The 55799-nt window shown below is 68.1% G+C and carries 53 protein-coding genes, 1 tRNA gene and 2 pseudogenes (2 of these 56 cut by a window edge); 28 read left to right on the forward strand and 28 right to left on the reverse strand.

Annotation, left to right across the window (positions count from 1 at the left end):
* A protein-coding gene (locus OJF58_RS14525) for a glutathione S-transferase family protein (protein WP_300778403.1) crosses the window boundary here: on the forward strand, nucleotides 1-283 show its 3' portion. Its footprint begins 341 nt before the window's first position; 283 of the gene's 624 nt are visible here — the last part of the coding sequence; its start codon lies off the left edge, out of view; it ends in the stop codon at nucleotides 281-283.
* 10 nt (nucleotides 284-293) lie between these two features.
* Here the strand turns inward: OJF58_RS14525 and OJF58_RS14530 are convergent, their stop codons facing one another.
* Nucleotides 294-827, reverse strand: a complete 534-nt coding sequence (locus OJF58_RS14530; protein WP_300778405.1) for a nucleotidyltransferase family protein — start codon at nucleotides 825-827, stop codon at nucleotides 294-296.
* Between the two features lie 40 nt (nucleotides 828-867).
* Between OJF58_RS14530 and OJF58_RS14535 the strand changes: the two genes are divergently transcribed.
* From OJF58_RS14535 to OJF58_RS14545, 3 genes are all read left to right on the forward strand, one after another.
* Nucleotides 868-1488, forward strand: a complete 621-nt coding sequence (locus OJF58_RS14535) for a ribonuclease HII (RefSeq protein ID WP_300778406.1) — start codon at nucleotides 868-870, stop codon at nucleotides 1486-1488.
* Between the two features lie 16 nt (nucleotides 1489-1504).
* Entirely contained in the window at nucleotides 1505-1756 is a 252-nt protein-coding gene (locus OJF58_RS14540) for a hypothetical protein (protein ID WP_300778408.1), read from the forward strand.
* Between the two features lie 107 nt (nucleotides 1757-1863).
* Nucleotides 1864-2970: a site-specific DNA-methyltransferase gene (locus OJF58_RS14545; protein ID WP_300778410.1), complete on the forward strand. Its 1107-nt coding sequence runs from the start codon at nucleotides 1864-1866 to the stop codon at nucleotides 2968-2970.
* Here OJF58_RS14545 and mutY read toward each other — a convergent pair.
* The gene (mutY, locus tag OJF58_RS14550) at nucleotides 2967-4022 is read right to left on the reverse strand and encodes an A/G-specific adenine glycosylase (RefSeq protein ID WP_300778412.1); all 1056 of its coding nucleotides are present in this window, start codon (nucleotides 4020-4022) and stop codon (nucleotides 2967-2969) included. The two genes, OJF58_RS14545 and mutY, sit on opposite strands and share 4 nt — an antisense overlap.
* 34 nt (nucleotides 4023-4056) lie before the next feature.
* On the opposite strand from mutY, the gene OJF58_RS14555 reads away from it, so the two are divergent.
* The 5 genes from OJF58_RS14555 to OJF58_RS14575 all read left to right on the forward strand — a co-directional run bounded on the left by OJF58_RS14555 (nucleotide 4057) and on the right by OJF58_RS14575 (nucleotide 11473).
* A complete protein-coding gene (locus tag OJF58_RS14555) occupies nucleotides 4057-5172 on the forward strand; it encodes a DciA family protein (protein ID WP_300778413.1) in 1116 nt (371 codons plus the stop codon).
* Nucleotides 5173-5226: 54 nt separating this feature from the next.
* Nucleotides 5227-5898, forward strand: a complete 672-nt coding sequence (locus OJF58_RS14560; RefSeq protein ID WP_300778414.1) for a DsbA family protein — start codon at nucleotides 5227-5229, stop codon at nucleotides 5896-5898.
* Nucleotides 5899-5927: 29 nt separating this feature from the next.
* A complete protein-coding gene (locus OJF58_RS14565) occupies nucleotides 5928-9584 on the forward strand; it encodes an AAA family ATPase (RefSeq protein WP_300778416.1) in 3657 nt (1218 codons plus the stop codon).
* Between the two features lie 110 nt (nucleotides 9585-9694).
* Complete coding sequence (gene dapE / locus OJF58_RS14570) at nucleotides 9695-10882, forward strand: succinyl-diaminopimelate desuccinylase (RefSeq protein WP_300778418.1); 1188 nt, start codon at nucleotides 9695-9697, stop codon at nucleotides 10880-10882.
* Nucleotides 10883-10888: 6 nt separating this feature from the next.
* Nucleotides 10889-11473: a hypothetical protein gene (locus tag OJF58_RS14575; protein ID WP_300778419.1), complete on the forward strand. Its 585-nt coding sequence runs from the start codon at nucleotides 10889-10891 to the stop codon at nucleotides 11471-11473.
* On the opposite strand, the gene truA is transcribed toward OJF58_RS14575, so the two are convergent.
* Together truA and fmt are read right to left on the reverse strand one after the other, a co-directional pair.
* Nucleotides 11423-12214, reverse strand: coding sequence for a tRNA pseudouridine(38-40) synthase TruA (gene truA / locus OJF58_RS14580; protein WP_300778420.1), 792 nt, complete (start codon nucleotides 12212-12214; stop codon nucleotides 11423-11425). The two genes, OJF58_RS14575 and truA, sit on opposite strands and share 51 nt — an antisense overlap.
* Nucleotides 12215-12217: 3 nt before the next feature.
* Nucleotides 12218-13192, reverse strand: a complete 975-nt coding sequence (fmt, locus tag OJF58_RS14585) for a methionyl-tRNA formyltransferase (RefSeq protein WP_300778421.1) — start codon at nucleotides 13190-13192, stop codon at nucleotides 12218-12220.
* 49 nt (nucleotides 13193-13241) lie between these two features.
* Here fmt and zapE point away from each other — a divergent pair, with 49 nt between their 5' ends.
* From zapE to OJF58_RS14600, 3 genes are all read left to right on the forward strand, one after another.
* Nucleotides 13242-14405, forward strand: coding sequence for a cell division protein ZapE (gene zapE, locus OJF58_RS14590; protein ID WP_300778422.1), 1164 nt, complete (start codon nucleotides 13242-13244; stop codon nucleotides 14403-14405).
* An 81-nt stretch (nucleotides 14406-14486) separates the two neighbouring features.
* On the forward strand, nucleotides 14487-15359 hold the full coding sequence (locus OJF58_RS14595; protein WP_300778423.1) for a dienelactone hydrolase family protein: 873 nt from the start codon (nucleotides 14487-14489) through the stop codon (nucleotides 15357-15359).
* Between the two features lie 4 nt (nucleotides 15360-15363).
* A complete protein-coding gene (locus OJF58_RS14600) occupies nucleotides 15364-16224 on the forward strand; it encodes an alpha/beta hydrolase (RefSeq protein WP_300778424.1) in 861 nt (286 codons plus the stop codon).
* On the opposite strand, the gene OJF58_RS14605 is transcribed toward OJF58_RS14600, so the two are convergent.
* A complete protein-coding gene (locus OJF58_RS14605) occupies nucleotides 16225-16674 on the reverse strand; it encodes an ester cyclase (protein ID WP_300778425.1) in 450 nt (149 codons plus the stop codon).
* A 176-nt stretch (nucleotides 16675-16850) separates the two neighbouring features.
* On the opposite strand from OJF58_RS14605, the gene mdh reads away from it, so the two are divergent.
* From mdh to OJF58_RS14640, 7 genes are all read left to right on the forward strand, one after another.
* Entirely contained in the window at nucleotides 16851-17816 is a 966-nt protein-coding gene (mdh, locus tag OJF58_RS14610) for a malate dehydrogenase (protein WP_300778426.1), read from the forward strand.
* A 153-nt stretch (nucleotides 17817-17969) separates the two neighbouring features.
* A complete protein-coding gene (gene sucC, locus OJF58_RS14615; RefSeq protein ID WP_300778427.1) occupies nucleotides 17970-19166 on the forward strand; it encodes an ADP-forming succinate--CoA ligase subunit beta in 1197 nt (398 codons plus the stop codon).
* The gene (gene sucD / locus OJF58_RS14620) at nucleotides 19166-20041 is read left to right on the forward strand and encodes a succinate--CoA ligase subunit alpha (protein WP_300778428.1); all 876 of its coding nucleotides are present in this window, start codon (nucleotides 19166-19168) and stop codon (nucleotides 20039-20041) included. The genes sucC and sucD overlap by 1 nt, the downstream gene beginning before the upstream one ends.
* A 116-nt stretch (nucleotides 20042-20157) precedes the next feature.
* Entirely contained in the window at nucleotides 20158-23055 is a 2898-nt protein-coding gene (locus OJF58_RS14625; RefSeq protein WP_300778429.1) for a 2-oxoglutarate dehydrogenase E1 component, read from the forward strand.
* A gap of 34 nt (nucleotides 23056-23089) precedes the next feature.
* Nucleotides 23090-24352, forward strand: coding sequence for a 2-oxoglutarate dehydrogenase complex dihydrolipoyllysine-residue succinyltransferase (gene odhB / locus OJF58_RS14630; protein WP_300778430.1), 1263 nt, complete (start codon nucleotides 23090-23092; stop codon nucleotides 24350-24352).
* A 112-nt stretch (nucleotides 24353-24464) separates the two neighbouring features.
* Nucleotides 24465-25877, forward strand: coding sequence for a dihydrolipoyl dehydrogenase (gene lpdA, locus OJF58_RS14635; RefSeq protein WP_300778431.1), 1413 nt, complete (start codon nucleotides 24465-24467; stop codon nucleotides 25875-25877).
* Nucleotides 25878-25902: 25 nt separating this feature from the next.
* Nucleotides 25903-26178, forward strand: a complete 276-nt coding sequence (locus tag OJF58_RS14640) for a hypothetical protein (protein WP_300778432.1) — start codon at nucleotides 25903-25905, stop codon at nucleotides 26176-26178.
* A gap of 13 nt (nucleotides 26179-26191) precedes the next feature.
* On the opposite strand, the gene OJF58_RS14645 is transcribed toward OJF58_RS14640, so the two are convergent.
* The 6 genes from OJF58_RS14645 to fsa all read right to left on the reverse strand — a co-directional run bounded on the left by OJF58_RS14645 (nucleotide 26192) and on the right by fsa (nucleotide 30412).
* The gene (locus tag OJF58_RS14645) at nucleotides 26192-27001 is read right to left on the reverse strand and encodes an anti-sigma factor (protein ID WP_300778433.1); all 810 of its coding nucleotides are present in this window, start codon (nucleotides 26999-27001) and stop codon (nucleotides 26192-26194) included.
* On the reverse strand, nucleotides 26998-27504 hold the full coding sequence (locus OJF58_RS14650; RefSeq protein ID WP_300778434.1) for a sigma-70 family RNA polymerase sigma factor: 507 nt from the start codon (nucleotides 27502-27504) through the stop codon (nucleotides 26998-27000). The genes OJF58_RS14645 and OJF58_RS14650 overlap by 4 nt, the downstream gene beginning before the upstream one ends.
* A gap of 77 nt (nucleotides 27505-27581) precedes the next feature.
* Nucleotides 27582-27965, reverse strand: a complete 384-nt coding sequence (locus tag OJF58_RS14655; RefSeq protein ID WP_300778435.1) for a hypothetical protein — start codon at nucleotides 27963-27965, stop codon at nucleotides 27582-27584.
* An 83-nt stretch (nucleotides 27966-28048) separates the two neighbouring features.
* Nucleotides 28049-28990 (reverse strand): tyrosine recombinase XerC, encoded by a 942-nt coding sequence (locus tag OJF58_RS14660; RefSeq protein ID WP_300778436.1) that lies wholly within the window; start codon nucleotides 28988-28990, stop codon nucleotides 28049-28051.
* Between the two features lie 4 nt (nucleotides 28991-28994).
* Entirely contained in the window at nucleotides 28995-29738 is a 744-nt protein-coding gene (locus tag OJF58_RS14665; RefSeq protein WP_300778437.1) for a DUF484 family protein, read from the reverse strand.
* A gap of 17 nt (nucleotides 29739-29755) precedes the next feature.
* A complete protein-coding gene (fsa, locus tag OJF58_RS14670; protein ID WP_300778438.1) occupies nucleotides 29756-30412 on the reverse strand; it encodes a fructose-6-phosphate aldolase in 657 nt (218 codons plus the stop codon).
* 109 nt (nucleotides 30413-30521) lie between these two features.
* Between fsa and OJF58_RS14675 the strand changes: the two genes are divergently transcribed.
* From OJF58_RS14675 to OJF58_RS14705, 7 genes are all read left to right on the forward strand, one after another.
* Complete coding sequence (locus OJF58_RS14675; protein WP_300778439.1) at nucleotides 30522-32705, forward strand: primosomal protein N'; 2184 nt, start codon at nucleotides 30522-30524, stop codon at nucleotides 32703-32705.
* 184 nt (nucleotides 32706-32889) lie between these two features.
* The gene (locus OJF58_RS14680) at nucleotides 32890-33453 is read left to right on the forward strand and encodes a F0F1 ATP synthase subunit delta (protein ID WP_300778440.1); all 564 of its coding nucleotides are present in this window, start codon (nucleotides 32890-32892) and stop codon (nucleotides 33451-33453) included.
* Nucleotides 33453-34979 carry a F0F1 ATP synthase subunit alpha gene (gene atpA / locus OJF58_RS14685; RefSeq protein WP_300778441.1) on the forward strand — a complete coding sequence of 509 codons (1527 nt, stop codon included), beginning with the start codon at nucleotides 33453-33455 and terminating at the stop codon, nucleotides 34977-34979. Before OJF58_RS14680 ends, atpA begins: the two co-directional genes overlap by 1 nt.
* 21 nt (nucleotides 34980-35000) lie before the next feature.
* Nucleotides 35001-35879, forward strand: a complete 879-nt coding sequence (locus tag OJF58_RS14690; protein ID WP_300778442.1) for a F0F1 ATP synthase subunit gamma — start codon at nucleotides 35001-35003, stop codon at nucleotides 35877-35879.
* 36 nt (nucleotides 35880-35915) lie between these two features.
* Entirely contained in the window at nucleotides 35916-37340 is a 1425-nt protein-coding gene (atpD, locus tag OJF58_RS14695; RefSeq protein ID WP_300778443.1) for a F0F1 ATP synthase subunit beta, read from the forward strand.
* Nucleotides 37341-37344: 4 nt separating this feature from the next.
* The gene (gene atpC, locus OJF58_RS14700) at nucleotides 37345-37758 is read left to right on the forward strand and encodes an ATP synthase F1 subunit epsilon (RefSeq protein WP_300778444.1); all 414 of its coding nucleotides are present in this window, start codon (nucleotides 37345-37347) and stop codon (nucleotides 37756-37758) included.
* A gap of 113 nt (nucleotides 37759-37871) precedes the next feature.
* Nucleotides 37872-38690, forward strand: a complete 819-nt coding sequence (locus tag OJF58_RS14705) for a ferritin-like domain-containing protein (protein ID WP_300778445.1) — start codon at nucleotides 37872-37874, stop codon at nucleotides 38688-38690.
* Nucleotides 38691-38705: 15 nt separating this feature from the next.
* Here the strand turns inward: OJF58_RS14705 and OJF58_RS14710 are convergent, their stop codons facing one another.
* The 13 genes and pseudogenes from OJF58_RS14710 to rplU all read right to left on the reverse strand — a co-directional run.
* Entirely contained in the window at nucleotides 38706-39560 is an 855-nt protein-coding gene (locus tag OJF58_RS14710) for an LLM class F420-dependent oxidoreductase (RefSeq protein WP_300778446.1), read from the reverse strand.
* A gap of 25 nt (nucleotides 39561-39585) precedes the next feature.
* Nucleotides 39586-40056 carry an RNA pyrophosphohydrolase gene (locus OJF58_RS14715; RefSeq protein ID WP_300778447.1) on the reverse strand — a complete coding sequence of 157 codons (471 nt, stop codon included), beginning with the start codon at nucleotides 40054-40056 and terminating at the stop codon, nucleotides 39586-39588.
* Nucleotides 40056-41180 carry a divergent polysaccharide deacetylase family protein gene (locus OJF58_RS14720; protein ID WP_300778448.1) on the reverse strand — a complete coding sequence of 375 codons (1125 nt, stop codon included), beginning with the start codon at nucleotides 41178-41180 and terminating at the stop codon, nucleotides 40056-40058. Before OJF58_RS14720 ends, OJF58_RS14715 begins: the two co-directional genes overlap by 1 nt.
* 18 nt (nucleotides 41181-41198) lie before the next feature.
* The gene (locus OJF58_RS14725; RefSeq protein WP_300785276.1) at nucleotides 41199-42611 is read right to left on the reverse strand and encodes a S41 family peptidase; all 1413 of its coding nucleotides are present in this window, start codon (nucleotides 42609-42611) and stop codon (nucleotides 41199-41201) included.
* Nucleotides 42612-42750: 139 nt separating this feature from the next.
* Nucleotides 42751-44346: a 2,3-bisphosphoglycerate-independent phosphoglycerate mutase gene (gene gpmI / locus OJF58_RS14730; protein ID WP_300778449.1), complete on the reverse strand. Its 1596-nt coding sequence runs from the start codon at nucleotides 44344-44346 to the stop codon at nucleotides 42751-42753.
* Nucleotides 44346-44945, reverse strand: a complete 600-nt coding sequence (locus OJF58_RS14735) for a hypothetical protein (RefSeq protein ID WP_300778450.1) — start codon at nucleotides 44943-44945, stop codon at nucleotides 44346-44348. Before OJF58_RS14735 ends, gpmI begins: the two co-directional genes overlap by 1 nt.
* A gap of 69 nt (nucleotides 44946-45014) precedes the next feature.
* Nucleotides 45015-45473 carry a 23S rRNA (pseudouridine(1915)-N(3))-methyltransferase RlmH gene (rlmH, locus tag OJF58_RS14740; protein ID WP_300778451.1) on the reverse strand — a complete coding sequence of 153 codons (459 nt, stop codon included), beginning with the start codon at nucleotides 45471-45473 and terminating at the stop codon, nucleotides 45015-45017.
* 4 nt (nucleotides 45474-45477) lie between these two features.
* Nucleotides 45478-46530 (reverse strand): nicotinate-nucleotide adenylyltransferase, encoded by a 1053-nt coding sequence (locus OJF58_RS14745; RefSeq protein ID WP_300778452.1) that lies wholly within the window; start codon nucleotides 46528-46530, stop codon nucleotides 45478-45480.
* Between the two features lie 10 nt (nucleotides 46531-46540).
* Nucleotides 46541-47842 carry a glutamate-5-semialdehyde dehydrogenase gene (locus OJF58_RS14750; protein ID WP_300778453.1) on the reverse strand — a complete coding sequence of 434 codons (1302 nt, stop codon included), beginning with the start codon at nucleotides 47840-47842 and terminating at the stop codon, nucleotides 46541-46543.
* Nucleotides 47839-48954 (reverse strand): glutamate 5-kinase, encoded by a 1116-nt coding sequence (gene proB / locus OJF58_RS14755; protein WP_300778454.1) that lies wholly within the window; start codon nucleotides 48952-48954, stop codon nucleotides 47839-47841. Before proB ends, OJF58_RS14750 begins: the two co-directional genes overlap by 4 nt.
* On the reverse strand, nucleotides 48951-49964 hold the full coding sequence (gene obgE / locus OJF58_RS14760; RefSeq protein WP_300778455.1) for a GTPase ObgE: 1014 nt from the start codon (nucleotides 49962-49964) through the stop codon (nucleotides 48951-48953). The genes proB and obgE overlap by 4 nt, the downstream gene beginning before the upstream one ends.
* Nucleotides 49965-50039: 75 nt before the next feature.
* Nucleotides 50040-50321: a 50S ribosomal protein L27 gene (gene rpmA / locus OJF58_RS14765; RefSeq protein ID WP_300778456.1), complete on the reverse strand. Its 282-nt coding sequence runs from the start codon at nucleotides 50319-50321 to the stop codon at nucleotides 50040-50042.
* Nucleotides 50322-50352: 31 nt separating this feature from the next.
* Nucleotides 50353-50646: pseudogene (rplU, locus tag OJF58_RS14770) on the reverse strand (50S ribosomal protein L21); the annotation flags it as partial.
* Between the two features lie 236 nt (nucleotides 50647-50882).
* Between rplU and OJF58_RS14775 the strand changes: the two are divergent.
* Nucleotides 50883-50972, forward strand: a tRNA-Ser gene (locus OJF58_RS14775).
* A gap of 498 nt (nucleotides 50973-51470) precedes the next feature.
* On the opposite strand, the pseudogene OJF58_RS14780 reads toward OJF58_RS14775, so the two are convergent.
* Nucleotides 51471-51743: pseudogene (locus OJF58_RS14780) on the reverse strand (cupin domain-containing protein); the annotation flags it as partial.
* Between the two features lie 443 nt (nucleotides 51744-52186).
* Here OJF58_RS14780 and OJF58_RS14785 point away from each other — a divergent pair.
* Nucleotides 52187-52495 carry a hypothetical protein gene (locus tag OJF58_RS14785; RefSeq protein ID WP_300778457.1) on the forward strand — a complete coding sequence of 103 codons (309 nt, stop codon included), beginning with the start codon at nucleotides 52187-52189 and terminating at the stop codon, nucleotides 52493-52495.
* Between the two features lie 50 nt (nucleotides 52496-52545).
* Here the strand turns inward: OJF58_RS14785 and OJF58_RS14790 are convergent, their stop codons facing one another.
* From OJF58_RS14790 to OJF58_RS14800, 3 genes are all read right to left on the reverse strand, one after another.
* Complete coding sequence (locus tag OJF58_RS14790) at nucleotides 52546-52728, reverse strand: hypothetical protein (RefSeq protein WP_300778458.1); 183 nt, start codon at nucleotides 52726-52728, stop codon at nucleotides 52546-52548.
* Nucleotides 52729-52827: 99 nt separating this feature from the next.
* Nucleotides 52828-54741: a peptidoglycan-binding protein gene (locus tag OJF58_RS14795; RefSeq protein ID WP_300778459.1), complete on the reverse strand. Its 1914-nt coding sequence runs from the start codon at nucleotides 54739-54741 to the stop codon at nucleotides 52828-52830.
* 176 nt (nucleotides 54742-54917) lie between these two features.
* Nucleotides 54918-55799, reverse strand: partial view of a tetratricopeptide repeat protein gene (locus OJF58_RS14800; protein ID WP_300778460.1) — the 3' portion only. Its footprint extends 852 nt past the window's final position; 882 of the gene's 1734 nt are visible here — the last part of the coding sequence; its start codon lies beyond the right edge, outside the window; it ends in the stop codon at nucleotides 54918-54920.

The raw sequence follows: 55799 nt of genomic DNA on the forward strand, positions 1-55799 counted from the left end.
CTGGAATCCCGAGACGCCGGAACTGCAGGTACGGTTCGGCTACGGCTCCTACGAACGGACGATCGAGACGGTGGCGAAGGCGGTCGAAGGCCGAGACCATATCGCCGCCGACTATTTCACGGCGGCCGATCTCTATATGGCGTCGTTCCTGTATTGGGGAATGATGTTCGGCGTCATCGATAAACGACCGGTCTTCGAGGCCTACGTCCAACGCCATGTCGAGCGTCCGGCGGCGAAGAGGGCGCAAGAACAGGCGGCGCGGCTCGTCGCCGGCGCACGCTAGAACCGGCGGATCAATCTAGGAACCGGACCTTTGGCCAAAGCTCGCGCCAGCGCTTTTGCGCGATGCGGCGCTCGTAATCGCCGCGCTGCGTGCGCCCGAAAACGGTCGGACGGCAGCACAGGTTGACGAGGTCGTCGACGCCGAGCGGAGCGATCACGGTCAACGAATCGTCCGCTTCGAGGCGCACGCCGACCGCCGTCACGGTTTCGAGCCAATGGGTCATCGCGTCCGGCGTGCTTTTGTGTGGCGGCAGCCCTTTCCACACATGCATGCGGGCCTGGTTGCGGACCTGCCAGGGCAGGCCCGGCAGCAGCGCGCCGAGTTGCGCCTCGTAGCGTGCCTCGGTCTCTTTCGAAAGATCGTCCGCGTCGTAGTAGAGCACGTCGATGTCGGCCGGCGGTCGCGGCGGAAAGATGCCGTGCAGATGATCCCATACCCGATTGCGCACGAAGCCTGCGGCAATGCACCAGTCGCTCAGGCCGAGCGTGCGGGCGGCACGAAGCTGTTCCATACCCACAGGATCCTGCGCGATGATGTTGGCCACGAGGGACACGGGCCACACTCTACGCGGTGACTTTGGGGATATGCCGAGCTTCCGATACGAAATGCGCTGCGAAGGACCGGGCGTGGTGCGGATCGCCGGCATCGACGAGGTCGGTCGCGGCCCCCTGGCGGGCCCGGTGGTGGCGGCCGTGGCGATCATCGACCGGAGCCTGGCGAAGCGGAAGCTCTTACGGCTGATCGATGATTCCAAGAAGCTCGTGCTCGAGGAGCGCGAGGCGGCCTACGAGGCCATGATCGCCTCGGGCGCTGTGCGGTACGCGGTCGGCGAGGCGAGCGTCGAGGAGATCGACAGGATCAATATCCTGCAGGCGACCTTCCTCGCCATGCGACGGGCCCTGAACGCCCTCGCCGATCAGCCCGATATCGTCCTGATCGACGGCGACCGCGTGCCGCCGGATCTCGGCTGCCGCGCTGAGACCATCGTCGGCGGCGACGCGCGCTCCTATTCGATCGCGGCGGCATCGATCCTGGCCAAGGTGACGCGCGACCGCTACATGCATGCGCTCGCGGCCTCGTTCCCGGGCTATGGCTGGGAGACCAACCGCGGCTACAAGACGCCGGAGCACCTCGCGGCCTTGAACCGGCTCGGCCCGACGCCACATCATCGCAGGAGCTTCGCACCGGTCATGCGGCTCCTCTAGCGCAGGAGCATGCGCCATGGACGACGACGACAAGACCCTCGAGCAGGAGAGCGAGCACGGCCGGCTCATTGCCGACCTTCGCGCCGAGGTGCTCAAGCAGACCGACGGCGAGAGCCGGGCGCGACTGCTGGCGCGGATCGACCGTCTGGAGAGCTCGATGCACACCGCGTCGTTCGGCGAGCACGTGAAGGCTCTCGTCGAGGAAGCGGAGGAGGAGGCGGCGGCGCTCGGTCCCTTCATGTCGCGGCTGTCGAGCCTGCTGCCCTAGAGTCGTTCGCTAGGTCTGGTGTTCGCCTGCAGCGGATCGACTCGATCTTGTGGACCGATGTCATAAACAATTGAATCAATTGTAATTTCTTGACCGAGAGTCGGTGGATGACTCATCTTCCACCGATGCCTGTGGATTATCTCGACCGCGTTCTCGTCGGCGATTGCATCGAACTGATGAAGAGCCTGCCCGAAGGCTCGATCGACATGGTGTTCGCCGATCCGCCCTACAACCTGCAACTGGGCGGCGACCTTCTGAGGCCCGACAACAGCAAGGTCGACGCGGTCGACGACGATTGGGACAAGTTCGCCGATTTTTCCCGTTACGATTCGTTCACCCGAGCCTGGCTGGCCGCGGCGCGCCGGGTACTTAAGCCCGAGGGCACGCTGTGGGTGATCGGCAGCTATCACAACATCTTCCGCATCGGCACGGCGCTGCAGGACCAGGGCTACTGGATCCTGAACGATATCGTCTGGCGCAAGTCGAATCCGATGCCGAACTTCAAGGGCAAGCGCTTCACCAACGCGCACGAGACGCTGATCTGGGCGGCGCGTGACCGGCGCACAAAGCGCTACACCTTCAACTACGACTCGATGAAGGCGCTGAACGAGGGCGTCCAGATGCGCTCCGACTGGCTGTTGCCGCTCTGCACCGGCGGCGAGCGGCTGAAGGGCGAAAACGGCAGGAAGGCGCATCCGACGCAGAAGCCGGAATCGCTGCTGTTCCGCTGCCTGATGGCGGCTTCCAATCCCGGCGACACGATCCTCGATCCGTTCTTCGGCACCGGCACGACCGGCGCCGTGGCGAGGCGCCTCGGCCGTCACTTCGTCGGGCTGGAGCGCGACCGGATCTATGCCGCCCTTGCGCGCAAGCGCATCGCCGAGGTGACGCCGCTTGGTGCCGAGGACGTGACGCCGACGCCCGGCAAGCGTCAGGAGCCGCGCATCCCGTTCGGGGTGCTGATCGAGGCGGGACTGCTGCGGCCCGGCACGATGCTGAGCGATCTCAGCGGTCGCCTGCAGGCGCGCGTGCGCGCCGACGGCACGCTTTCGGCCGCCAATGCCCGCGGAGAGCATCGCGGCTCGATCCACCAGGTGGGCGCGGCGGTGCAGGGCGCGCCCGCCTGCAACGGCTGGACCTTCTGGCATTTCGAGGGCGAGGGCGGCCGCCTGCCGATCGACCATCTGCGCCAGCAGGTGCGGGCCGGGCTTTAGCCCTTTGCCGCGTGGGCGATGACCTTGCGCATGACGGTCGGCAGGGCGCGCTCGGTCATCTGGTCGATGGTGCACCAGGCACTGCCGGGCGCCAGTCGGGCGAGGCCCGAAGTCGCGGCGGCGGCATGGGCGACCGCGAGCTCGAGGTGGAAGTGGGTGAAGGTGTGGCGCACGCCGCCGTCCAGCACCTTCCAGCGCGCCGGCACCGGCGCCTGCTTCAGGGCTTCGGTTACCGACAGGACGCCCTCGCGCCAGTCGCTCGACGGCACCTCGTCCATGCCGCCCAGCAGGCCGCGGGGCGGCCGCTTGCGCAGCAGCACGGCGCCGTCCTTGCGCGTGAGCACGAAGGCGAGGCCGCGCCGTGTCGGCTTGAGCGCCTTGGCGGCGCGCCGTGGCAGCTCCTCCGCGATGCCGCGCTTGCGCGCCTCGCATCCCGTCATCAGCGGGCAGATGACGCAGCGCGGGCCGCGCGGCGTGCAGACGGTGGCCCCGAGATCCATCATCGCCTGCGCGTAGTCGCCCGCCCGCTGCGCGGGAACCAGGCCGGCCGCCCGCAGATCGATTTCCGCCTTGGCGTCGGGCAGTGGCGTCTCGATGGCGAACAGGCGGGCGATGACACGTTCGACATTGCCATCGACGGCCGACGCCGGCTCATCGAAGGCGATGGCGCGGATGGCGGCGGCCGTGTATCGGCCGATGCCGGGCAGTGCCAGCAATTCCTCCTCGCTGCGGGGAAAGACGCCGCCGTGCCGTTGCTGCACGGCACGTGCGCAGGCGTGCAGATTGCGCGCGCGCGCGTAGTAGCCGAGCCCCGCCCAGGCCGACAGCACCTCGTCGATGGGTGCGGCGGCCAGCGCCTCGACCGTGGGCCAGCGCTTCACAAAGCGGTGAAAGTAATCGCCGACCGTGGCGACGGTGGTCTGCTGCAGCATGATCTCCGACAGCCAGACGAGGTAGGGCACGGCGCGTTCACCTGGCGGCGCCCGCCAGGGCAGGGTGCGGCGGTGACGGTCGTACCAGTCGAGCAGACGCGCGGCGTGGGTCATGGTCATGCGAGGGGTCGTGCCCTAGCATAAGGAGCAGGCTTTGAAAGGGTCCATGCGGGAAAACGGCTTTCGCGCCATCGGCGGTCTGACCCGGCAGCTCACGTCCGGCCTCGTTCCCAAAGGACGCAAGGGTGCCGGCAAGGGAGGCGGGGCGCCGCTTCACCGGCTGAAGGCCGACTGGTCGGCCATCGTCGGTGCCGAAATCGCGCGCGCGTCGCAGCCGGAGGCGCTGCTTGCCAGCCGCGGTGCGCGGGCCGCTCATGGTGCGGGCAAGACCTTGCGGCTGCGCGTGGCGGGCGCCGCCTCGCTCGAGATCCAGCACATGTCGGGCCGCCTGGTCGAGCGGGTGAACGGCTATTTCGGCCATCGCCTCATCGACGATATCCGACTCGTGCAGGGCGGCATCGCGCCGGCGCCGGCGGCTTCCACGACGCCAAGGCTCCCCGATCCCGATCCGGCAAGCGCGCGCCGCATCGCCGAACGTGTCGAAACGGTACAGGATCCCGACCTCAAGGCGGCGCTCGCGCGCCTCGGCACGCGCATCGCGGCCAGCCGACGCAGCGTCGTGCTAGGTGGGCTGGGAACTCTTCTTCTTGCGCGTGCACCGCGCGCCCAGCAGCCGACCGAGGAGCAGGCGAGGGCACTGGCTGTCCGGCCTGACGACCATGTGCTGGGCAAGCCCGACGCACCCAACCTGATCATCGACTATTTCTCGCTGACCTGCCCGCACTGCGCCAACTTCGCGGCGGCGGTGCTGCCGGGCGTGCGCAAGCAATTCGTCGATACCGGGCAGGCCCGCTTCGTCTATCGCCACTTCCCGTCGGACTCGATCGCCACCCATGCCAGCCAGCTCGCCGAATGCGCCGGCCCGAACGGTTTTTTCGACACGATCGACGTCCTGTTCCGCTCCCAGGTCGATTGGCTGACGGCCTCCGAGCCCGAGGCCGAGATGGCGAAAATCCTGGAGAAGAGGGGCGTGGCGGCCGGCCAGTGCCTCACCAACGACCGGCTTCTGGACAAGATCATCGCGGATGTGGAAACCGGCCAGACACTCGGAGTGCACCAGACGCCGACCCTGTTCATCAACGGCCGGAATTGCGGCAATCCGGGCGGGCCCGACGCCATCGGCAAGATTCTGCGGGATATGGACCGGTAAAGGTTTGACTCCCCACAAGCTGAATTCCCAAGATGTAGTAGAGAGGAAGTTGGGATGCGGAATATCTTGATCGTCGCCGGCGGGCTTGTCGCCGTGGCTGCGATTGCGGCTGGCGTCTATTTCGGGACGCGCCCGGCTTCGCCCGGTCCGACGCCCACCCCGGCTTCGGCGACCACGGGCGCACCGGACAAGGCCGCCATCCTCAGCGTCCAGCCCACCGACCATGTCGAGGGCGATCCCAATGCGCCGATCACCCTGATCGAATACGCCTCCTTCACGTGCCCGCACTGCGCGCACTTCAACACGGTGGAGTTGCCCAAGATCAAGGAGAAGTGGATCGACACCGGCAAGGTGAAGCTCGTCTACCGCGATTTCCCGCTCGACCAGACGGCCGCCAAGGCGGCCGAGCTCGCGCAGTGCGCGGGCAAGGACAAGTATTTCGCCGTCGTCGACATGATCTTCCGCGGCCAGCTCAACTGGGCCACCGCGTCCGACCCGATCGCCGAGCTGTCCAAGTCGCTGCGCATCGCCGGCATGGGCGAGAAGGAAGTGAAGGCCTGCCTTGCCGATCCCAAGGTGGCGGACGCCGTGGTCGCCTCCTATCGCAGCGGCGAGCAGGTCGGCGTCGATTCGACCCCGACCCTTTTCATCAACGGCGAGAAGTTCGAGGGCGCCCGACCGGTCGAGGAGCTCGAGGCGACGTTCAACAAGCTGCTCAAGAAGTAAACCCCGGAAAACCAACAGGCGTGGTGTAGATGGTCCAGTTCGACAAGCTCCGGCTCTCCGGCTTCAAGTCCTTCGTCGACCCGACGGAGCTCGCGATCGAGCCCGGCATGACCGGGATCGTCGGACCCAATGGCTGCGGCAAGTCGAATCTCGTCGAGGCGCTCAAGTGGGTGATGGGCGAGACCTCGGCCAAGCAGATGCGCGGCAGCGAGATGGAGGACGTGATCTTCTCCGGCGCCGGCACGCGGCCGGCGCGCAACATCGCCGAGGTCATGCTGACGCTCGACAACCGCACCCGCACCGCGCCGGCGATGGTGAACGACGCCGATCAGCTCGACGTCGTGCGGCGCATCGAGCGCGGCCAGGGCTCGGCCTACTCGGTGAACGGCCGCGAGATTCGCGCCCGCGACGTGCAGACGCTGTTCGCCGATGCCGCCACCGGGGCGCGCTCGACGGCGCTGGTGAGCCAGGGCCGCATCGGCGCCCTGATCAACGCCAAGCCAGCCGACCGCCGCACCATCATCGACGAGGCGGCCGGCATCACCGGCCTCTATGCCCGCCGGCACGAGGCCGAGCTGCGCCTGCGCGCGGCCGAGCAGAATCTCGCGCGCGTGCAGGACGTGCTGGTCGCGCTGGAAGAGCAGCACAAGGGCCTCAAGCGCCAGGCTCGCCAGGCCAGCCGCTACCGCAACCTCTCGGACCATATCCGTCGCGCCGAGGCTGCCGTTCTGGCGCTGAGACTCGCGGCCGCCGAGAGCGAGCTCGCCGATGCGGGCGAACGGCTGAAGGAGGCCGAGGTCCAGGTTGCCGATCTCACGCGACTTGTCGGCCTTGCGACGACCGCGCAGGCCGAAGCGGCGACCGCGCTGCCGCCGTTGCGCAACGACGAGGCCGCCGCCGCCGCGGCCCTTCAGCGCCTGCGGGTGGCGCGCGATGCGCTGACCGCCGAGGCCGAGCGCATCGCATCGGCCCAGCAGGATTGCGAGACGCGTCTGCAGCAGACCGACTCCGATCTCGCACGCGAGCGTGGCCGCAAGGGCGACGCCGAGGCCGCCATCGCCGACCTCGACAGCCAGCGCGCCAGGCTCGAGCAGGAGCGGGTGGGCGAGGAAGATCGCGCCGCCGCCGCGCAGCAGGCGCGCGACGAGGCTCATGCCGCCACCGGTGAGGCGGAGGCCGAGCACGACCGGCTCATGCGCCAGATCGCCGACGACGAGGCATCACGTGCCAGCGTGAGCCGCGAGATCACCGAGCTGCAGGAGCGCCTGCGCCGCCTCGAGGCACGCCGCGCGGAAGTCGCGGACCAGCAACGGCAGGTCGAGGACGAGCTCAGGAGCTTGCCCGCCTTGTCCGAGGTCGAGGCGGCGCTGGAAGCGGCCCGCCTCGCGCTGGAGGAGACGCGGCGCGAGAGTGCGCGGGCGATCGAAGGCGCCCGCGCCGCCGAGCGCTACGAGTCCGACGCCGCCCGCATGGCCGTCGCCAGCGCCGAGGCCGAGCGCGTCGAGATGGAGCAGGCGCGCGCCGCCGAGCGGCAGGCGGCCGAGCAGAGCTACGCCGCGGCGGCGGAGTTGCTGCAGAAGGCGAATGCGCGGCTCACCAAGCTGCGGGCCGAGGAAGCGGGCGTGGCGGCGGCGCTGAAATCGGCTGCGACGTCGCTGTGGCCGCCATTGCTCGACGCGCTGACGGTCGAGCCCGGTTTCGAGAAGGCGCTGGGGGCGGCGTTCGGCGAGGAGCTCGAAGCCTCGTCCGACCGCGGCGCCCCGGTGCACTGGCTGCCGCTCGGGCCGATCGCGGACGCGCCGGCGCTGCCCGAGGGCGCGACGCCGCTTTCCGCGCATGTCCGGGCCGTGCCCGAGCTGGAGCGACGACTCGCCTTCATCGGCCTCGTTGCCGACGACGCCACCGGAGCGGCGTTGCAGGCGACCCTGAAGCCGGGCCAGCAGCTCGTCACGACCGAAGGGGCGGTCTGGCGCTGGGACGGCTACACGATGCGCGCCGGCGCGCCTTCGACCGCCGCGGTCCGGTTGAGCCAGCGCAATCGCCTGGCCGAGATCCGACAGCAGATCGATACGCTGGCGGCGGAACAAGCCGCCATCCAGGCGCGGGTCGATGCGGAAGCCGGCTGGCTTGCCGCCGCGCGCGACGCCGAGAAGACATGCGTCGAGCAGGCCCGCCTGCACGAGCGGCGCATCGCCGAAGCATCGCGACGCAAGACGCAGGACGCAGGCGAGGCGACGCGCGCCGCCGAACGTTCGGCGCAGGACGCCGTCGCCGGCGCCGAACGGCGGGCAGCGGAAGCGCGCGATCGTCACGCCGACGTGGCGCGTCGCACCGATCAGCTCAACACGCGGCTCACGGCGATCGGGCAGATGGCGGCCGAGATCGTGGGCGACATTGCCAATGCCGAGATGCGGCGGACCTTCCGCCAGGCGCGGCTGTCGTCGATCTCGGACACGCAGGCCGATCGCGCGACGGCGGCCGCGCTGCGGGCGCGCATCGCCGAGTTGCGCGCGCAGCTCGTCGAGGCCGAAGGAACCTGCGAGCGACTGGCGCGCGAATCGGCGATGCGTGCCGAGCGACTGGGCCAGATCGCGCAGGATCACGAGGGCTGGAGCAAGCGGCTGGGCGATGCGGACGGCCAGATCGTCGAGCTCGAGGCCCGCCGGGAGCAGATCACGGCGGCGCTCGCCGAGCTTGCCGCCAAGCCGGCCGAGATCGAGGCCAGGCAGGCCGCCCTCGGCGAGGAGATCGCCAAGGCCGAGCAGAAGCGCCAGGACGCGGCCGACCGGCTCGCGGTCGGCGAGACCCAGCTCGGCGAGGCCGACAAGGCCTTGCGCCAGGCCGAGGCCGAGCTCGCGAGCGCGCGCGAAAGCCGCGTACGCCGCGAAGGCCAGGTCGAGCAGGCCACCAAGGATCGCGAGGTGGTGGTCGAGCGCATCGTCGAGCGGCTGCGCTGCGAGCCCGACGGCGTGCTGGCGCTCGCCGAGGTGCAGTCGCTGGAGGAGCTGCCCGAGATCGAGAAGGCGGAGCAGAAGCTCGAGCGACTGGTGCACGAGCGCGAGACGATGGGCGCGGTGAACCTGCGCGCCGAGGAGGAGGCCAACGAGCTCGAGCAGCAGATCACCGGCATGACGAGCGAGCGCGACGACCTGATCGCCGCCATCGGCCGGTTGCGCCAGGGCATCCAGAGTCTCAACCGCGAGGGTCGCGAGCGCTTCCTCGCCGCCTTCGAGCAGGTGAGCGGCCATTTCCAGCAGCTCTTCACCAAGCTGTTCGGCGGCGGCAAGGCCGAGCTGCGGCTGACCGAGTCGGAGGATCCGCTCGAGGCCGGCCTCGAGATCCACGCCAGCCCGCCGGGCAAGAAGCTGCAGGTGATGTCGCTGCTGTCGGGCGGCGAGCAGGCGCTGACGGCGCTGGCGCTCCTGTTCGCGGTGTTCATGACCAACCCGGCGCCGATCTGTGTGCTGGACGAGGTGGACGCGCCGCTGGACGACCTGAACGTCGAGCGCTTCTGCGCGCTCGTGCAGGAGATCGCCGACCGGACCGACACGCGCTTCCTGATCATCACCCACCATCGCGTCACCATGGCGCGCATGGACCGCCTCTACGGCGTCACCATGGCCGAGCGCGGCGTGTCGCAGCTCGTCTCGGTCAACCTGATGGAAGCGGACAGGATGGTTGCCTGACACAGAGCTTCAACAAGCAAGAAGACAGTCTTCCTCTCACATCGACTTGGGCGCCGGCACGGCCAGCCGGCGCCCTTCTCTTTGGCGTGCGCCGGATGTAGTGTCCGGCCATGCCCGATACTCTGGCTCCGTCCGTCGCCGACGTGGTCGAACTCACGCGTGCCCTGGTACGCTGCGAAAGCGTGACGCCGCGCGAGGCGGGGGCGCTGCAGCTTCTCGAACGCATGCTCGCGCCGCTCGGCTTTCGCTGCGAACGCATGGATTTCAGCCAGGCCGGCACCGACGACGTGGCCAACCTCTATGCCCGCATCGGCAGCGGCGGAAAGCATTTCTGTTTCGCGGGCCATTCCGACGTGGTGCCGGTCGGCGACCTCTCGTCGTGGACGATCGGGCCTTTCGCGGCCGAGCTGTCCGGCGGCTATCTGTTCGGTCGCGGCGCGTCCGATATGAAGGGCGCGATCGCGGCCTTCACCGACGCGGCTGCCCGCTTCATCGCGCGGCGCGGCCGCGAGTTCGGCGGCTCGATCAGCCTGCTGATCACCGGCGACGAGGAGGGCCCGGCGGTCAACGGCACGGTCAAGATGCTGAAGCGCCTCGCCGAGCGCGGCGAGACGATCGATGCCTGCGTCGTCGGCGAGCCGACCTGTGCCCGCCGCTTCGGCGACATGATGAAGATCGGCCGCCGCGGCAGCATGACGGTCGACCTGAACGTGCGCGGCGTGCAGGGCCATGTCGCCTATCCCGAGCGGCTCGACAATCCGATCCATCGCCTGGCGACGCTGATCGAGGCACTGGTGCGCGAGCCGATCGACCGCGGCAGCACGCATTTCCAGCCGACCTCGCTGCAGTTCACGACCGTCGATGTCGGCAACCGGGCCACCAACATCGCGCCGGGCGTCGTCGCCGCGCGCTTCAACACGCGCTTCAACGATCTCTGGACCTCCAAGACCCTGCTTGCCCATCTGCAGGAACGGATCGAGCGCGCCAACGCAGCGCTCGGCGGGAACGGCATCGTCGAGTACGAGGTCGAGGTCTCCGGCGAATCCTTCTATACGCCGCCCGGCCCGCTGTCCGACCTCGTGGCCGGCGCCGTGCGCGACGTGGCCGGTATCGATCCGGAGCTCTCGACCACCGGCGGCACGTCCGATGCCCGCTTCATCCGCGCCTATTGCCCGGTGCTGGAGTTTGGCCTGGTGGGCGAGAGCATGCACAAGGTCGACGAGAAGAGCGCCGTTGCCGATCTCAGGACGCTGGCCCGCGTCTACGAGACGGTGCTCGACCGCTACTTCTCGACCTGATCCATCGTGTTCGCCAAAGGAGAAATTGCCCGCGGCACGCAGGGCGCGCTCCGCTTCCTGCAGCGTGACCCTTCGGCGCCGTTCTATTTCGAGAACACCGCCGAGGCCTGCCTGCGCTCGTTCCAGGTCATGCTGCTGGTGGCGCCGCTCTACATGATCTATGTGGTGATCTCCTATTCGAGTGTGGAGGTCGCCGCCGATCCCGGCGAGATCGCGCTGGTCGAAGGCCTGCGCTACGTCGTCGACTGGCTGCTCTATCCGGTCCTGTTCTACGAGATCGCGCGGCGCCGCCGCTGGCTCGATCGCTACCCGCGCTACATCGGCGCGCTCAACTGGATCAACCTGCCGGCGACAGCGGTGCTGCTGATCGACGCCGTCGTCGCCAATGTCGCGCCGTTGCCCTTTCCGACGATCTTCGACCTCGCGGTACTTGCGTTGCTGTTCTACTGGATGATCATCACGACGCGCATGATCCTCAGCGTGAACTGGCTCATCGCCGGCCTGCTTCTGGTCGTGAACTGGGTGCCGTCGTTCTTCCTGTCACTGATCGTCAGCCGCATGCTCGGCGTCGCTCCGGCGGTCAGCGGCTAGGTCGTCGTAGCGCACCTCCATCAGGCAGAGCCCGAGCGGCGGCGCCGTAGGACCGGCGCGCGTGCGATCGCGCGCCGCCAGTGCTCGCTCGACGTCGAGGCGGCTCCATTGACCGCGACCCACGAGCTGCAGCGTGCCGACCAGGATGCGCACCTGGTTGTGCAGGAACGAACGTGCACCGACCTCGATCGCGATCTCCTCGCCGTCGCGCCGCACGGCCAGCCGATCGAGCGTCTTGACCGACGAGGCGGCCTGACAGTTGACCGACCGGAAGCTGTTGAAGTCGTGCCGGCCGACAAGCACGGCTGCCGCCTCTTCCATGGCCTCGGTGTCGAGCGGCACGGGAACGTGCCAGACCTGGCCGCGATCGAGCGCGGGGGGCGAGCGGCGATTGAGGATGCGATAGCGGTAGCGCCGCCAGGTGGCGGAGAAGCGGGCGTGGAAGTCGGCCGCCGCGCGCTCGACCGCCGGCACCACGATCGGATGCGGCCTGAGGTGAAAGCAAAGCGCGCCGCGCACCGCCTCGACGGCCTGCTCGCGGGCGAGATCGAAATGCGCCACCTGCCCGCGTGCATGGACGCCGGCGTCGGTGCGGCCCGCGCCCTGCACATGGACGCGCTCGCCGGTGAAGGCGTACACGGCGTCTTCGAGAGCCGCCTGGATCGATGGACCGTTGTCCTGCCGCTGCCAACCGACGAAAGGAGCGCCATCGTACTCGACCGTGATCTTGTAGCGCGGCACGGCTCAGCCGGGCTTGGTCTGCGGCAGCGGCACGACGTTTGGCGACGGCAGCACCGTGCCGGCCGAAAGGGGAAAGCCGCGCAGGAACGCATCGGCCGCCTGTGCCGCCTTGCCCGGGCGCTGCAGCTTCAAAAGACGCAAGCCGCCATTGTTGCAGGCGACGACCGGAAAGCCGTCACGGCCGATACTCAGCGTGCCGGGAGCGCCGCTCGCGAGCGCGAGGCCGGCTTGCAGCACCTTGATCCGCTCGACGCCGCCCTCATGAGGGGCATCGAAGGAGGTGCCCGGCCAGGGAGCGAAGGCGCGCACCTTGCGCTCGAGCTCGGCCGCCGGGCGCCGCCAGTCGAGCAACCCTTCCTCCCTGGCGAGCTTGTGGGCGTAGGTGACGCCTTCCTCCGGCTGCGGAACGGGCTCGATCGTCTTGCGCATCAGGCCGTCGAGCGTGGAGACGATCAGCGTCGCTCCGAGCCGGGCGAGGCGGTCGTGCACCGTCTGCGCGGTATCGGCAGCCGAAATCGGCGTGCGCTCGGCGAGCAGCATGGGGCCGGTGTCGAGCCCCTCGTCCATGCGCATGGTGGTGACGCCGGTCTCGGCATCGCCGGCGAGCAGCGCGCGGTGGATCGGCGCTGCCCCGCGCCAGCGCGGCAGCAGCGAGCCGTGGATGTTGATGCAGCCGAGCACCGGCGCCTCGAGAAAGCTCCTGGGCAGGATATGGCCGTACGAGACGACTACCGCCGCATCGAGGTCGAGCGCCCGGAAGGCGGCCGCTTCCTCCTCGTTGCGCAATGTTTTCGGCGTGCGCACGGACAGCCGCAAGGCATCCGCCGTTTCATGCACCGGCGACCGGCGCTCCCGTTGTCCGCGGCCGGAGGGCTTGGGCGCGCGCGTATAGACGCAGACGACCTCGTGGCCTGCCTCGACCAACGCCTCGAGGGCCGGCACGGCGAAGGCCGATGTGCCGAGAAATGCGATCCTCATGCCGCATCTTATAGGCAGCCGCGCCCGGGTGAGCTAGGTATCGGCGGCAATGGATTCCGATACCCCCACGACTGGCAAGGGACCCGCCGCCAACCTTGCCGCCCGCCGCGTTGCGGGCCAGGTCCATTCCGATCCCGTGCAGGAGAAGGTCGTCGGGCGGCTGCAGTCGGTGCACGACGAGCTCGCTGCACGGGCATCGCCCGCGCCGCGCCGAGGGCTGCTCGCGCGGCTCGGTCTCGCGCGCGCGCAAACGTCGTCGGTGGGGCTGCGCGGGCTCTATGTCTGGGGACCGGTCGGCCGCGGCAAGTCGATGCTGATGGATCTCTTCTTCGCCGATGCGCCTGTCGCGAGGAAGCGTCGCGTGCATTTCCACGAGTTTATGCTGGAGGTGCATGAGCGTCTGCACCGCCGTCGCGAGGAGCTGGCGGCCAGGGGCGCGCCCCCGGAGGCCGACACCATCGTGCCGATCGCCAGGGAGATCGCGCGGCAGACGCGGCTCCTGTGCTTCGACGAGTTCCAGGTCACCAACATCGCCGACGCGATGATCCTGGGCCGCCTGTTCGAGACGCTGCTGGACGAGGGCGTGATAGTGATCGCGACATCCAACCGCGCGCCCGACGATCTCTACAGGAACGGCCTGCAGCGCGACCGCTTCCTGCCCTTCATCGAGCTGATCAAGAAGCGGCTGGAGATCCTCGAACTGGGCGGCGGGCAGGACTACCGCCTCGGCCGCATGCGCAAGCTCGAGCTCTATCTGACGCCGCTGGGCGCCTGGGCGACGGCGAAGCTCGACGAGACGTTCCGCGCCCTGACCGACGGCGCCGACGGCGAGCCGCGCGTGCTGCGCACCCAGGGCCGCGATGTGGAAGTGCCGCGCGCCGCGCCGGGCGTGGCCATGGCCCACTATATGGACTGGTGCGCCAGGCCGCTGGGCGCAGCCGACTTCCTCTGCATCGCCGACCACTTCCACACGGTGATCCTCGCCGAGATTCCCAGGATGGGACCGGAGAACCGCGACAAGGCGGCGCGGTTCGTGACCATGATCGACGCCTTCTACGAACGGAAGGTGAAGTTCATCTGCTCGGCCGCCGCCTGGCCGGACAAGCTCTATGTCGAGGGCGACGGCGCGTTCGAGTTCCAGCGTACCGTCTCACGGCTCATGGAGATGCAGAGTCCGGAGTACCTCGCACTCGACCATATCGAGGCGCAGTGATCCTCGCCGATTTGTGACTGTAGCGCGAGGAACGCGCGGTTCTAGGGTTCATGCTCCCGATCACGCTTCGAGAGGTTCGACATGGACGGCGACTGCATTTCATTCGATGACACGATTTCGCGCCGTGGTGCGCTCATGGGGACCGCCGCGTTCGGCGCCGCGTTCGCGTTGGCTGTCCAACCGGTCCGGGCGCAGACCATGATCGTGACTCCGTCCGACGGCCTGGCCGCGGGCGCGGTTTCGGTGAAGACGAAGGACGGCAAGGAGATGATGGCCTACCGCGCCATGCCGGCCTCGGGTTCGGGCTTCGCCACCATCCTCGTGACCCAGGAGATCTTCGGCGTGCACGCCCATATCGCCGATATCTGCCGGCGTTTCGCCAGGATCGGCTACTACGCCGTCGCGCCCGATCTCTACTTCCGCCAGGGCGATGCCACCAAGGTCAGCGACGTACAGACCCTGATCAGGGACTTCGTGTCCAGGACGCCGGATGAGCAGGTAATGGGCGACTTCGACTCGACCGTGGCCTTCGCCAAGGCGGAAGGCAAAGCCGACACGACAAAGCTCGGCATAACGGGCTTCTGCTGGGGCGGCCGCATCACCTGGCTGTACGACGCGCACAATCCCGCGATCAAGGCAGCGGTCGCCTGGTACGGACCGCTCGGCTCCCGGAGCCCCGCCAGGAATCCGATCGACGTCGTGGGGGAACTGCACGGCCCGGTTCTCGGCCTCTACGGTGGTGCCGACAGCAACATTCCGCAGGAAGCCGTCGAGAAAATGCGCGCCGCTCTCAGGGCGTCCGGCAATGCCGCCGCGACCAAGTCCGACATCCACGTCTATCCAGACACGCCGCACGCCTTCAATGCGGACTATCGTCCCTCCTATCGCAAGGAAGCGGCCGAGGACGGCTGGAAGCGTTGCCTCGCCTGGTTCAAGGCCAACGGTGTAGCATGACCGGATGGTCGAGACGATTGCACTGAAGACCCGTTCGGGATTCACCTTCACCGCCGATGTCGCCGGTCCGACCGGCGGCGCCCTCGTGCTGCTGCTGCACGGCTTTCCGGAATCGCGGCACAGTTGGCGCGCGGCGCTGCCGGCGCTGGCGGAAGCGAGCTATCGCGCCGCCGCGCCCGATCAGCGCGGCTATTCGCCCGCAGCGCGCCCCGATCCGAAGGATCTTTCCAGCTACGCCTTCGACAAGCTGATAGCCGACGCGATCGATATCGCCGATGCGGCCGGAGCGGAGGGCAAGCGGTTCCATCTGGTGGGCCACGACTGGGGCGGCCAGGTGTCATGGGGCGTGGCAGGCAGGCATCCCGATCGGCTCGCCTCGCTCACCATCCTGTCGCGGCCGCACCCGTCGTCGTTTCGCCGTGCGCTTCTCGAGGATGACGGCGACCAGAAGCACCGCTCGCGCCATCACCGCAAGTTCCTGGAGCCCGAGACCGGACCGATGCTCCTGGAAGAGAATGCGCGCCGCCTGCGGCGCAATCTCGCCACGCAAGGCGTGCCGGAGGCCGCGATCGAGGATCATCTCGGCGTGCTGGGAACTCCCGAGGCGCTCGAAGCGGCGCTGGCCTGGTATCGCGCCAACAAGGGCCTGGCGGCGGAGGTCGGCACCATCGAGGTGCCGACGCTCTATATCTGGGGCGACGCCGACGCCACGGTGGGACCCGAGGCGGCGCACGGCACCGGGGAGTTCGTTGCCGCCGCCTATGGCATGCAGGTCCTGCCGGGCGTCGGCCACTTCGTCATGGATCAGGCGCCGGCCAAGGCGGTCGATCTGCTGCTCGCTCATCTCGGCCGGCACCCCGTCTGATCATGCGGCCTTCAGAAGGCCGAGCTGCTGCAGCGCCGTGACGCCGTCGTCGAGGCCGATCTCCTCGGCGATCCTGCCGTCCCTGACGCGCAGCACGGTGGTCCCGGTGAAGTACATCTTCCGGCCCGACGCGGCGGGCAGCGATCCGATCAGGAAGTCGCTGAACGCCGGGCCCGTGTGCGTGCCGCCGCCCTTCCAGCGACCGACGACGTAGTCGTCCTCCGCGATCAGATCCGCGGCGCCCTCGAAATGCAGATCGGGGAAGGCCTCGCGGAAGCCGATCATGAATTGCTTCACGTCGTCGCGACCGCGCCGCGGCTCGTGCAGGGAATACTGCAGAAGGATATCCGGCGTTGCGAGCTCGTCGACGACGGCCGGGTTCCAGGGATTGCCCCAGAAATCTCTGAACCAGCGCCCGACGATGGCCTTGTTGTCCTGTTCCTTGGTCATGGCGACCTCCTTCGTGTTGCTGTCGAGACCATGGGTACCGCGACGACGTTTCGCGAAATATCCGGCGGCCGCGTCCTATTCGGAGCGAGTCCGGCGGCCGGCCGCAGGGGCCTCTGCCTTGCCGCTTCGGCAGAATCGCGCTACCACGCGCCGCCTTTGAAAAACGGAGATTTCGCATGGCTCGCAAGAAGATCGCGCTGATCGGCGCCGGACAAATCGGCGGCACCCTCGCTCTGCTGGCCGGCCAGAAGGACCTGGGCGACATCGTCCTGTTCGACATTCCCGACGCCGAGGGCATCGCCAAGGGCAAGGCGCTGGACATCGCGCAGCTTTCGCCCGTCGAGGGTTTTGATGCGAACTACTCCGGCTCGGCCAACTACAAGGACATCGCCGGCGCCGATGTGGTGATCGTGACGGCCGGCGTGCCGCGCAAGCCCGGCATGACGCGCGACGACCTGGTCGGCATCAACGCCAAGGTGATCAACGCCGTCGGCAAGGGCATCAAGGAGAATGCGCCCAACGCCTTCGTGATCGTGATCACCAACCCGCTCGATGCGATGGTCGGATTGATGCAGGAGGTCACGGGCTTCCCCGCCAAGCGCGTGGTCGGCATGGCCGGTGTCCTCGACTCGGCCCGCTTCCGCCTGTTCCTCGCCGAGGAGTTCAAGGTCTCGGTGCAGGACGTGACCGCCTTCGTGCTGGGCGGCCACGGCGACACCATGGTGCCGCTCGCCCGCTATTCCACGGTCGCCGGCATTCCGCTGCCCGATCTGGTGAAGATGGGTTGGACCACCCAGGAGCGGCTGGACAAGATCGTCCAGCGCACGCGCGACGGCGGGGCCGAGATCGTGGGCCTGCTCAAGACCGGCTCGGCCTTCTACGCGCCGGCAGCGTCGGCGATCTCGATGGCCGAGGCCTACCTCAAGGACAAGAAGCGTGTCATCCCGTGCGCGGCGATGCTGAACGGCGAGTACGGGGTCAAGGGTCTCTACATCGGCGTGCCGGTCGTGATCGGCAAGGATGGCGTGGAGAAGGTGGTCGAGGTGTCGTTCAACGCCGACGAGAAGGCGATGTTCGACAAGTCGGTTGCGGCGGTGAAGTCGCTCGTCGAGGCGACCAGGAAGATCGTCGCCGCGGCCTGATTTGCGCGCTCCGTGCATGTAGGCGCGCCGGCCGCAAAAGGATCATCAGTCGGTCGTTGCAAAGGCCCTGCGGCGCTCATAGAGTGCCGCAGGTATTGCTAAGTTGCGTTTTAAAACTTAGCTGTCGCAGCCGGTCCCGAACGACAGGACTCCATGAATATCCACGAATATCAGGCCAAGGCATTGTTGGCTAAATTCGCCGTCCCCCTGCTGAAAGGGGGCGTCGCGTACACCAAGGACGAGGCGATGGACGTCGCCCGGAAGCTGGGCAGCCCGGTAACGGTCGTGAAGGCGCAGATCCATGCCGGCGGCCGCGGGGCGGGACGGTTCAAGGACGATCCCAAGGGCAAGGGCGGCGTGCGGGTCGTGAAGTCGGTCGAGGAGGTAGGGGCCAACGCCGCGGCCATGCTGGGCCATGAGCTGGTCACCAAGCAGACCGGGCCGGCCGGCAAGACGGTGCGGCGGCTCTATATCGAGGAAGGCTGCGACATCAAGCGCGAGCTTTACCTTTCGCTGCTGGTGGATCGCGCCGTAGGCCGCATCGAGGTCGTCGCCTCTACCGAAGGTGGCATGGATATCGAGACGGTGGCCCACGATACGCCCGACAAGATCGTCAAGCAGGCGATCGATCCCGCCGCCGGCTACCAGGGCTATCACGGCCGCAAGATCGCCTTCGCGCTCGGCCTCACCGGCAAGCAGGTCAACAATTTCGTCAATCTGCTGGGCGGGCTCTACCGCGCCTTCGTGGAGCTCGACTGCTCGCTGATCGAGATCAATCCGATGGTGGTGACCGCTGCCGGCGGCGTGATCGCGCTCGACGCCAAGATCAACTTCGACGACAACGCGCTCTTTCGCCACAAGGAGCTGGAGGACCTGCGCGACACGGACGAGGAGGATCCGGCCGAGACCGAGGCGGCGAAATACGCGCTGAACTACGTCAAGCTCGACGGTGAGATCGGCTGCATGGTGAACGGGGCGGGCCTCGCCATGGCCACCATGGACATCATCAAGCTCTACGGATCGGCGCCTGCCAACTTCCTCGATGTCGGCGGCGGCGCCACCAAGGAGCGCGTGACGGCCGCCTTCAAGATCATCCTCAAGGACCCCAACGTCGAGGGCATCCTGGTGAATATCTTCGGCGGCATCATGCGCTGCGACGTGATCGCCGAGGGCGTGGTCGCCGCGGCGCGCGAGGTCAACCTGCACGTGCCGTTGGTGGTGCGGCTCGAGGGCACCAATGTCGATCTCGGCAAGAAGATCCTGAAGCAGTCGGGACTCAAGATCACGTCGGCGGAGAACCTCGCCGACGCGGCGCAAAAGATCGTCCAGGCGGTCAAGGAGTCGAACTGATGGCCGTCCTCGTCGACAAGAACACCAAGGTCATCTGCCAGGGCATCACGGGCAGCCAGGGGACGTTCCATTCCGAGCAGGCGATCGCCTACGGCACCAAGATGGTGGGCGGCGTGACGCCGGGCAAAGGCGGCACAACGCATCTCGACCTGCCGGTGTTCGACACCGTCGCCGAGGCGGTCGCCAAGACCGGCTGCACGGCCTCGGTCATCTACGTACCGCCGCCCTTCGCCGCCGATTCGATCCTCGAGGCGGTCGATGCGGAGGTCCCGCTCATCGTCTGCATCACCGAGGGCATCCCGGTGATCGACATGGTGAAGGTGAAGCGCGCGCTCGCCGGCTCGAAGTCGCGCCTGATCGGGCCCAACTGTCCCGGCGTCATCACCCCCGGCGAGTGCAAGATCGGCATCATGCCCGGGCACATCCACAAGCGCGGCAAGATCGGCATCATCTCGCGCTCGGGCACTCTTACTTACGAAGCGGTGGCGCAGACGACGGCGGCCGGTCTCGGCCAGACGACCTGCATCGGCATCGGCGGCGATCCGGTGAACGGCACCAATTTCGTCGAATGCCTGGAGATGCTGCTGCCCGATCCGGAGACCGAGGGCATCGTCATGATCGGCGAGATCGGTGGCGACGCCGAGGTCAAGGCGTCGGAGTTCATCAAGGCTTCCAGGACCAAAAAGCCGGTCGTGGGCTTCATCGCCGGGCGCACCGCGCCGCCGGGCCGCCGCATGGGCCATGCCGGCGCGGTGATTTCGGGCGGCCACGACACGGCGGAATTCAAGGTCGCGGCCATGCGTTCCGCGGGCATCAGGGTCGCCGATTCGCCGGCCGCGCTGGGCGAGGAAATGCTCAAGGCCATGAAGGGCTGATTATCTTCGTCAGCCTGAGCGAAGCGAAGGATCCTGGACATGGTGGGCTGCAGGACCGGCGTGAGGTCCTCCGCTGCGCTCAGGACGAGGATGAGGCGCTGAAGGAGCAAAGAGCCATGCAGGCAGAGCAGACATCGTTCCTGTTCGGTGCGAACGCGCCCTTCATCGAGGAGCTCTACGCGCGCTTCCTCGAGGATCCGGCCCGAGTCGATGCCGACTGGCGCACCTTCTTCGAGGCGCTGGCCGAGGAGCGGGGCGATGTGCTGGCCGAAGTGCGCGGCGCTTCCTGGGCGCCCAACGGGGCCCGCGTGATCGATGTTCCCGACTCCGAGATGCCGCGCGCGGCCGCCAACCTCAACATCAAGGGCGGCGACGGCGCGGCGGCGATGCCGTTCGCGGGCCAGGGCGAAGAGGCGATCCGCGCCGCCGCCTACGATACCTCGCGCGCGTTCCTGCTGATCCGCGCCTATCGCATCCGCGGCCATCTCGAGGCGGACCTCGATCCACTCGGCCTGGTGAAGCAGGCGCCTCATCGCGAGCTCGATCCGGCGACCTACGGCTTCGGCGACGGCGACTGGGATCGCCCGATCCTGATCTTCGGCGTGCTGGGCCTGGGCGACGCCGCAACGCTGCGCCAGATCATGGACCGGCTGCGCAAGACCTATTGCGGCAAGATCGGCGTCGAATACATGCACATCTCCGACCCCGACCAGAAGGCCTGGATCCAGGAACGCATCGAGCATGTCGAGAACCGCACCGACTTCACGCTCGAAGGCCGGCGCGCGATCCTGCAGCGGGTCGTCGACGCGGAAGGGCTCGAGAAGTATCTCGGCCTGAAGTTCGTCGGCACCAAGCGCTTCGGCCTCGATGGCGGCGAATCGCTCATTCCCGGCGTCGAGCAGATCCTGAAGCGCGGCGGCCAGCTCGGCGTGCGCGAGGTGGTGATCGGCATGCCCCATCGCGGCCGCCTCAACACGCTCGTGCACGTGATGCACAAGAGCTACACCGCGCTCTTCTCCGAATTCCAGGGGCGCCCCTCGTTGCCCGAGGAGATGCGCGGCTCGGGCGACGTCAAGTACCACCTCGGCGCCTCGGCCGACCGCGAGTTCGACGGCAACGTGATCCATCTGTCGCTGGCGCCCAACCCTTCGCACCTCGAGGCGGTCGACCCGGTGGTGCTGGGCAAGGCACGGGCCAAGCAGGACCAGCGCGGCGACGAGGAACGCAGCCAGGTGATGGCGATCCTGATGCATGGCGATGCAGCCTTCGCCGGCCAGGGACTGGTGGCGGAGAGCCTCGACCTCAGCGACCTCGCCGGCTACCGCATCGGCGGCGCCATTCATCTGGTGGTCAACAACCAGATCGGCTTCACCACGCTGCCGACCTCCTCGCGTTCGGGCCCCTATTGCACCGAGGTGGCCAAGATCGTGCAGGCGCCGATTCTGCACGTGAACGGCGACCATCCGGAAGCGGTGGTCCATGCCTGCCGCATCGCCACCGAGTTCCGCCAGCGCTTCAAGCGCGACATCGTGATCGACATGTTCTGCTATCGCCGCTACGGGCACAACGAGTCGGACGAGCCGATGTTCACCCAGCCGCTGATGTACAAGAAGATCGGCGGCCACAAGACGGTGAAGCAGGTCTACGCCGCGCAGCTCGAGGCCGAAGGGGTCGTGAGTGCGGCCGATGTCGCGGCGATGGACGCGGAGCTCAGGCAGAAGCTCGACAAGGCGCTGGAAGCGGCCGCCAACTACAAGCCCAACAAGGTCGACTGGCTGGAAGGCAAGTGGACCGGCTTCACCGTCGCGCCGGGCGAAGAGGACCGCAAGGGCATGACGGCGGTCGAGCTCGACCGGCTCGTCGCCGTCGGCAAGGCGATCTCCGAGCCGCCCCCGAACTTCGACCTCAACCGCAAGATCGTTCGTCTCCTGCACGAGAAGCGCAAGGCGATCGAGACCGGCAAGGACATCGACTGGGCGACCGGCGAGGCGCTGGCCTTCGGGACGCTGCTCGCCGAGGGCACGCCGGTGCGCCTCAGCGGCCAGGACTCGGCGCGCGGCACCTTCTCGCAGCGCCATTCGGAGCTGATCGATCAGACCACCGAGCGCAAGTACGTGCCGCTCAACAATCTCGGCGGCGAGCAGGCGCATTTCGAGGTCGTCGACAGCCCCTTGAGCGAGGCGGGTGTGCTGGGCTTCGAGTACGGCTATTCATCGGCCGAGCCCAACGCCCTGGTGCTGTGGGAGGCGCAGTTCGGCGACTTCGCCAACGGCGCGCAGGTCATCATCGACCAGTTCCTGTGCTCGGGCGAGAGCAAGTGGCTGCGCATGAACGGCCTCGTGATGCTGCTGCCGCACGGCTACGAAGGGCAGGGGCCCGAGCACAGCTCGGCGCGGCTGGAGCGCTATCTGCAGCTCTCGGCCGAGGACAACTGGCAGGTCGTCGTGCCGACCACGCCCGCCAACTATTTCCATGCGCTGAGGCGTCAGGTCCGGCGCCCTTTCCGCAAGCCGCTGATCGTCATGACGCCGAAGTCGCTGCTGCGCCATAAGGAGTGCGTCTCGACGCTGGCGGATTTCGGCCCCGGCTCGTCGTTCCGGCGCATCCTGATCGAGACCGAGACGCTGGCCGATCGCGAGAAGGTACGTCGCGTCATCCTGTGCAGCGGCAAGGTCTACTTCGACCTCTTGGCCGAGCGGCGCAAACGCAAGATCGACGACATCGCCATCCTGCGCGTCGAGCAGCTCTATCCGTTCCCGATCACGCGGCTGGGCGTGCGGCTCGCGCACTACCCCAACGCCGAGGTCGTGTGGTGCCAGGAGGAGCCCGAGAACATGGGCGCCTGGCACTTCGTCGACCGCCGCATCGAGCGCTCGCTCTCGGGTATCGATGTCAGAAGCAAGCGGCCGGTCTATATCGGCCGCCCCGAAGCGGCGTCGCCGGCGACCGGCGCGCTGCGCACGCATCTCAAGGAACAGGCCGATCTGGTCGATCGCGCGCTCACGGTCGGCTGACGCGCACGGTCGGCGACGAAGGAGGTTTTGAGTCATGGCCGTCGAGATCAAGGTCCCGGCGTTGGGTGAATCGGTCACCGAGGCGACCGTCGCCAAGTGGCTGGTCAAGGCGGGCGACGTGGTGGCGATCGATCAGCCGTTGTGCGAGCTCGAGACCGACAAGGTGACGGTCGAGGTCAATGCCACGGTGGCGGGCACCATGGCCGATCTCGCCGTGGCCGAGGGCGCCACGGTGCAGGTGGGCGGCGTGCTGTGCCATATCGAGGCCGGTGCCGGCGCCGCTGCTTCGTCCGCGTCCGCCGGTCCCGCGCCGGTGGCTGCGCCGCCGAAACCGGCGGCGGCCGTTCCGCCTGCGGTCCACACGGCTCCGGCGCCGGTCATGGCCGGCGTGGGGCCGGGCGCCAATCTCGCGGCCTCCGGGCCCGCCGCGCGCAAGCTCGCGGAAGAGAAGGAGGTGGCCGCGTCGGCGATCCAGCCCACCGGCAAGGACGGTCGCGCCACCAAGGCCGACGTGCTGGCCGCCCTGCAGTCCGTCCCGGCGCCGAGCGCCGCGCCTGCCGTCAAGCCGGCCGTGCCGGCCGGGCCGCGGCCGCGCGCCGACCGCGAGGAGCGCGTGCGCATGACGCGCCTGCGCCGCACCATCGCCAACCGGCTCAAGGAGGCGCAGAACACCGCCGCCATGCTCACCACCTTCAACGAGGTGGACATGACCAACGTCATGGCGTTGCGCGAGCGGCTGAAGGCGGATTTCGAGAAGAAGCACGGCGCGCGGCTCGGCTTCATGTCCTTCTTCGTCAAGGCCTGCATCGCCGGTCTCAAGGAGCTGCCGGCGGTCAACGCCGAGATCGAGGGCGACGAGCTCGTCTACAAGAACTACTACGACATCGGCGTCGCGGTCGGCACGCCCAACGGCCTCGTGGTGCCGGTGCTGCGCGATGCCGACGTGCTGGGCTTCGGCGAGATCGAGAAGGGCATCGCCGATCTCGGCCGCAAGGCGCGCGACGGCAAGCTGTCGATCGCCGACCTGACGGGCGGCACCTTCACCATCTCGAACGGCGGCGTCTACGGCTCGCTGATGTCGACGCCGATCCTGAACCCGCCGCAGTCCGGCATCCTCGGCATGCACAAGATCCAGCAGCGGCCGATGGTCGTGGGCGGCGAGATCAAGGTGCGGCCGATGATGTACCTGGCGCTGTCCTACGACCACCGCATCATCGACGGCCGCGAGGCCGTGCTGTTCTTGGTGCGCGTGAAGGAATGCATCGAGGATCCCGAGCGGCTGCTGCTGGGGGTTTGAGCGTTAGCGAAAACAGTGTCGTCCCGAGCGCAGCGAGGGATCTTTCGCCATCGGCAAGGATCCCTCGCTCGCTGCGCTCGGGATGACACCGAGTCTGGAGCGGCGATAGGCGATGGCAAACGAAACCTTTGATCTGGTGGTGATCGGCGCCGGGCCCGGCGGCTATGTGGCGGCGATCCGGGCGGCGCAGCTCGGCATGAAGGTCGCGGTGGTCGAGAAGCGCGCGACTTTCGGCGGAACCTGCCTGAACGTCGGATGCATCCCGTCCAAAGCGCTGCTGCAGTCGTCCCACCTCTTCGAGCAGGCGGGCCATGATCTCGCGGTTCACGGCATAGAGCTCGGCTTGCCCAGGCTCGACTTCGCGCAGCTCATGAAGCGCAAGAACGAGGTGGTCGACGCCACCACCAAGGGGGTCGCCTTCCTGTTCCGGAAGAACAGGATCACGGCCTTCCAGGGCACCGGCCGCATCGAGAAGGCGGGTTCGGTCGCCGTCCTGGGCGACGACGGCGCGGTCAAGGAGACGCTGTCGGCCAGGAACATCCTGATCGCCTCCGGCTCGGAATCGACGCCGCTGCCGGGCGTCACGATCGACGAGAAGAAGATCGTGTCCTCGACCGGCGCGCTCGAGCTTGCCGAGGTGCCCAGGCGCCTCGTGGTCGTGGGCGCCGGCATCATCGGCCTGGAGCTGGGCTCGGTCTGGCGCCGTCTCGGCTCGGATGTGACGGTGATCGAGTTCCTCGACCGCATCACACCCGGCGTCGACGACGAGGTGACCAAGCACTTCCATCGCATGCTCGCGAAGCAGGGCCTGAAGTTCAGGCTGGGCTCGAAGGTGACCAGGGCCGAGCCTTCGGCCGGCGGCATTGCGATCACCGTCGAGCCGGCCAAGGGCGGTGCACCCGAGACGCTCGAAGCCGACATCCTGCTGGTGTCGATCGGCCGGCGGCCGTACGTCGAGGGCCTGGGTCTCGACAAGGCGGGCGTCAAGCTCTCGTCGCGCGGCCGCATCGAGGTCGATGCGCATTTCCAGACCTCGGTGCCCGGCATCTATGCGATCGGCGATGCGATCGACGGACCGATGCTCGCCCACAAGGCAAGCGAGGACGGTATCGCCTGCGTCGAAACGCTGGCCGGCCAGAAGGGCCATGTGAACTGGGATCTCGTGCCCTCGGTCGTCTATACCCAGCCGGAGGTGGCCTGGGTCGGCAAGACCGAGGAGCAGCTCAAGGCGGAGGGCATCGCCTACAAGATCGGAAAGTATCCCTTCACGGCCGATCCGCGCAGCCGCGCCAACGGCGCCACCGAGGGCTTCGTGAAGGTGCTGGCCGACAAGGCGACCGACCAGGTGCTGGGCGTGCACGTCATCGGCGCCGAGGCCGGCACCATGATCGCCGAGGCAGTGATGGCGATGGAGTTCTCGGCCTCGGCCGAGGATATCGGCCGCGTCTGCCACGCCCATCCGACTGTGAACGAAGCGATGAAGGAGGCCGCCCTCGCGGCCTGGGACAGGCCGATCCACCTGTAGAGACGTTTGCCATGAAGACAGTGTCGTGACCGACATGCGCAAGCCGTTGATGGTGCTCGCGATCGTTGCCTGCCTGATCATGTCGGTGATCGGCGGTCTCGTGCCCATCCTGCAGGGCTGGATCTTCTTCGTGCTGGCCCTCTACCTCTTCGCCACCGAATTCGACAGCGGCCGCCGCTATGTGAAGGCGGCGCGTCGCCGTTGGCCGACCCTCTCGCAGTGGATCTCTAAGGCGCGGACCCACCGCTGGGCGCCGCGCCACCTGCGGGAGTTCGACGATCTCACCGATCCGTCGAAGTGAGCTCTCCGCCGGCTCAGTCCTTTGCCGTCCCCGCACCGCCGCCGTTCAGACGGTGGTAGACCGCCTCGGCGATCGGCAGCAGCTCGTCGCGCGACACGGCGCCCGTGACCGCGAAGCCGAAACCGCGGTCGATCCAGGCGAAAGTCGAGATCTCGCCCTCGTGCCGGAAACGGAAGGCCGTCTCGTTGCCCTGTGCGGCCCGGACATAGACCGTGAGACGCTTGCCCGCCGGATCGTCGTACATGAGCTGGGCGGCTGCGCCATCGTCCGATGGCAACAGCCGTCCGCCCATCAGGCGGTAGCCGAAGCGGCTGAGATCGGGCGCGACCAGCGGCTTGCCGAGGCGCCGCGACAGCCATTGCAGCAGGTGGGCCTCGTGCCGGGCGTCGACCTCGACCGGATGGGCGACTTCGACGACGAAGGTGCGGTAGGCGGCCGACGCGCTGTCGGCAACCGCGGTCGTGGCCGGCGTCGCTCGTGCCGCGGCCGTTTCGGTTCGGCTTGCGCCGATCCAGCCGGCGCCGATGCCGCCGGCAAACAGCAGCACACCCGCCGCGGCCAGGCCGGCCCGTCGTGCCCATCGGCGCCGGCGCGCGGCCTGGATATTGACGATCCACAGTCGGGACGGGACCGGTTCGGCGAACTTGCCCCCGAGCTGGCCGCGCAGCGTCGCGCGCTGCCGCTGTTCCAGCATCACGCGCTCGCGCACATCCGGATGCTGCGCCAGATAGGCTTCGATCTCGGTCCGCCGCTCGCCGCCGGCGCAACCGTCGACATAGGCCTGCAGATCCTCCTCCCGGACCACGGCGTCCCGGCCGGTCATTTCACTCTCCGGAGCAATGTTGTGCGGCCGGTCTCGACGATCGCGCGCAGCCGCTGGCGGGCCCGCGACAGGCGCGACATCACCGTGCCGACCGGCATGCCCAGGATGCGCGCCGCCTCGTCGTAGGAGAAATCCTCGACCCCCACCAGCAGCAGCAGCGACTTCTGCTCCTCGGGGAGCTGGTCGAGCGCCGCCAGCACGTCGTGGACCTCGAGCGTGCTCTCCTGCCGGGCCGGCACGCCGGGGAGGGCCGCATCCTCCATCGCGACCGGGCTTTCCCGGCGGCGGTCCTGCCGCCAGCGGCTGAGGTAAAGGTTGCGCTGGATGGCGAACAGCCAGGCCCGCAGATCGCCGTCGGCGCGTCGCAGCGCCCAGCGCGACAGCGCCCGCTCCAGCGTGTCCTGCACGAGATCGTCGGCGCGCTCGTGGTCGCGCAGCAGGGCGTAGGCATAGCGGCGCAGCGCCGGGATCTGCTGCTCCAGAAGGGCGGCAATGTCGGCCATCGAGGCGTCAGTCTACGCGAAAGCCGGGACGCCGGCGGGTGGGCATTCGGGAAACGCGGCCGGCGCCCCGGCTTCCGTCAGGGTCGGGCGACGTGCCAGGCGCCCTGCAGGAAGCCATCGCCGGTCGTGTCGCCGGGCTTGGTGTCCTTGACCCATCCATAGAGCGGCTTGCCCTTGTAGGCCCACTGCTTCAGCCCGTCGTCGCGGGTGACGATCGACCAGTTGCCGGAGGCCTTGGCGCCGTCGGCGACGAGGAGCGGCGGCCAGTTCTGGGCGCACTTCCCGTTGCAGACCGACTTGCCGGGCGTGTCCTTGTCGAAGGTGTAGAGCGTCATGCCCTTGGCATCGACGAACATGCCGTTCTTGGTCGACGGCGCCATCGACGAGGGCTCGGCGGCCAACGCCGCCCCCGATGTGGCGAGCGCCATGGCAAAGACCGTGAAAGCGAGCTTCTTGAGCATATCTCCTCCGTGCAGATGTTGACGCACGAAAGAGAGACGCTGGCAGGGAAGGTCTATTCCCGCCGCCGGTAAAGAAATGTGATCTACCGCGCCTTCGCCCTGGGATGGGCGGCGCGATAGACGGAGGTCAGGCGGGCGGCGTCGACGTCGGTGTAGCGCTGGGTGGTCGAGAGCGAGGCGTGGCCCAGCAGCTCCTGGATGGTGCGCAGGTCGCCGCCCGCGCCCAGAAGATGGGTGGCGAAGGAGTGGCGCAGGACGTGCGGCGTCACCGAGTCGGGCAGGCCGAGCTGCCGGCGGATCTCGCGCACCCGCTTCTGCACGATCGCGGGGTCGAGCGGGCCGCCGCGCGCGCCGAGGAAGAAGGCATGGCTGCCGGCGAGGGCGGCGAGATGCGGACAGGCGTCGCGATAGGCGGCCAGCGCCTCGAGCGCCTGTGGCAGGAGCGGCACGATCCGGGTCTTGCGGCCCTTGCCGGTAACGGCCAGCGTGTCACGGCCCGCGCCCAGGAGGTCCTCGACCATCGCCTTGGTGAGGCCGAGCGCCTCGCCGATGCGCAGGCCGGCGCCGTAGAGCAGCAGCAGGACGGCCGCGTCGCGCTTGTCGATCCAGGGCTCGCGCTCCCGTTCGGACTCGGCCTCGAGAACCTCGTCCATGTCGGCCTCCGAGAGCGCCTTGGGCACCGCGTGCGGCAGCCTGGGCGTCTGCAGCGTGCCGATGCTGGCATTGTGCGCGAGCTTTTCCCTGTCGAGGAAGTGGAAGAAGGAGCGCACCGAGGACACCGCGCGCGCCGTCGAGGGGCGCGCCAGCCCGTTGCGGGCGCGGTCGGCGAGCCAGGCGCGGAACTCGGCGGGCTTCAGCCTGGCGAGCGCGTCGAGCGTCGGCGGTGCGCCGAGATAGCTGGTCATGAAGCCGAGGAAGGTCGCGACGTCGTGCTCGTAGGCGACGAGGGTATGATCGGCGAGCCGTCGCTCGCTTTTCAGCCAGTCCCGCCATGCCTCGCGCGCGGCCGCGAGACTCCCCGGCATGCCGCTACTCGGGCAGGTCGAGCCAGGCGCGGATGGTGTTTTCCAGCACCTTGGCCAGGAAGAACAGGAGCTCGGTCGCCATGTCCGGCCCGAACGCCTCCGGGTTGCGCGAGCCGAAGCACATCACGCCATCCGGCGAGCCGGACGACACACGCAGGCGCAAGAGCACGTCGGACTGCACGAACCGGGCGACATCGCCGAAGAAGGCTTCCTCGCCCGTGACGTGGCTGCGCAGGCGGGCATGCTTGTCGGCGCCGACGGCGGCATCGATCGCGCCCGGCTCGAGCACATAGACGCCGCGCACCGACGCCGCCCTCTTCGGCGCGTCGGGCGTGCCCTCGATCGCGAGGGCGATGAAATCGACGTCCAGGAGATCGGGCAGCTCGTGGGTGACGACATGGATCATCTTCTCGAAGCTCGACGCCTGGATGATGCTGATCACCGCCGCCTGGATTCGGTTCTGGACGATCTGGTTCTGCCTGGAGTTGGCGATGATCTCCGTGCGCTCGCTCTTGAGGCGATCGATCTCCGAACGCAGGCGCTTCAGGATCGCCTGCTGCATGTCGATGACGCCCGGACCCTGGATCGGGGAAGAGAGGCCAAGCTCGCCCGCCAGCTCGGCATGCTTGGTGAAGAAATCGGGGTGGGCCTTGAGATAGGCCACGACATCGTCGGCCGTGATCAGCTTCACCTGCCGCCCCGACCCGTCGGGCGCCTCCACGGTGCCCTCGGTCTCCCTTCCGCCCATGCCCCCGCGCCTCGCGGTCAGAGGATCGACTGGCCGGTCTTGGCCCAGTCGTCGAGGAAGGCCTTGAGCCCGTTGTCGGTCAGCACATGCTTGAAGAGGCCACGCAATACGTTGGGTGGCACCGTGGCGACATCGGCACCGAGCTTCGCCGCCTGGATCACATGCTGGCTGTGGCGCACCGAAGCTACCAGCACCTGCGTCTTGTAGTCCGGATACTGGCGGAAGATCGTCATGATCTCGGCGATGAGATGCATGCCGTCCTGGCCGATATCGTCGAGGCGGCCGACGAAGGGCGAGACGAAGGTGGCTCCCGCCTTGGCCGCCAGCAGCGCCTGCGCCGCCGAGAAGCAGAGCGTGACGTTCACCATCGTGCCCTCCGAGACCAACGCCTTGCAGGTCTTGAGGCCGTCGGGCGTGAGCGGCACCTTCACCGCCACATTCTTGGCGATCTTGGCGAGCTTCCTGCCTTCCTCGAGCATCCGCTTGTGGTCGGTCGACACCGTCTCGGCGCTGACCGGGCCGGGAACGACGGCGCAGACTTCCTTGATCACCTCGAGCATGGGTCGGCCGGACTTCATGATCAGCGAGGGATTGGTGGTGACCCCATCCAGGAGCCCCGATGCGGCGAGGTCCTTGATCTCGGCGACATCGGCGGTATCGACGAAGAACTTCATATAAAATACCCCAATGGCCAGTGGTTCGGATTGGCGTGCCGCCGCAATTTCTAGCGATTCGCCCGCGCAGCCACAAGCCGCGCAGGTGGAGGAGGCGCGCCCGGGATCGGTGGAAAACGGCAACCTCCGGACAGTGCGTGTCCTTCTGCCGCTCCCCCTTGCCGATGCCTATGACTACAGCGTGCCGGAGGGCCTCGAGGTTGCGGCGGGCGCCTTCGTCATCGTGCCGCTGGGCAAGCGCGAGACGATCGGCGTCGTGTGGGGCGAGGGCACGGGCGACGTGCCGCGCGAGAAGCTGCGCCACGTGGCCGACATCCTTCCGGCGCTGCCGATGACCGACGCGTTGCGGCGCTTCGTCGAATGGGTCGCGGCCTACACACTCGCGCCGCCCGGGGCCGTGCTGCGCATGACCATGAGCTCGCTGTCGGCGCTCGAGGCGGCGCGCAAGGAGACGATCTATCGCCTGGCGCCGACGGCCCTCGAAGGCGAGCCGAAGCTGACGGCTGCCCGGCGGCGCGTGCTGGAGGCGTTGAAGGACGGCCCGGCCATGCCGGCGGCCGAGCTCGCGCATCTCGCCGGAGTCGGAACCTCGGTGGTGAAGACCATGGCCGCGGCCGGCCTGCTCGAGGGCGTGGCGCGCGAGATGCGGCGCGCCTTCCCGCAGCCCGACGGCCGCCGCGACGGGCCGGCGCTCTCCGACGCGCAAAGGCGTGCCGCCGAGGCCCTGATCGCCAGGGTGAAGGCGCATCGTTTCTCGGCGACGCTGCTCGACGGCGTGCCCGGCGCCGGCAAGACCGAGGTCTATTTCGAGGCGATCGCCGCGGCGCTGGGCGCAGGCCGCCAGGTGCTGGTGCTGCTGCCCGAGATCGCGCTCACCGCACAATGGCTCAGGCGCTTCGAGGATCGCTTCGGTGCCGCGCCTGCCTCGTGGCACTCCGATCTCACCAGCCTGGAACGGCGCGAGACCTGGCGCGGCATCGCCGACGGGCGCGTGAAGGTGGTGGTGGGGGCCCGCTCGGCCCTGTTCCTGCCGTTCGCGAAGCTGGGGCTGATCGTCGTCGACGAGGAGCACGACGGCTCGTTCAAGCAGGAGGAAGGCGTCACCTACAATGCGCGCGACATGGCGGTGGTGCGCGCCCGGCTGGTCTCGGCGCCGGTCGTGCTCGCCTCGGCGACGCCGTCGCTGGAAAGCATCGCCAACGTGACGGCTGGCCGTTACGAGGCGCTGCACCTGCCGGCGCGGCACGGCGGACAGCAGCTCGCGAGCCTGTCGGCAGTCGATTTGCGCAAGACCCCGCCCGCACGCGGTCGCTGGCTGTCGCCGCCGGTCGTCGAGGCGATGAGGCAGACGCGCGAGGCCGGCGAGCAGGTTCTGCTGTTCCTGAACCGACGTGGCTATGCGCCAATCACCCTGTGCCGCGCGTGCGGGCACGGCCTCGAATGTCCGCATTGCTCGGCATGGCTGGTCGAGCACCGCTTTCGCCGCACGCTGGTCTGCCATCACTGCGGCTACAACGAGCCGCCGAGCGCGGCATGCAAGCATTGCGGCGCGGTCGACCAGTTCGTCGCCTGCGGGCCGGGCGTCGAGCGCATCGCCGAGGAGGCGCATGCGCTCTTTGCCGACGCGCGGCTCGAGCTCTTCACGTCGGATACCCTGATCAATCGTCACGAGGCGACAGCCGCCGTCGAACGCATGATCGCGGGCGAGATCGACATCCTGATCGGCACACAGATGGCGGCGAAGGGGCACCATTTTCCCAATCTCACGCTCGTCGTCGTGGTCGACGCCGATCTGGGATTGAACGGCGGCGATCTGCGGGCCGCCGAACGGACCTTCCAGCTCCTCTATCAGGTGGCCGGCCGGGCGGGCCGCCAGGACCGGCCGGGCCGCGCGCTGGTGCAGACCCATATGCCGGAGCATCCGGTGATGCAGGCCCTGGTCGCGAACGATCGCGACCGCTTCGTCGCCGCCGAGCTGGCCGACCGGGCGGCGGCCGGCATGCCGCCTTATGGCCGGCTGGCCTCGCTGATTGTATCGGGACCCGATGCATCGGTCGTCGACAATGTCTGCGCCGCCATCGCGCGCCGCGCGCCGCACCGGGCCGGGGTCTCGGTGCTCGGCCCCTCGGTCGCGCCGCTCGCCCTGTTGCGCGGCCGTCACCGCCGCCGCTTCCTGCTCAAGACCGGCCGCGATGTTGCGGTGCAACCGTTGCTGCGCGCCTGGCTTTCCGAGATCGGCCTGCCGGGTTCCGTCCGACTGCAAATCGACGTCGATCCCTACTCTTTCCTGTGACAAGGGGATGCGGAAAAGGCAGGTAATACGGGCTCTTAGCAATCTTGCGCCGGGGAAGGGCGCATGGTAGCAACGCGCGCTTTTCCGGCCCGGGGCGGCACGCGATGAGGGGCGTTCTTCCGGAAAAGAACTTGGGTTTTCAAGGGCTTACCGGCCGGCAACGGCACAGGGAGAGGCTTTCGACGTGTCAGACGCTAACTCCGCCACATCGGGTGTTGCCGGACGCTATGCCAGCGCGCTGTTCGAGCTCGCAGACAATGCCCGTGCGCTCGACCAGGTCGCGCAGGATCTCGCCAGCTTCCGCCGGCTCCTCGATGAAAGTGCCGACCTCGCGCGCCTGATCGCGAGCCCCGTCATCGGCCGCGAGGTGCAGGGCAAGGCGCTGCTGGCCGTGCTCGATGCCGCGGGCATCGCGGGCCTTACGCGCAATTTCGTCGGCACCGTGGCCGCCAACGGCCGTGCCCGCGAGCTGCCGGCGATGGCGGCCGCCTTCCTCGCCGAGCTGGCGCGCCGCCGCGGCGAGACCACGGCCACGGTCACGACGGCCGTGCCGCTCTCCGACGCCCAGCTCCGGCAGCTCACCGACACGCTGCGTGGCGTCCTGGGCGGCGCCAGGGTCTCCATCGATGCGCATGTCAACCCCGACATTCTCGGCGGCCTCGTCGTGAAGGTCGGCTCGCGCCTGTTCGATTCGTCTATCCGCAGCAAGCTGCAGCGCCTGCAGCTTGTCATGAAGGGAGTTGCCTAATGGATATCCGCGCGGCCGAGATCTCGGCCATTCTGAAGCAGCAGATCGCCAACTTCGGGACCGAGGCCGAAGTCGCCGAGGTCGGTCAGGTCCTGTCGGTCGGCGACGGCATCGCGCGCGTCTACGGCCTCGACAGCGTCAAGGCCGGCGAGATGGTCGAGTTTCCCGGCGGCATCAAGGGCATGGCGCTGAATCTCGAAAGGGACAATGTCGGCGTCGTCATCTTCGGCGACGACCGCACCATCAGGGAAGGCGACACCGTCAAGCGCACGGGCGCGATCGTCGACGTGCCGGTCGGCAAGGGCCTGCTCGGCCGCGTGGTCGACGGTCTCGGCAACCCGATCGACGGCAAGGGGCCGATCCAGGCCGCGGAGCGCCGCCTCGTCGAGCTGAAGGCGCCGGGCATCATTCCGCGCAAGTCGGTCAACGAGCCGATGCAGACCGGCCTCAAGGCCATCGACTCGCTGGTGCCGATCGGGCGCGGCCAGCGCGAGCTGATCATCGGCGACCGCCAGACCGGCAAGACCGCCGTCGCCATCGACACCTTCATCAACCAGAAGCCGATCAACAAGGGCACCGACGAAAGCCGCAAGCTCTATTGCGTCTATGTCGCCGTCGGCCAGAAGCGCTCGACCGTGGCGCAGATCGTGAAGACGCTCGAGGACAACGGCGCGATGGAGTATTCCATCGTCGTCGCGGCGACCGCGTCCGACCCGGCGCCGATGCAGTTCCTGGCGCCCTACGCCGGCTGCGCCATGGGCGAGTATTTCCGCGACAACGGCATGCACGCCGTGATCGTGTACGACGACCTTTCCAAGCAGGCGGTCGCCTACCGCCAGATGTCGCTGCTGCTGCGCCGCCCGCCGGGTCGCGAAGCCTATCCGGGCGACGTCTTCTACCTTCACTCGCGGCTGCTCGAGCGCGCGGCCAAGCTCAACGAGAAGAACGGCTCGGGCTCGCTGACGGCGCTGCCGGTCATCGAGACGCAGGCCGGCGATGTCTCGGCCTACATTCCGACCAACGTGATCTCGATCACCGACGGGCAGATCTTCCTCGAGACCGAGCTCTTCTATCAGGGCATCCGCCCGGCGATTAACGTCGGCCTGTCGGTGAGCCGCGTCGGCTCGGCGGCGCAGATCAAGGCGATGAAGCAGGTCGCCGGCACCATCAAGCTCGAGCTCGCGCAGTACCGCGAGATGGCGGCCTTCGCCCAGTTCGCCTCCGACCTCGACGCCTCGACCCAGCGCCTGCTGGCGCGCGGCCAGCGGCTCACCGAGCTCCTGAAGCAGGGCCAGTACAGTCCGATGCCGGTCGAGGAGCAGGTGGCCTCGATCTATTCCGGCACGCGCGGCTTCCTCGACGGCCTGCCGGTCGGCCGCGTCGGCGACTACGAGCGGCAGATGCTCGATGCGTTGCGCGCCGAGGGCTCGATCCTGGCCTCGATCCGCGACAGGCGCGAGATCGTGAAGGAGACCGACGACAAGCTGAAGGCGTTCCTGACCGACTTCACCAAGAAGTTCGCCTGAGGAAAGGATCGCCGAGCTCCGATGCCCAGTCTGAAGACGTTCCGCCTTCGCATCCGAAGCGTCCAGTCGACGCAGAAGATCACGAAGGCCATGAAGATGGTCGCGGCGGCCAAGCTGCGGCGCGCCCAGGAGCAGGCGATGGCCGCCCGCCCCTACGCCGAGGCGATGGACAAGGTGCTGGCCGCGCTGGGGCAAAGCTTCAAGGGCACCGGTCCCAGGCTGCTCGCCGGCACCGGCTCGGACCAGGTGCAGCTCGTGATCGTGGCGACCGCCGACCGCGGTCTGTGCGGCGCCTTCAACAGCTCGATCGTGCGCGAGGCGCGCCGGTTCGTCCGCGCGCTGGTGAACGAGGGCAAGACCGTCAAGATCCTGTGCGTCGGCCGCAAGGGCCGCGACCAGCTTCGTCGCGACTTCGGTTCGATGATCATCGACACGATCACCGATCTCGGACGCCCCCGGCTTTCCTTCGCCGATGCGCAGAAGGTGGCGACGCGGCTCACCGAGCTGTTCGACGCCAACGAGTTCGATGTCGCGACGGTGATCTTCAACCGCTTCAAGTCGGCGATGACCCAGACGGTCACCGTGCAGCAGCTCATCCCGCCGCCGCCACCCGAGGCCGGCGGCGCTCCCGCCACGGCCGGGGGAGCGGTCTACGAGTTCGAGCCCGACGAGGCCGACATCCTGGCCGATCTGCTGCCGCGCAACCTCACCGTCCAGATCTTCCGCGTGCTGCTGGAGAACGCCGCGAGCTTCTACGGCTCGCAGATGACGGCGATGGACAATGCCTCGCGCAACGCCGGCGACGTCATCAGGAAGCTCACGCTGCAGATGAACCGCACGCGCCAGGCGTCGATCACCAAGGAACTCATCGAAATCATCTCCGGCGCCGAGGCCCTGTAGGCCGCGCCGCGCGCAATCGAAGGAAAGGGAACCGTCATGGCCACCAACAATATCGGCACGATCACCCAGATCACGGGCGCGGTCGTCGACGTGCGCTTCGACGCCGATCTGCCGAACATCCTGAACGCGCTGCACGTCGATTCGGGCGGCCGCAGGCTGGTGCTCGAGGTGGCGCAGCATCTGGGCGAGTCCGAGGTGCGCACCATTGCGATGGACACGACCGACGGCCTCGTGCGCGGCGAGAAGGCGGTCGACACCGGCGGCCCGATCGCGATGCCGGTCGGCCCCGAGACGCTCGGCCGCATCCTGAACGTGATCGGCGAGCCGGTCGACGAGCGCGGCCCGGTCAAGACCAAGGAGACGCTGCCGATCCATCGCGGCGCGCCCGAGTTCGTCGAGCAGTCGACCGAGGCGCAGATCCTGGTGACCGGCATCAAGGTCATCGACCTGCTCGCGCCCTACGCCAAGGGCGGCAAGATCGGCCTGTTCGGCGGCGCGGGCGTGGGCAAGACCGTGACGATCATGGAGCTGATCAACAACGTCGCCAAGGCGCACGGCGGCGTGTCGGTGTTCGCGGGCGTCGGCGAGCGCACCCGCGAGGGCAACGACCTCTATCACGAGATGATCGAGTCGGGCGTCATCAAGCTCGACGGTCCCGGCTCCAAGGTGGCGCTGGTCTATGGCCAGATGAACGAGCCGCCGGGCGCGCGCGCCCGCGTCGGCCTGTCCGGCCTGACGGTGGCGGAGTATTTCCGCGATGCCGAGGGCCAGGACGTGCTGTTCTTCGTCGACAATATCTTCCGCTTCACCCAGGCGGGCTCCGAAGTGTCAGCGCTTCTCGGCCGCATTCCTTCGGCGGTGGGCTACCAGCCGACGCTGGCGACCGACATGGGCGCCCTGCAGGAGCGCATCACCTCGACCAAGAAGGGCTCGATCACCTCGGTGCAGGCGATCTACGTGCCGGCCGACGACCTGACCGATCCGGCGCCCGCGACCTCGTTCGCCCACCTCGATGCCACGACGGTGCTCAGCCGCTCGATCGCCGAGCAGGCGATCTTCCCGGCGGTCGATCCGCTCGATTCGACCTCGCGCATGCTCGACCCGCGCGTGGTGGGCGAGGAGCACTACGAGGTCGCCCGCTCGGTCCAGCGCGTGCTGCAGCAGTACAAGTCGCTGCAGGACATCATCGCCATCCTAGGCATGGACGAGCTGTCGGAGGAGGACAAGCTGGTCGTGGCGCGCGCCCGCAAGATCCAGCGCTTCCTGAGCCAGCCCTTCCATGTCGCCGAGGTTTTCACCGGCACGCCGGGCGTGTTCGTGAAGCTCGAGGACACGATCAAGGCGTTCAAGGGCATCGTGGCCGGCGAATACGACGAGCTGCCGGAAGCCGCCTTCTACATGGTCGGCACGATCGACGAAGCCGTCGCCAAGGCCAAGAAGCTCGCCGCCGAGGCGGCCTGAGCCGATGGCCAAGATTTCCTTCCGGCTCGTGATGCCCGAACGCGAGCTGCTTGCCACCGAGGCCGACATGGTCGTGGTGCCGGGCAGCGAAGGCGACTTCGGCGTCCTGCACGGTCATGCCCCGCTGATCTCGACCGTCCGTCCCGGCGTGCTCGAGGTGCTGCAGGGCAACAAGGTCGAACAGCGCTTCATCGTGGTGGGCGGGTTCGCTGAGGTGACGCCCGAGCGCTGCACGGTGCTGGCCGACGAGGCGATCCCGTTCGCCGAGGTCACGGCCGAGCAGCTCGCCGAGCGCGAGCGCGCCGCCGAGCGCGATCTGGTCGATGCGGCGAACGATGCCGAAAAGGCCGCAGCGCAAAAGGATCTCGCAGTTGCAAAAGACCTGAGACGGGCGCAGGCCTACTACGCCAACCGCTAGATCTCGTTCTCGACGCGAAATAATCTGTCAAACTGTCCCATGTCCGGCCATTGAAAGCCGGACGGCGGGCCGCTTTATTACAGTTGGACGACGGTCGCCGAGGGCGTTGAACCATGGGTAACTGGACACTCGATTCGATCGCTTGGGATCGCTTCGATGCCGCGAAGGTCGATCCGGAGATCCTGCGCAACATCAAGGCCGCCGCCATGGTCGAGCGCAACGGCGTCGATTACGGCATCTACCTCGGCCGTGTGTTCGCCAGCGACCCGCCCTTCGTCGAGGATGTGAACCGGTGGGCCACGGAAGAGATCCAGCATGGCCTGGCGCTCGGCCGCTGGGCGCAGCTTGCCGATCCCGCCTGGGACTTCGAGGCGGCCTTCGAGCGTTTTCGCAAGGGTTACCGGTTGCCGCTCGAGGCGACGGCCTCGGTGCGCGGCAGCCAGGCGGGCGAGATGATGGCGCGCTGCATCGTCGAGACCGGCACCAGCTCCTATTACAGCGCACTCAGGGACGCGACCGAAGAGCCGGTACTGAAGCAGATTTGCGCCAAGATCGCGGCCGACGAGTTCCGTCACTACAAGCTCTTCTACGATCATCTCCGGCGTTGCCTGGAGCGCGACCGGCTGAGCCGATGGGGCCGCCTGCGCATTGGCTGGATGCGGCTGGCCGAGAGCGAGGACGACGAGCTCGCCTATGCCTATTTCGCCGCCAATGCGCCGGCCGACGCGGTCTATGATCGCAAGCGCTCCATGCAGGCCTATGCGCGGCGCGCCTATCCGCTCTATCGGCCGACCCATGTGCAGCGCGCAATGGCGATGGTGCTGAAGGCGGTGGGCCTTGCACCGCAGGGACGTCTCAATGCCCTCCTGACCCGCGCCGGCCTCTGGTTCCTGCGCTGGCGCGCGACCCAGCTCGCTGCCCACGGCGCTTGACGCTGGCGGACCAGCTCAGGCCGCTACTTCCTTGAAGCGCCGCAAGGTCTCGATCTGCTGATCGAGCGTCGGCATCCGGTACATCGGATAGAGCATCACCATCTGGGCGCCGAGCCGTTTCCAGCCTTGAGCCGCTGCCGCCCAGAGCTGCGGGTCGGGGTCGTTCATGCGCAACCAGCCCTCGAGCCCGAAGGCCGCGGGGTCGCGCCCGAACACCTTCAGATGCTCGCGCAGCATCGCGAGCTTTGCCTCCGCCTGCTGGTCGGGAGCCATGATCGGCATCCAGCCGTCGCCGAGACGGGCTGCCCGCTTGACGACGGAGTCAGACGATCCGCCGAACCAGATCGGGATCGGGCGCTGAACCGGGACGGGAAGCAGATTGACGTCGACCAGGGTATGAAACCGGCCGTTGAAGGTGACCAGATCCTCGGTCCACAGGCGTCGCATCACCTCGATCTGCTCGGCTTGCCGCGCACCGCGTGTCTTCCAGTCGGCGCCGAGCGCCTCGTACTCGACATGGTTCCAGCCGACGCCGATTCCCAATCGCAACCGGCCGCCGCTCAGGATGTCGACCTCGGCCGCCTGCTTGGCGACCACGCCGGTCTGGCGCTGCGGCAGGATGAGCACCCCGCTGCACAGCTTGATGGTCCTGGTCGCGGCGGCGAGAAAGGCCATCGTCGTGAAGGTCTCGTGGAAGGGATCGGTCTCGCTGTAGAGAGGCTTCCAGTCACCGCGCGCCGCCGCGCCGAAGACATGATCGGCGACCTCGATGCAGTGATAGCCGAGATCCTCCGCAGCCTGCGCCCAATCGCGGATCCTCGCTGGGTCGGTGCCTATGTCGCGCGTCGGGAAGAGGGCATTCAGCAGCATCGATGACTCCTGTGCGAGGGACCAGCTAGGAAATCAGGTCGGCGAATTCCTTCAGCACCGCTTCATAGACCGGCCGCTTGAAGGGGACGATCCAGTCGAGCAGCGCGCCGGGATCGGCCCACTGCCAGGCGTCGAACTCGTGGTCGTGGGCGCGGATGTCGATATCGGCGTCGGTGCCGGTGAAGGCGAGCGCGAACCATTTTTGCGCCTGGCCGCGCCACCGCCCCTTCCAGCGTCCGGCATCGACCTCGGGCGGGAAGTCGTAGGTGAGCCAATCCCGGCTCTCGCGCAGCAGCAGGGCCCGCGTCGTGCCGACTTCCTCCGCAAGCTCGCGACAGGCCGCCTCGACCGGGCTCTCGCCGCGATCGACGCCGCCCTGCGGCATCTGCCAGGCGCCGGGCATGCCGGCGCGCTCGCCGACGAAGATGCGGCGGTCGGGGCCGATCAGCATCAACCCGACATTGGGGCGGTAGGAAGGGGGGACGCCGTCGCGCATCACGGCCGAAGCTGGTCGGGTTGTTCGCGCAGCCGCGCCATGCAGGCCGGGCGGCACTCGAAATGGCCGATGATCGGCACGAACGACACGGCGTTCTGATGGGCCAGCCGCTTGTGCCACGCCACGATAGCGTCGATTGCCGCATCGCCCGGCTGCAGCACGCCGAAGTCGTGCCGCGGCGGGCGGCCGGGCCAGGCCTCGCTGGTCCATTCGGCCAGCCGGTCGAGATTGCCGTCCAGGCCGTCGCGCGCCAGCTTGTAGTCGAGCACCGTCGAGGTGCGGGCATAGCCGACGCCGAAGTCGGTCGCGAGGCGATACATGGCGGTGGGCGTCGGTCCCGGATTGATCTCGATCAGGCCGAGGCCGCGATCGGCGATCTCCTGCACCAGCGGCCGCGCGATCGCCTCGGACTGCGACACCGGTCCCGGCGTCGGCATGACGAAGCCGACATAGCCTTCGCCGCGGGCCATCGCCTCCCTCAGCCGCGCGACATTCTCCGCGCCGTCCGCCTTGGGAGAGATGGATCGGATGCCGCGCTCGCCGAGACCCTCGGGATCCTCCACCGGCATCATCAAATAAGTCTCGTGGTTATGGGCATGGGCCCGCTTCATCCAGCGCGGCAGGTCGGGCGTTCCGGGCAGGAAGGCCAGGCTGACCTCGCCGGGCAGCTCGTCGATCACCCGTGTCATGAGCGCCTCGTCGGCGCCGACATTGATCATCAGGAGGCCGACCCGCGCCGCCGGACCGGCGGGATCGTAGCGGCGGGCGTAGGCGATCCAGGGCATCCAGCCGTCGAACGAGATCTTGGGCAGGCGCAGGCCGTCCGACGTCACCTCCACCATGTCGTCGCGCTCGGCGAGCGTCAGCCTTCGGAAGTCGAGAGCGTGCGGGCGCCGGAACGGAAGCTTCAGCGAGCCGGCCGGCCGCGCCTGGGTTGGCGTCGGCGCCGCAGCGGCGGCCTCCTCGACCAGGGGCGGCGGCCTGTCGACCTGGAGATAGACAAGCCCGGCGCAGGCGGCCGTCAGCCCGATTACCAGGCCATAGGCGGCAACCGGTCCGCTCGGCAGACCCTTCGGGAGGCGCCAGCGGACGAACGCCTTGGCGCGCTCCGGCTCGTCCGCCATGTCACGCCGGACGCCGCGTCAGTTGGCGCGGTTGCTCGCGTAGAGCGAGATGCCGCGGATCAAGTCGATGGCCCGCATCAACTGATAGTCCTGCACGCCCTCCTTGGGCGGTTCGTTGGGATCGACGCCCGACTCCGACGAGGGCGCCGGCGCGCCGCCCGGTGCCGCGTTCGGGCCGGACTGCTGTTTGTCGCCCGGCTTGGCCGGCTTGGCATTGGCATCCGGCGCGGCCGGCTTCTTCTCCGTCGGCTTGTCGATCGGATTGGCGATCGAGCGCCGCAGGTTCTCCTCGCGGAAGCCGGGACGCGACTCGATCGTCTCGACCTTCGACTGCTGGACCTCGATGTCGGGCTTGATGCCCTCCTTCTGGATCGAGCGGCCCGACGGCGTGAAGTAGAGCGCGGTCGTGAGGCGGATGGCGCCGCCGCCGGTCACCTGCATGATGGTCTGGACCGAGCCCTTGCCGAAGGTGCGAGTCCCCATGATGATCGCGCGGTGGTGGTCCTGCAGCGCGCCGGCCACGATCTCCGAGGCCGAGGCCGAGCCGCCGTTCACCAGCACGACGATCGGCAGGCCCTTGGCGACGTCGCCCGGCTTGGCGTTCCAGCGCTGCACATCCTCAGGCTTGCGCGCCTTGACCGAGACGATCTCGCCCTTGTCGAGGAAGGCGTCGACCATCGAGATGGCCTGGTCGAGCAGGCCGCCCGGATTGTTGCGCAGATCGATGACGTAGCCCCTGAGCTTGTTGCCGGCTTCCTTCTTGATGTGGTTCACGGCATCCAGCACGCCCGAGGTGCTCTGCTCGGTGAAGGACGTGACGCGGATATAGCCGACGTCGCCGCCCTCGAGGTGCCAGCGCGTCGACTTCACCTTGATGTTCTCGCGCGTCAGCGTGACGTCGAACGGCTCCTTGCTGCCGCGCTTCACCGAGAGCTTGATCGAGGAGCCGATCTTGCCGCGCATCTTCTCGACGGCCTCCTGCAGCGTCAGCCCCTGCACCGGCTGACCGTCGAGCGCGAAGATCAGATCGCCCGACTGCAGGCCCGCCTTGGAGGCGGGCGTGTCGTCGATCGGCGAGACCACCTTGATGACGCCGTTCTCCATCGTGACCTCGATGCCGAGCCCGCCGAACTCGCCCCGCGTCTGGACCTGCATGTCCTTGTAGCTCTTGGGGTTCATGTAGCTCGAGTGGGGGTCGAGCGAGGCCAGCATGCCGTTGATGGCATTCTCGATCAGGGATTTCTCGTCGACCGGCTCGACGTAGTCGCGACGGACGCGCTCGAGCACGTCGCCGAACAGGTTGAGCTGCTGATAGAGCTCGCTCTTGTCGCTGCCCGGGCCCTTGGTGCCGGGCTTGTCCTGCGCCGAGGCGGGCACGATGGCCGGCACGGTGAGGAACGCCAGGGTCGCGGCGATGGAGACGAAGCGCAAGCGGGTCATTGGGGAGCCTTTGCAAAACGACGCCCACCGGCAGCCGGTCGGGCACACGGGATCAACGGGCGTGGGGCGGGAGGATACCCGCCCGTCTTTGGCGGGATCAAGGCGACGAGCGGCCCCGGCACCTTCACATTCACGCCAAGGCCGCGGCCGCTCGATGCGGCACGGCGAGGACCGCCGGCCGGGACGCTTCCGACAGAAGCGAATGGCCGGTCATCTCCGACGGCTGCGCCACGCCCATCAGCGCCAGCATGGTGGGCGCAATATCGGCCAGCTTGCCGTCGCCCAGCGAGCGGACGTTGGCGGGACCGTTGAACAGCAGGGCAGGGACACGGTTGAGGGTGTGCTGGGTGTGCTTCTGGCCGGTCGCCTCGTCGAACATCTGCTCGGCGTTGCCATGGTCGGCCGTGACCAGCAGCACGCCGCCCGCCTTCCGGACCGCCTCCATGAGCCGCCCCAGGCAGGCATCGATGGCCTCGACCGCCTTGACGGCGGCGGCAAGCTCACCCGAATGGCCGACCATGTCGGAGTTGGCGTAGTTCACCACGATCAGGTCGAACTTGCCCGAGCCGATCGCCGCCACGAGCTTGTCGGTCACCTCGGGCGCGCTCATCTCGGGCTTGAGGTCGTAGGTCTGAACCTTCGGCGAGGGCACGAGAATGCGCTCCTCGCCCTCGAACTGCCGCTCCTCGCCACCGTTGAAGAAGAAGGTGACGTGCGCGTACTTCTCGGTCTCGGCAATGCGGAGCTGCCTGAGGCCGGCGCGCGATACCGTCTCGCCCAGCCCCATCCGGATGGTGAGAGGCGGAAAGAGGGTCTTCAGGAACTCGTTGAGCGCCGCCGAATATTCGACCATGCCGACGGCGTCCGCGAGCTTCACCGTGCGGTTGCGCCTGAAGCCGTCGAACATCGGGTCGACCAGCGCCGTCAGGATCTCGCGGGCACGGTCGGCGCGGTAGTTGAACATCAGGATGGCGTCGCCGTCCTTCATGCCCTCGTAACCGTCGATCACCGTGGGCTCGACGAACTCGTCGTTCTTGTCCGCGGCGTAGCCCTTGTCGACCGCCTCGTCGGCGGTCTTCGCCGTCTGCTTGCCCCTGGCGTCGACCAGCGCATCGTAGGCCGCGTTCACGCGGTCCCAGCGCTTGTCGCGGTCCATGGCGTAGAAGCGGCCGGTCACCGTGGCGAAGCGGATCGGCAGGCCCTGCTTCAGGCCGGCCTCGATCTCCTTCAGGCAGTCGTGCGCGCTGCGCGGCGGCATGTCGCGGCCGTCGAGGAAGGCGTGGATCCAGACCGTGACCCCGGCGGTCGCGATCAGATTGGCAAGGGCGACCAGGTGGTCCTGATGCGCATGCACCCCGCCCGGCGAGGCCAAGCCCATGAGATGGCAGGCGTGGCCGGTCTTCTTGAGGCCGGCGATCAGATCGGTCAGGATCTCGTTCTTCGCCAGCGCACCGGTCTCGATCGCCTTGTCGATGCGCGGCTGGTCGGGCACGGCCACCCGGCCGGCGCCGAGGTTCATGTGGCCGACCTCGGAATTGCCCATCTGGCCCTTGGGCAGGCCGACGAATGTCTCGGACGCATCGATCAGGCCCTGCGGGCAGGTGGCGATCAGCCGGTCGTAGTTGGGCGTCCTCGCATCGAGGATGGCATTGTCGCGCGGATCGGTGCGGAAGCCCCAGCCGTCCAGGATGCAGAGGACGGCGGGGCGGGGGCGGGACTCGGGCATCACGACGCTTTCGGCAGGCTGGGGGGCCGCGCGCGCTCGACCGAGTTGAACTTGTTCGGGCAATGCAGATCGCGCGGATCGATGTTGGGGTTCTGGTCGGGAATCTCGATGGCGCAGAACACGAACTCGCCGCGCGGCTCGCCGTCGATCGTGATGTCGTAGGTATAGGTGCCCGGCGGATCGCCCGGGATGATGCACCAGGAGCGCTGCAGCACGCCGTCCTGCACGACCTCGCGCATGCGCGTCGTCGCCTTGGTCTTGTCCGGGCTCACCTCGGTCTCGGGGCCGGCGATGACCTGCTCGGCGGGCTTGGAGGTCGTCAGCACCTCGGTCAGCGACACGGTGCGGGTCGGGCCGCCGAGATACATGCGCCAGCCGAAGCAGGCGCGGTTGAAGAGCAGCGGGATGGCGTTGGTCTCGTAGTTGCGCTGCTTGCCGTCCTCACCGGTGATCGACACGTAGGGGATGCTGCGCACGGGCTTGGTCACGGAGGGCGGCGTATCCGCGGCCGGGGTCTGCTGGGCGACCGATGCCGTCGACAGCGTCGCCGCGGCGAGCGCGACGAGGGCGGCGGCAGACCGGGGGAGAAGCGGATGCATGGAGCCAATGTAGCCCGGGTTTTTCGTCAGAACAGAGGCAAAATCGCCGCCAATTCTCATGCCCGATGACTAAGCCCGGTGATAGGGATGGCCGGCCAGGAGCTGCTGGCTGCGGTAGATCTGCTCGGCCAGCATTGCCCGGGCGAGCTGATGCGGCCAGGTCATGGCGCCGAAGGACAGGACCAAAGAGGCCTTTTCCAGCAGCGCCTCGGCATGCCCGTCGGCGCCGCCGATCAGGAATGCGACGTCGGACACTGACTCGTCGCGCCAGCGGCCGAGCCGGCGGGCGAAGGCCTCGCTGTCCATCTGCCGCCCGCGCCGGTCGAGCGCGACCAGGACCGCTGCCCGCGGCGCGGCCGCCAGCAGGAGCTCGCCTTCGCGGCGCATCAGCTCGGCAGCGGGCAGCTTGCGCTTCTCCTCGAGCTCGCGCAGCACGAGCGGCCAGCGGATGCGGCTGGCATAGTGGTCGTAGAGATCGCGCTCGGGGCCGCGTCCGGCGCGGCCGATGGCGGCGATGGTGATCTTCACGGCCTCAGGAGGCCTGCCGGCGGCGGCCCGTTCTCGCGGCCTTGGGCCTCGTGGCCGCGTCGTTCTCCAGCGCCCACATCTTCTCCAGGGCATAGAAGGCCCGCGGCTCGGGCCGGAAGATATGGACCACGACATCGCCGGCATCGACCAGCACCCAGTCGCCACCCTGCTTGCCCTCGACGGGAACGGGTCCCCGGCCCGCCTGCTTCAGCCGTTCGGCGAGATGATCGGCGATGGCCACGACCTGCCGGTTCGAGCGGCCCGAGGCGATCACCATGTAGTCGGCGAAGGACGACTTGCCCTTGAGATCGATGACGACGATGTCCTCGGCCTTGTCGTCCTCGAGGGAGCGCCGGACCAGTGCGAGCTGGGTGTCGGCGATATCGCTTCTGTCGGGAAGCGGACGGATCGGGTCGGAGATGGTCTTTCCTTTCGTTCTGGTCCGTTTCGGCCGGACGGCGCGGATCGCCGTGGCCGAATGGCTGTCGAGGCGGCTCGGGATGAAGCACCAGGCGGGCGGCCGGCAATCCGCCAGCCGGCGGGCTTGGCCGGCATCAAGCCGGTAACGCGCAAAGGTGCGGGGGGCTGCCGATTGCAGGGCGGCGTAGCCCCAGCCGGGCCGGGCGAAGGCAGCAATGGGAATGGCCCCGAACAGGTCGCGCCAGCCCTCCCAGTGCACGAGCTGCGGCAGGATGTCGGCGCCCATCAGCCACACGAACCGCGCGCGCGGATAAAGGCGCTTCAAGGCCTGCACGGTGTCGAGCGTGTAGCGTGTGCCCAGCAGCAATTCCGGCGCCTCGACCCGGATGCGAGGGTGCCGGCCGAGCTGCCTGGCGCGGGCCAGGCGGCTTGCCAGCGGCTCCATGCCGTCGCCGCTCTTCAGCGGGTTTTGCGGCGAGACCAGCCACCAGATCTCGTCGAGGCCGAGCCGTTTCAGGGCTTCCAGGCTCACATGGCGATGGCCTTCGTGGGCGGGATTGAACGAACCGCCCAGAAGCCCGATGCGCCGCCGCGTATCGCGGGGCACGCCGGGCATGGGATGGCGCGCCTCGATCACCAGGCGGTGCTCATGGGCGCAGGGTGCCCTTGCCGCGCACGACGTTCTTGTAGGTCGTGAGCTCGACCAGGCCGACAGGGCCGCGGGCATGCATGCGGTTGGTCGAGATGCCGATCTCCGCCCCCAGCCCGAACTCGCCGCCGTCGGCGAACTGGGTGCTGGCATTGTGCATCACGATGGCGCTGTCGACTTCCTTCAGGAAGCGGTCGGCGGTGGCCTGGTTGTCGGTGACGATCGCCTCGGTGTGCTGGCTGCCGTAGGTCGCGATGTGGCGGATCGCGCCCGCGACGCCGTCGACCGTGGCGACGGAAATGATCGGCTCGAGATACTCGGTGCGCCAGTCCTTCTCCGTGGCGGGCAGCGCCTTCGCATCGCGCTTGCGGACCTCGGCATCGCCGCGCACCTCGCAGCCCAGCTCGTGCAGCCTGGCGAGCACGGGCCCGAGATGCGTGTCGAGCGCCGCGCGGTCGATCAGCAGCGTCTCGGCGGCGCCGCACACGCTCACGCGCCGCATCTTGGCGTTGGCGACGAGATCGCGCGCCATGCCGGCATCGGCGTCGCGGTCGACATAGACATGGCAGATGCCGTCGTAGTGGCGCAGCACCGGCACGCGGCTTTCCTGCGTGACGCGATCGATCAGCGAGCGGCCGCCGCGCGGCACGATCAGATCGAGCCAGTCCATCGCCTTCAGGAGCTCGCCCACGGCGGCGCGGTCGGTCGTCGGCACGAGCTGCACGCAGTCCTCGGGCAGGCCTGCCGTCTCGAGCGCCCGCCGCAGGAGCTCGACGATCGAGCGCGAGGAATGGAAGCTGTCGGAGCCGCCGCGCAGCACGACCACGTTGCCCGACTTGATGCAGAGCGCGCCGGCGTCGGCGGTGACATTGGGCCGGGCCTCGTAGATCACGCCGATCACGCCGATCGGCACGCGCACGCGGCTGATCGCGAGGCCGTTCGGCCGCTGCCAGCGCTCGATCTCGGCGCCGACCGGATCGGGCAGCGCGACGATATCGTCGAGGCCCTTGGCCATGCCCTCGATGCGCGCCTCGTTCAGCAGCAGGCGATCCTGCAGGGCGCTCCTCATGCCGGCCGCCCTCGCGGCCTCGATGTCGCGCGCATTGGCGGCGAGAATCGCCGCCTTCTCGGCGCGGATCAGCCGCGCCGCCTCGACGAGGGCGCGATTCTTGGCCTCGGTCGCGGCATTGCGCAACGCGGCCGCCGCCGCCTTCGCGCGCCGGCCGAGGGCCGCCACGATCGTGACAACGTCTTCTACAGGCTTCGTCTCGACGTTCATCGCCGCCCCAGTATAGCTCATTCGACCACGAGGTCGTCGCGGTGGACCATCTCGTCCCGGCCGCGGAAGCCCAGCAGTTTCTCGATCTCGGCGCTCTTTCGGCCGGCGATACGGCGCGCATCCTCGGCGGCATAGGCCACCAGGCCGCGCGCCAGGGTGCGGCCAGTGCGGTCCTTCACGTCGACCACGTCGCCGCGCCTGAACTCGCCGTCGATGCCGGTGACGCCGGCCGGCAGCAGGCTTTTGCCCCGCGCGAGCGCGCGCACGGCCCCGTCATCGACCACCAGCACGCCGGCCGACTTCAGCGAGCCCCTGATCCACTTCTTGCGTGCCGAGAGCGGCGAGGCGTCCGGCAGGAACCAGCTACAGCGCGCCTTGCCGTCGATCAGCGCTCCGAGGGCGCCCACTGTGCGTCCGTCGGCGATGGCCATGCGGCAGCCGGCGGCCATGGCGATGCGGCCGGCCGTCAGCTTAGTCACCATGCCGCCGTTGGAGAGGGCCGAGGCGGCGGCGCCCGCCATCGCCTCGATCTCGGGCGTGATCTCGCGGATCTCGGGGATGTGGCGGGCGCCGGCATCGCTGCGCGGGTCGCCGGTATAGAGGCCATCGACGTCCGACAGAAGCACCAGCGTGTCGGCCGAGATCATCTCCGCCACGCGCGCGCCCAGCCGGTCGTTGTCGCCGAAGCGGATCTCGTCGGTGGCGACCGTGTCGTTCTCGTTGATCACCGGCACCGCGCCGAGACCGAGCAGCGTCGCCATGGTCTGACGCGCATTGAGGTAGCGTCGGCGCGCCTCCGAATCGTCGAGCGTCAGCAGCACCTGCGCCACGGTGATGCCGTGCCGCGCCAGCGCCGCCTGGTAGGCATGGGCGAGCCGGATCTGGCCGGTCGCGGCGGCGGCCTGGCTTTCCTCGAGCCGGAGCGGCCCCGCGGCGAGCCCGAGATGGGCGCGACCGAGCCGGATCGCGCCCGAGGACACCAGCACCACCTCGCACCCCTTCTTGTGGAGTCGCACCACGTCGTCGCTGAGCGCTTCGAGCCAGTCGCGCCGGATCTGGCCCTTGGCTTCGTCGACCAGGATCGAGGAGCCGATCTTGACAACCAGCCGCCGGGAGCTGGTCAGCGCGGTCATGCCGCTTCCCTGGCGCCGTCGCGCTCCTTGTCGACCAGCTTCATCAACTCGTGCAGCAGGGGCTGCACGCCCTGGCCCGAGACGCCGGAGATCACGCTGACCGTCTTGCGGCTCGCCTTGGCAAGCGCCGCGCGCTTCGCCTCGATGTCCTGCTCGGTCATGGCGTCCGCCTTGTTGAGCGCCACGATCTCCTTCTTGCGGGCGAGCGTGCCGCCATAGGCCCTGAGCTCGGCCCGCACCGTGCGGTAGGCGCCCACGACATCCTCCTGCGTGCCGTCGACGAGATGCAGCAGCGCGCGGCAGCGCTCGACATGGCCGAGGAAGCGCGTGCCGAGACCCGCGCCTTCGTGCGCGCCCTCGATCAGTCCCGGGATGTCGGCCATCACGAACTCGCGGTCGCCCGCCTTCACCACGCCGAGGCCGGGATGCAGGGTCGTGAAGGGATAGTCGGCGATCTTGGGCCGCGCGTTCGAGGTCGCCGAGAGGAAGGTCGACTTGCCGGCGTTGGGCAGGCCGACCAGGCCGATATCGGCGATCAGCTTCAGCCGCAGCCAGATCCAGCGCTCCTCGCCCGGCCAGCCCTTGTCGGCACGGCGCGGCGCGCGGTTGGTCGAGCTCTTGTAGTGCAGGTTGCCGTAGCCGCCGTCGCCGCCCTTGGCCAGCACGACGCGCTGGCCGACCTCGGTGAGATCGGCCAGCAGCGTCTCCTTGTCCTCGTCGAGGATCTGTGTGCCGCGCGGCAGGCGCAGCACGATGTCCTTGCCCCTGGCGCCGGTGCGCTGGCTGCCCATGCCGTGATGGCCGGTCTCGGCCTTGAAGTGCTGGGCGTAGCGGTAATCGATCAGCGTGTTGAGGCCATCGACGCATTCGGCGATCACGTCGCCGCCGCGCCCGCCGTCGCCGCCGTCTGGGCCTCCGAACTCGATGAACTTCTCGCGGCGAAAGCCCACGCAGCCCGCCCCGCCGTTGCCGGAGCGGATGTAGATCTTGGCCTGGTCGAGGAACTTCATGATGGGGTCCGGGAACAAAAAAAGGGGGAACGGCAGAGCCGCTCCCCCTCGGCAATCCTGTCGGCGCGGGGACGGCTATTCGGCGGCCATCTTGGCCGGAGCCGGGGCCGGGAGCACGTTCACCTCGACCTTGCCGCCGCTGCGGCGGCGGAAGCTCACGACGCCGTCGGCGGTGGCGAACAGCGTGTGGTCGCGGCCGACGCCCACGTTCTCGCCGGCGTCCATCCTGGTGCCGCGCTGGCGGACGAGGATGTTGCCGGCCAGCACCTTCTGGCCGCCGAAGCGCTTCACGCCGAGCCGCCGACCGTCCGAATCGCGGCCGTTGCGCGAGGAGCCGCCTGCTTTCTTGTGTGCCATCTTGCTACTCCGGTCGCTCTCTGGGTCAGGCGACGATCTGTTCGATCTTGACCACCGTCAGATCCTGGCGGTGGCCGTTCTTGCGCCGCGAGTTCTGGCGGCGGCGCTTCTTGAAGACGATCAGGTGCGGCCCGCGCGCCTGCTTGACGATCGAGCCCACGACCTTGGCGCCGGCAACGGTCGGCGTGCCGACCTTCTCGCCCACCATCAGGACGTCGGTGAACTCGACCTTGGCGCCGGCCTCGCCCGCGATCCGCTCCACGGTGAGCGTGTCGTCGGCGGCGACCGTGTATTGCTTTCCACCCGTGCGGATAACGGCGATCATGGGACACCCGGTTGAGGCCCGCCGCTCGGACAGGAACCACCACCCCTAGGGGATCTGGCGGCCACGAACCCAAGATGCCGGCGAGCACGAAAGAGCGCGGCGGGCCCGTACGACCCGCCGAAGAGGCGCGGAATATACGCAAGCCGGACCCCAAGTCAACGCCGGAAAGCCTTTGTTTTCCAACGCCCAGCAGCCTTGTTGCCGGGCCCAGCAACGCCCCCTATAAGCGGGCCGCGGGAGAGGTGCCGGAGTGGTCGATCGGGACGGTCTCGAAAACCGTTGTGCGTGCAAGCGTACCGTGGGTTCGAATCCCACCCTCTCCGCCAACCAGTCTGTTGTCCGACCCGGAGACATGGGTAACGGAGTGTACCTAAGACATGGGTAACACCCTCGGGCCGGACGGGTGCATGAAGTAGTGCATGAAGCTGACGGTCCAAATACCGTCGTCGACTTCCTTGATGCTCGCTTGGAATAGTCCACACGGCGGCGTTGAGGTCGATTTCACCCCAACTCGCGATCGCATCAATTGATGCCGAAAGGCACGGGGCGTCGAACAGCCCTGCGCTACCGCGGCCGCTGCAACAGAAGCCAAACGCCCCGGGCGCCGAGGCCGAGCGCTATGAGCATTAGGACAATGCAAACGGTGAGTAGCATCGAGCAGAACCCTCGTCGCCACCCTATCGGCCTTCCGCCCGATGATCGCATTGTTCAGTGTTTCAATTGCATCGCGCCTTGTTTAACCGAGAAAGCCGATTGCTTGGTTCTGTTCCGTGGATGGCCGACGACCGCTCCCGCCCAGCAGTAGATCGTCGGCTCCGTCTCGCATCCACGACGAACACCGCTGGTGGCCTGGCGGGTTCTGTCTCGCTGGCATTGGCGCTGACAGTGCGACGGTCGCCGGCATCTCGGAGAAGTTCTGTCCGGCCTTGTTGATTGTCACCGATCCGTCATTGACCTGCCTGCGGATCGCCTCTTCGAGAACGGTCGCGTAGATGAAGGCGGACTTGGCATGCGTGTGGCCCGGCGAGTGGCCGGCCGGGGCCATATTCGACGCGCATGCGCTTGATGCTCTCGCCGGACGGGAGAGCCGGCGCGTCCGAAGTCCGGCGCTACAAGCTCGCGGCGGCCGGATGATGATAGCCGCGCAACGGCGTGCGCATCGGCGAGCGTCGCGCCCTCGAAGGCCGCCGGCCGTACCAGACCGTGACCGTCACTTTTCGGCTTGCTCTCTCGCCTATCGTCCTGGTGATGCTGCAGTGCAGGTCGAATCCCGATTCCTGCTCCGCCAGCCAGTGATACGCCATTGCTTCGACGGCCGCGCTTGTTCTGCCACTGAAGACTTTGCGATTCATCTGATCCCCCAACACACCTTTCCCGAGCCGACGTTTGCTCCTCGGAGGGAACGGCCGTCAAGGAAACCACGCGGCATATAAACAAATGAAACACTTTGGAGAGGGGTTCCGGACTGTCGATCCCGTCGGGAGCCAATCCCCGGCGCGCGCGTTATTGGACCGAACGCACGCCCTGGAGGACCCTGCCCATGTTCAGACGGAAGGCGATAGCTCTGCCGCCGGAATTCGACGCCGCGGTCGATTTGTGGCGGGACGCCGATCACGACGTGCATGCCGCCCTGGCTCGTTTCCGGACGGCGCCCAACCCCGTGAACCGGCTCGCCGTGATCATGGCCTGGTCGACGCTCAAGGTGACGCTCGGAGCGCTGGCGAGCTGGGCCACCGACGATCAGCGGGCGATCGACGCGTCCACATGGGCGTATGCGAGATCGGAGGCGCTTCAGGAGGAGATACGGCAGGCAAGCCTGATCGAAGGCCGCCCGATCGTCCTCGATTGAGGGATCGGCGCCGCGTCGGCACGGCGGAGCTTCGGCCTCGCCAGCTGGCGTCAGTACCTGGTCACGGGCCTGTCGACGTAGCTCCCGTCCGGATAGACGGTGCGCTGGACGACCGGCGCAGGAGCCGGATCGGGAGCCGGCACCGTCCGTTCGGTCCTGGAGTAGGAGACGCAGCCGGGGCCGAGCGTCCCGACGGCCAGCACGAGCGCCAACGACAGGATCATCGGCTTCATTTCAACTCTCCCGTTGTGCGCCGAAGCAACGGGGAGCCGCCCTTCAGGTTCCGGACAAAAGGAGGACGCCGGGTGCTCGGCCTCAGGCCGATCTTCGGCCTAGCGCCGCGCCTGGTCCTTTGCCGGTCCGGCGCCGGCCTGCTGGCGAAGGGCGGTAAGCTCGACACCCGTCAGGTAGCCTGTCGTCGCCAGGCCCTGGGTCTTCTGCCAGGCCGTGATCATTCTCCGGGTGATCGGGCCAAAATAGCCCGTCGAGGGAACTTCATGGCCGAGCGCCGTCAGGGCTGCCTGCACCTCTTTGCGATCCTGGTCCGACAAGGACAGCGCCGCCTCGGCGCGCGGCGCCTCGAGTTTCTTCTCCTCCATCGCGAACAGAGCGGCGAGCTGGGATCGATCGAGGAAGCCCGTTTCCGGCAGGCCCTGGCTCTTCTGCCAGAGGGTGATCATCGAACGGGTGATCGGACCGAAATAACCCGTGGTGGGAACTTCATGGCCGAGCGCCGTCAGGGCCGCTTGCACCCGCACGCGCTCCTGCTCGGACAGGCTCAACGCGGCTTCCGTCGCTGGCCCACTTGCAATCGGCGGTACCGTCGAAGCTTCCGGTCGGCGAGGCGTCTCCGCGGCCGCCTCGTCGCGGGTTGTTTCCTGTGCCGCGGCGCGCCCCACGGCTTCGGCCATCCGGCGAGCCGCTTCCGTCACCGGGGATTCCGGATCTGGGCTCTCCTGCTCGGGGCGCATCTGCGGCGTCCTCTCGTCCGCCTCGCCGCGCGCCGCCATGGCGTTGACCAGCGTCTCGGTGGTCGCCGTCCGCTCGGTGTCCTTGAACAGCGGCTTGTCGTCGGCCCTCGATGCCGTCGTCTCGACGACAGCATCTTGCGCAACCGCCAGATGGGACAGCGCGTCGTTCAGCGGCCTCTGCAGCGGCAGCTCGACCGCGGCCGAGCGCTGTGCCACGTCGATCGCGCCGATGGAGGCCATCGGCCTGAAGCTACCCTCGGACACGACAAGCGCGCCGACGATCGCCGCCACGGGCCAGGTCCAGAGCCCGGGGTGCATTGTGGTGGCCTGTCTTGCGACGGCCAGGTGATGCAGCGCGAAGCTCGCCGGTCCGTCGCTCGTCCTGAGCGGCGGCAGAGTCCCGCGCCAGGCCGCGATTGATTGCGGCCGGTCGCCGGGACGCACCCTCAGACCGGCATCGACGCCGTTCAGCAGGTCCCAGGCGAAGCCCGTCGGCAGCGATCTGGCCAACGGCTGATAGGCATCGTCGCGCACGCGGTCGGAGGCGATCGGCGGCGGCGCGCCGGTGATCGCGTGATGGAGCGTCGCCGACAGGCCGTAGATATCAGTCCAGGGGCCCTGTTTGGCCGCGGTGAACTGCTCGGGTGCGGCGTAGTCCGGCGTGAAGGCGGCGGCCATCGCAGGCGTGCGGCCGGTCGTCGGCACGCGCGAGCAGAAGCCGATCAATGTCGGATTGCCCCAGGAGTCGAGGATGATACTGGCCGGCTTGATGTCATGGTGCAGCAAGCCCGCCGCATGCACCTTCTCCAATCCGGCGAGCAGGGCAGAAAGCACGCGCTCGACAATGCGGGGCGGCAGATGCTTCTCGTGCCACAGCCGCTGGCGAAGCGTTTCGCCTTTCGCCAGCTCCATGACCAGGTAGGCCGTGCCGTTGGTCTCGAGCAGATCGTCGATGCGCACGATGCCGCGTGTCTCGCCGAGCCTGGCGAGCGCACAGCCCTCGTCGACGAAGCGCTTGCGCTCCTGTACGAACAGCTCGGACAGCCCGGTCGAGCGCGGCACGACGTTCGTGCTTCCTTGGCGCAGGGCAAGCGCCATCGGCAGGTATTCCTTGATGGCCACCTTGCAATCGAGGGTCGTGTCCTGCGCGAGGTAGGTGACGCTGAAGCCGCTCTGGCTGAGCACCGAGACGATCTCATAGTCGTACAGCCGCGTACCGGCCGACAGTACGCTGCGCACTTCCTCGCTGGGTCGCGTCCCTGGCGTGGTCTGCATTCCCGGCACCATGCCCCCCGGCCGGCTAGAATGTGCTCACGAAAAACAACCAAGAGTACGACGAGACGAGTTATGGTAGCCGGCGCCGCGGAGCCGAAACAGCGAGGAAAATTAGTCAGAGGTTCTGAAAGATTTCGCCCGGTCGTCCGACGGGCCGGACATTCGTTTCGAGCCCGCTACTGCTTCCCGATATCCGGATCGATCTTCCTGGCGGCGGCGATATCGGCGTCTCCGCCTGCCTTGTCGCCCATTTCCTGCTTGGCGACTCCCCGATTGTACAAGGCGGCGGCGAAGGTCGGCTTGAGCGTGGCCGCCCGATCGTAGTCCCGCAAGGCCTCGGCCCATTGTCCCTTGCCGGCGTGGGCCACGCCGCGATTGTAGAAGGTCGTGGCGTCGTTGGGCTCGATCTCCAGCGCCCGATCGTAGTCCTGGATGGCGCGATCGAGCTCGCCTTTGCCCTGATAAAGCGCGCCGCGCGAGGCTAAGGCGGAAGCATCGTCGGGATCGAGCTGGATCGCGTGGTCGAGATCCTGAAGGGCGAGATCGCGCTGGTCCATGCTCTGATGGACCAGGCCGCGATTGTGGAAGGCGGAAGCATCGTTCGGATTGAGCTTGATCGCCTCATCGAAATCCCGGACGGCGGCGCTCCACTGCTGCTTGCGGCTGTGGGCGACGCCGCGATTGTAGAAGGTCGCGGCGTCGTGCGGGTCGATCTCTATCGCCCGGTCGTAATCCTGGATGGCGCGATCCCAGTCGCCCTTCGTGCTGTAGGCGGCCCCGCGATAGGCGAAGGCGACGGCGAGGCCGGCATCGAGCTCGATCGCCCGATCCAGATCCTGGATGGCGCGATCGAGCTCGCCTGTGCGCTGATAGGCAACGCCGCGATAGGCGAAGGCGGAGGCGTCGTTCGGGTCGAGCGCAGTCGCCTGATCGAAATCCCGGATGGCGGAGTCCCACTGCTTCTTGGCGCTGTAGGCAAGCGCCCGATTGTAGAGGCTCGTGGCATCGTGCGGGTTGATCTTGATGGCCTGGCCGAAATCCTCGATCGCGCGGTCGAG

Source organism: Enhydrobacter sp. (genome assembly GCF_030246845.1).
Classification (GTDB): Bacteria; Pseudomonadota; Alphaproteobacteria; order Reyranellales; family Reyranellaceae; genus Reyranella.

What these genes read in the sequence shown, in the direction of transcription:
- sucD (WP_300778428.1), top strand. Translation starts at nt 19,166, where the DNA reads ATGGCCGTCCTCGTCGACAAGAACACCAAGGTCATCTGCCAGGGCATC.
- OJF58_RS14655 (WP_300778435.1), bottom strand. Translation starts at nt 27,965, where the DNA reads ATGCTCAAGAAGCTCGCTTTCACGGTCTTTGCCATGGCGCTCGCCACA.
- OJF58_RS14720 (WP_300778448.1), bottom strand. Translation starts at nt 41,180, where the DNA reads ATGGCGGACGAGCCGGAGCGCGCCAAGGCGTTCGTCCGCTGGCGCCTC.
- proB (WP_300778454.1), bottom strand. Translation starts at nt 48,954, where the DNA reads ATGACCGCGCTGACCAGCTCCCGGCGGCTGGTTGTCAAGATCGGCTCC.
- OJF58_RS14645 (WP_300778433.1), bottom strand. Translation starts at nt 27,001, where the DNA reads ATGACCGGCCGGGACGCCGTGGTCCGGGAGGAGGATCTGCAGGCCTAT.
- OJF58_RS14690 (WP_300778442.1), top strand. Translation starts at nt 35,001, where the DNA reads ATGCCCAGTCTGAAGACGTTCCGCCTTCGCATCCGAAGCGTCCAGTCG.
- atpC (WP_300778444.1), top strand. Translation starts at nt 37,345, where the DNA reads ATGGCCAAGATTTCCTTCCGGCTCGTGATGCCCGAACGCGAGCTGCTT.
- gpmI (WP_300778449.1), bottom strand. Translation starts at nt 44,346, where the DNA reads ATGCCCGAGTCCCGCCCCCGCCCCGCCGTCCTCTGCATCCTGGACGGC.
- atpA (WP_300778441.1), top strand. Translation starts at nt 33,453, where the DNA reads ATGGATATCCGCGCGGCCGAGATCTCGGCCATTCTGAAGCAGCAGATC.
- fsa (WP_300778438.1), bottom strand. Translation starts at nt 30,412, where the DNA reads ATGAAGTTCTTCGTCGATACCGCCGATGTCGCCGAGATCAAGGACCTC.
- OJF58_RS14625 (WP_300778429.1), top strand. Translation starts at nt 20,158, where the DNA reads ATGCAGGCAGAGCAGACATCGTTCCTGTTCGGTGCGAACGCGCCCTTC.
- sucC (WP_300778427.1), top strand. Translation starts at nt 17,970, where the DNA reads ATGAATATCCACGAATATCAGGCCAAGGCATTGTTGGCTAAATTCGCC.
- OJF58_RS14790 (WP_300778458.1), bottom strand. Translation starts at nt 52,728, where the DNA reads ATGAAGCCGATGATCCTGTCGTTGGCGCTCGTGCTGGCCGTCGGGACG.
- OJF58_RS14540 (WP_300778408.1), top strand. Translation starts at nt 1,505, where the DNA reads ATGGACGACGACGACAAGACCCTCGAGCAGGAGAGCGAGCACGGCCGG.
- OJF58_RS14665 (WP_300778437.1), bottom strand. Translation starts at nt 29,738, where the DNA reads ATGGGCGGAAGGGAGACCGAGGGCACCGTGGAGGCGCCCGACGGGTCG.
- OJF58_RS14715 (WP_300778447.1), bottom strand. Translation starts at nt 40,056, where the DNA reads ATGCGCGACGGCGTCCCCCCTTCCTACCGCCCCAATGTCGGGTTGATG.
- OJF58_RS14565 (WP_300778416.1), top strand. Translation starts at nt 5,928, where the DNA reads ATGGTCCAGTTCGACAAGCTCCGGCTCTCCGGCTTCAAGTCCTTCGTC.
- OJF58_RS14795 (WP_300778459.1), bottom strand. Translation starts at nt 54,741, where the DNA reads ATGCAGACCACGCCAGGGACGCGACCCAGCGAGGAAGTGCGCAGCGTA.
- OJF58_RS14785 (WP_300778457.1), top strand. Translation starts at nt 52,187, where the DNA reads ATGTTCAGACGGAAGGCGATAGCTCTGCCGCCGGAATTCGACGCCGCG.
- atpD (WP_300778443.1), top strand. Translation starts at nt 35,916, where the DNA reads ATGGCCACCAACAATATCGGCACGATCACCCAGATCACGGGCGCGGTC.
- zapE (WP_300778422.1), top strand. Translation starts at nt 13,242, where the DNA reads ATGGATTCCGATACCCCCACGACTGGCAAGGGACCCGCCGCCAACCTT.
- OJF58_RS14650 (WP_300778434.1), bottom strand. Translation starts at nt 27,504, where the DNA reads ATGGCCGACATTGCCGCCCTTCTGGAGCAGCAGATCCCGGCGCTGCGC.
- OJF58_RS14545 (WP_300778410.1), top strand. Translation starts at nt 1,864, where the DNA reads ATGACTCATCTTCCACCGATGCCTGTGGATTATCTCGACCGCGTTCTC.
- fmt (WP_300778421.1), bottom strand. Translation starts at nt 13,192, where the DNA reads ATGAGGATCGCATTTCTCGGCACATCGGCCTTCGCCGTGCCGGCCCTC.
- OJF58_RS14535 (WP_300778406.1), top strand. Translation starts at nt 868, where the DNA reads ATGCCGAGCTTCCGATACGAAATGCGCTGCGAAGGACCGGGCGTGGTG.
- OJF58_RS14710 (WP_300778446.1), bottom strand. Translation starts at nt 39,560, where the DNA reads ATGCTGCTGAATGCCCTCTTCCCGACGCGCGACATAGGCACCGACCCA.
- OJF58_RS14735 (WP_300778450.1), bottom strand. Translation starts at nt 44,945, where the DNA reads ATGCATCCGCTTCTCCCCCGGTCTGCCGCCGCCCTCGTCGCGCTCGCC.
- odhB (WP_300778430.1), top strand. Translation starts at nt 23,090, where the DNA reads ATGGCCGTCGAGATCAAGGTCCCGGCGTTGGGTGAATCGGTCACCGAG.
- OJF58_RS14750 (WP_300778453.1), bottom strand. Translation starts at nt 47,842, where the DNA reads ATGAGCTATACTGGGGCGGCGATGAACGTCGAGACGAAGCCTGTAGAA.
- OJF58_RS14705 (WP_300778445.1), top strand. Translation starts at nt 37,872, where the DNA reads ATGGGTAACTGGACACTCGATTCGATCGCTTGGGATCGCTTCGATGCC.
- dapE (WP_300778418.1), top strand. Translation starts at nt 9,695, where the DNA reads ATGCCCGATACTCTGGCTCCGTCCGTCGCCGACGTGGTCGAACTCACG.
- OJF58_RS14605 (WP_300778425.1), bottom strand. Translation starts at nt 16,674, where the DNA reads ATGACCAAGGAACAGGACAACAAGGCCATCGTCGGGCGCTGGTTCAGA.
- OJF58_RS14595 (WP_300778423.1), top strand. Translation starts at nt 14,487, where the DNA reads ATGGACGGCGACTGCATTTCATTCGATGACACGATTTCGCGCCGTGGT.
- lpdA (WP_300778431.1), top strand. Translation starts at nt 24,465, where the DNA reads ATGGCAAACGAAACCTTTGATCTGGTGGTGATCGGCGCCGGGCCCGGC.
- OJF58_RS14560 (WP_300778414.1), top strand. Translation starts at nt 5,227, where the DNA reads ATGCGGAATATCTTGATCGTCGCCGGCGGGCTTGTCGCCGTGGCTGCG.
- mutY (WP_300778412.1), bottom strand. Translation starts at nt 4,022, where the DNA reads ATGACCATGACCCACGCCGCGCGTCTGCTCGACTGGTACGACCGTCAC.
- mdh (WP_300778426.1), top strand. Translation starts at nt 16,851, where the DNA reads ATGGCTCGCAAGAAGATCGCGCTGATCGGCGCCGGACAAATCGGCGGC.
- obgE (WP_300778455.1), bottom strand. Translation starts at nt 49,964, where the DNA reads ATGAAGTTCCTCGACCAGGCCAAGATCTACATCCGCTCCGGCAACGGC.
- OJF58_RS14660 (WP_300778436.1), bottom strand. Translation starts at nt 28,990, where the DNA reads ATGCCGGGGAGTCTCGCGGCCGCGCGCGAGGCATGGCGGGACTGGCTG.
- rpmA (WP_300778456.1), bottom strand. Translation starts at nt 50,321, where the DNA reads ATGGCACACAAGAAAGCAGGCGGCTCCTCGCGCAACGGCCGCGATTCG.
- OJF58_RS14600 (WP_300778424.1), top strand. Translation starts at nt 15,364, where the DNA reads ATGGTCGAGACGATTGCACTGAAGACCCGTTCGGGATTCACCTTCACC.